Genomic DNA, 56,589 nt, shown 5'->3' with positions numbered 1-56,589 from the left:
GCGACAGCGCTCATCAACGAATGTTCCTGGTTCATCCATGCGATGCCCGATATTGCGACGTTAAGGGCCGACGCACGCAGAATCACCGAACTTGCGCAAGCGGTCGAAGCGGTTCAGCAGCCGCAGGATTATTATGCTCGCAGCGGTCCCTCAGTTTTCGAATACAAGACCCAGGATGCTGCGCTCGGTTTGACCATCGAGCGGATTGAGCTCCTGCACACGGGTGATGACGAGCCATTCTTGGCCGCTGACCAGCTGCGCTTCGTTCCCGGAGAATGGATTTTAGTCGTGGGAGAATCCGGAAGTGGCAAAACCTCGCTTATCAAGGCGATAAATGGTCTCTGGGCGCACGGCCGCGGCACGATCACGACGCCAGAGACCGGAAAGAGCCTCTATGCCGCACAGGACGTGAAGCTTCAGAGTATTTGCCTGAAGGATCTCATTTGTTTGCCGGACCGGGCTGACGCGCACACCGACGCCTCTGTAGTGGCGGCCTTGGAAGGCGCCGGCCTCGGAGAGTTCGGGGAGGAGCTTTTGAGCGATGGACGCGATGGGCAGAACTGGGACAAACTCCTGTCGGGGGGCGAAAAACAAAAACTCGTCCTTGCGAAAATTCTTCTGCTAAGGCCGGATCTGCTATTCCTTGACGAGGCGACGAGCGCACTTGATGGCCAGGCGGCGCAGTCGTTTCACCAATCGATCAAGGACCATTGTCCAGAGGCGATCGTAGTCGCCGTGATGCACGATACCTCGTCCATCCAGTCAGAAGAAGGAGCGGACTTCTTCGATAGCGTGCTCGCCATCAACGACGGCGTTGCGGAAAGGATAACAATAAATGCCTGGCGTGACGGACAGGGATAGGATCGACACCTTAATGCAGCCACCGGTGGAGCCCTTTGCCGGCACCAGTTTTATATCTTCGAAGAAGCCCCCGGTACGCCCTCGGTTCACACGAGGATTCTAGCCAATGACGGACGGAACAAATTCCGGCGTAGGCAGTTCGATTTTCGAAAGTCGCTGCGCAGACCTTCACCCGCAAAGTTGAAAGATTACCGATGGCACGAAGGATCACAGCCGACAAAGCCCATAAGATGAATCTGATGCTCAGCCACGCCATCACCGCTATACGCGTCAATGAGCAGCTGATCTGTCGCCTCCTTCAGTGGGCTGCGGCGCACAGCCAGGATCCTCATGCCTTCATCGAAAGTGCATTGGAAGCAGCCAGGAGCGACATACGCCGTTCGGCCGACGATGGCAGCACAAACTCGGCGATCGCAACGGGCGAAGCGCTTGAGTATCTTGATGATCTCGCCAACGAGATGAAGCCGCGCCTTTCCAAGTCTAACAGCCAGTAAAGGACAGGATCAGCCTACGGCGCGGCGATTGGGGTTTGATGAGCACCGTTAGGTGCACGAGGCGTCGGGCCGCCGAGTGTCGACTAGGCTACGCGGGTTAGAACTGCGGATTCGCTTGGCACACTACCAAACTGGCCGCATAGCGCTGACCAGTTCCTAAAACGACAGCTATCGGTCTATATCGAGCGGTTGCGGCCGTGGAGCCTTAAACCATCTGGGTCAGCGCAATGCTTGCCTTGACACCGCCTCGGCGTCCGCGACGCGCCACGAGGTCGCTATGGTGCAGTGCCCAACTCTTTGAATAATATAGGTGCGTAAAAATCCACGTATTCTCCAACCCGTGCCGTTACCTCCTCGTCGGTATCGTTCCATGGTGTTTCTAGGCCGATAGCGGCCCTGCGCAAGGGCTCAGCAACAAGAGCAGCAAGGATCATCCGGGCAGATCGGTTGACATCAAATGATGGGACATCGGCTTGGTACTCGCGCAGCCAGTTTGCCACGGCCTGCACTCCTCGCTCGACCCCGTTTCGATTATAAATTTCTGCGAGCCGTTCTCGACCCTCCTTGTCAGCACAGATGAGACGGAAAAGGGCTACAGCTTCCTTGGATAGGGCGATCCGGTAAATCCTGCTCAATAGCGCCCGCAGGCTCCCCGGATCAGGACGCGCCTCGCCCGGCCGGGGATCTCCACTGGTTTGGAGTTGCTCAGTCCAGGACGCTACGATTTTCCCGACTAGTTCCTCACGATTGGTCGCCATAGCGTAAACAGTCTTTTTGGCAACTCCTGCGCTACGCGATACCGCATCGATGCTGAACTTGGCAAATCCCTGGTCAAACAGAAGCTGGGTTGAGGCTTGGAGAATACTGCGTTCCACCTCAAGCCGATTACGGGCCGGACGCCCTCTCGCTCGCTTTGCCAAATCTTGATCTCCTTGACCAACGTCGTACGAACGGTATACCGATTATATTTAGGAAACGACACACGTTTCCTAAATATAGGAGATTGGAATGCAACATGATTTGGAAGCCGCAATCCCTGTCGCACTGCTGCACGCCGACCCAATTAGACTGGAAATGGGGATCGAGCGCTTCGCCTCCGGCACCCTCACGGTCGCCTGCAGAACGGTAATGCCAGGGTGCAATGGAGCGATGCTGGAATGGTGGTTCAAGTATTTTGAAACCGACGAACACCTTCGCTGGTGGCACCCGATTGATCACAAGCGCCATTTCGGCTGGGACGAGCTTTGGAAAAAAGGGGAGAACTATATTGGCGCGACGATCAGGGCGACGGAGTCGTTAGGAGAGGTTCCTCCTGTCAAAGCAACCATCAAATTCCTAAGCCCAGCCGCATACTTCAGTGCCACGGACATCGATCCCGCAAAGCGGGTGGGCGGCGTCTCCGCACTAATCTACGCCGGAATTGGCTTTGGCGATAATGTTGAGATTGACGAGCATGGAATTCCATTAAGCGGCCGGATGATGCACGTCGCACGGGACACGCCCGACGGCCTCGTTCTGCGAAGCAGATTCGTTCTTGGTCTCGATAGCGACAAGGGCGGCCACGCCGTCCCGGACGAAATCGGACTGGGCCTGATGCGCCATTGCCATTCGGAGTTTTCATTCCTCGCGAAGGCACTCCCGTCTGTGTTTTACGGTGATCCAGCAAACCCCAGACCAGCTGACAACTGGTAGGTTGCTCGACTAGGAATAACGCAAGATAGCCGAGCGTCCAAACACCAGGAACGCTCGGCCTTCTGAGATGCCTAGTCGGTGATTGTGTTTTTGAGCACTCCTAGCCTTGTCGACTTCGACAACCTCGCAGGGTTTCTCCCAAAGCGCCGGATTACACTTGGCCGACCGTTGGTGCCACTTGCTGTCACCTGTCGTTAGGAGCGTAAAGCTGTAGCTATATTCGATTTGCCGATGTGGGTGCCCGCTGTCGGATGCCGCTTATGGCCGCTTCGAGCGCCGAATCCCGCTCGGCGTCGACGTCAAGGAAGATCAGGTCGACGCTAGCTTTAAGAACGGCGTGCTGAGCGTAACCTTGCCAAAGACCGATAAGGCGCAGTCGCAGGTCAAGCGCATCGCAATCAAGAGCTGAGCGAATATACGCGCGCGGCAACGCCGCTTGGCGGTTGCCGCGCATACTTCGCCGCGTGCGCGGGCTCGGGATTTCCGGCCTTCGAACGGTAGGTGGACCATCTTTTTTGAATTCTGTGCACCCACTCTCGATGCGGAAGCCGTGCCCTCCACATCTACTCAAGCTCGGCGGCGATCGATGCGTGCTGAGCAGATGACATCTAGAGGTCCCTTAATGGTTTACGGGCGACGATCGCGTATCGGTGTTGCAATCCGCGAGAAAGCCCTTTCAGGTAACTTAAGTGCTTCGATTGGGCACGATGGATTGCCTTCAGATCAGTATCGACGGTTACGTTCGCAAACCCGGAATTCTGGATCAGGGCAGCAACATCCGCAGCGCGCGCGCCTTCTGAGAAATGCACCTGCGACAGGATGCGGTTGTGAATTTCGGCCATGCCCACCGGCGCGGGGACCTGGTCCGCTTTCGTCAATCCCAACTGCTGGAGCAATTCTGCTGCTGTCTTCACGACACGCTCCGCCATACTGAGGTTGACGAAGTCACCATCAACGACAAGCAAGGTTCCGCCGGGCTTCAAGACCCTCAACCATTCCGCAAATGCCTGCCTCGGATCGACGAGTGTCCAAACGAGATGACGTGTTACCACGACATCATAGCTTTCATCCGGCTCCATGGTATTTTCAGCATCGGCGATGCGAAACTCAATCGCTCGTCCACGCGTCTTCGCCTTTGCCCGGGCCCGTTCCAGCATCGGCTCTGCCCAATCAAGGCCTGTGACCTTGTAACCTAAATCGTCCATGAGATGCGATATGACCCCAGTGCCGCACGCCAGATCCAATGCGTGACGTCCTTCTCCTCGAGCGAGGTGCCTGATGATCAAATTGTGCCAGGCCTGGCGTTCCTCTTCTGAAAAGATCTCATGTCCGGGCGATTGATCGAAAGTCGCCGCACGCGCCGACCAATAGGTTTTAATCTCGTCCCGCAGCCCAAAATTGTGGCCCGCAGCCGCTCCTGTGTTCATCCTGCTCGATCCTGATTGCATGAGATTAAAATGGTTCTAATAGATATAACTTGACTGTTAAAGTCATAAAATAATACAGGCATCGCAGTTTCCACGGAGTGAAATTCGATGCGCATTAAAGCCAAAGCAGCCGCACTTGCAATGGGTCTACTTGCCACCGCTACCTGGCCGGCTTTCGCCGACAAGATTACCATCAAGGACGTGACCGGACGCGACGTCGAAGTTGAAGCTCCGGTCAAGAACATGATTCTCGGCGAAGGCCGGCAGATCTATTTCCTTGCTGCGCTCGACAGGCAAGCTCCGTTCGAACACGTTGTAGGCTGGCGCGACGACCTGCCGAAAGCCGACCCTGAATCCTACGAAGCCTATCTGGCAAAATACCCGGAAATCGCCAAGCTGCCGACGTTTGGCGGCATGAAGGACGGGACCTTCGACATCGAACAAGCCGTCGCGCTTAAGCCCGACGTGATCCTCATGAACGTCGACGCCAAGACTGCCACGGAAGAAGCTGGTTACATCAAAAAGCTCGGCAAGGTCGGCATCCCACTGGTCTATGTCGACTTCCGTGAAAAGCCGATGGAAAACACCGAGCCGAGCATGCGCATCATGGGCAAGCTGATGGGCAAGGAAACAATCGCCGAAGACTTCATCAAGTTCCGCGCCGACAGCATCGAGCGGGTCACGGGCGTGCTGGCGAAGGCCGACGCGAAGAAACCGCTGGTGTTCGTCGAGCGTGCCGGTGGATATTCCGATGATTGCTGCATGTCGTTTGGCAACGAGAATTTCGGCAAGATGGTCGAGATCGCCGGTGGCATCAACATCGCAAAGGACATCATCCCCGGCACCTTCGGTACGGTCAATCCGGAGCAGGTGATTGCCTCCAATCCGGACCAGATCATCATTACCGGCGGCAACTGGGACAAGTATGTTCCAGGGGGTGCCTGGGTCGGTGTCGGCTACGGCGCCGATCTGAAGGAAGCCCATCGCAAGCTTGAAGCGCTGACCAAGCGTCCAGCCTTTACCGGCGTCAAGGCTGTCGCGGCCGGCAATGTCCACGCCATCTGGCATCAGTTCTATAACAATCCGTATCAGTTCGTTGCAATCCAGGAGATCGCCAAGTGGCTGCATCCGGAACTGTTTGCCGACCTTGACCCCGAAGCGACATTCAAGGAACTGCACGCGCGCTTCCTGCCGCTCGATTACAAGCCGGGATACTTCGTCTCGCTCAAGGATGAATGATCCATGGCGATCGAGGCTGCGACCACCGAGTCAACGGGACGCGATCTATATCGCGCCCTCGCTTTTCGCCGAATTGCCATCTTGAGCTTGCTTGTCATTGCATTGTGCTTCAGCATATCGCTCGACATGGCGCTCGGGCCGGCAAATTACCCACTTTCGGACGTCCTGTCGGCAATGCTCGACCCGGCGGCCGTCGCGCAACAGCTGCGCGTCATCGTTTGGGATATCCGCATGCCGATTGCATTGATGGCAGTGACGGTAGGCGCCTCCCTATCGGTTGCGGGCGCCCAAATGCAGACGATCCTTTCCAATCCGCTTGCCAGCCCTTTCACGCTCGGGATTTCCGCTGCAGCCAGTTTCGGAGCTGCGTTGGCATTGGTCGGTGGCGTCGCGCTGTTTCCGGCAGCGATCCAGTACATGGTTCCACTCAATGCCTTCCTGATGGCGATGGTGGCAGCCCTCTTCATCCATTTCGCCTCGACAATGCGCGGCGTCAGCGTCGAAACGATCGTGCTTCTCGGCATTGCGCTTGTCTTCACGTTCAACGCCGCACTTTCCTTGCTGGAATATCTGGCCTCTGAACAGGCGCTTGCAGCGGTGGTGTTCTGGACAATGGGCAGCCTCACCAAGGCGACCTGGCCGAAGGTTTACTTTACTGGGGCCATTCTGGTTGCGATGGTCCCGTTCCTGATGAAGGACGCCTGGGCATTGACGGCGCTTCGTCTCGGCGATGATAAGGCAGCCAGCATGGGCGTGAATGTGCGTCGACTGCGCCTGCAGACGATGATGATCGTCAGCCTGCTTGCTGCCATCCCGGTGTCGTTCGTGGGCACTATTGGCTTTGTCGGCCTGGTCGGACCCCATATCGCCCGCATACTCGTCGGCGAGGACCAGCGCTTCTTCCTGCCGGGCTCGGTTATTTGCGGCGCGCTGCTGCTCTCGGCGACATCGGTCGTCAGTAAGATGATCATCCCTGGTGCGATTTTGCCGATCGGTGTGATCACCGCCCTCATCGGCGTACCGTTCTTCTTCGTCCTGATCTTCAGCAATCGGAGGCGCGCATGGTAGCGCTCGCACTTGATAAAGTCGGCGCCATGTATGGCCGCAGTTCTGTCCTTTCCGGCGTCAGTACCGACATTCTGGAAAAAGGCAGTATGACCGCCGTGATTGGCCCGAACGCTGCGGGCAAGTCGACACTTTTCAAACGCATAGCGTCGCTTATTTCCGGGCCAGGTCTCGTCCATCTGTCTGACACCGAGCGCGCGCAAACGAGCATCTGCTACATGCCGCAGGACACCGGCGCAAACGCTGTCTTGACGGTATATGAATCTATTCTCCTATCTGCAAAGCAAGGCAGCGGCTGGCGCGTTCACAATGACGAGCTCGATGAAATCGACAGCATTTTGAAGGCACTACGGATCGACGCGCTTGCGTTTCGCGGCCTCGGCGAACTTTCCGGCGGACAGCGCCAGTTGGTCTCCCTCGCCCAGGCGCTAATCCGCAAGCCCGAAGTGCTGCTGATGGACGAACCGACCTCGGCTCTTGACCTTCACCGCCAGGTTGACGTGCTGAGTTTTGTTTCCAACCTTGCTCGCCGCAAAGGCATGATCGTTCTCATCGCGCTTCACGACCTCAACCATGCCCTGCGTTATTGCGAAAACACCATCGTCATAGCCAATGGAACAATGGTTGCAAGCGGCAAGACCGCAAGCGTCATCACCACTCCGATGTTGCAGGAAATCTACCAGGTCAATGCCCGCATCGAGAATTGCTCGCAGGGCCGTGCATTGGTGATCGTCGACGGCCCGATCTAGTCCGAGCCGCTGGCAAATGGCAGTGACTTTGGCTTCACGGCGCGTGTGATGGTGCATAGGCCTAAGCGATCACCTTGGGGGCGGAACGGAAGCCGGGTGAGATCGCACTCACCGGCCTGCTTGGTTGCCTTCCGCATGCGACAGGATCGCCTCCGGACCGGGATTTCGTAGAAAGCTGCGGGTGCGCGATTACATCGGGATCTTGCGGGTAACGGGCTTTCGATCGCTCCAGCCATGTAGGCCAGTGAAACGCCGATCGCGCCGGTATTGCAGCCCAGCGTGTGGGCGGCATAGTCAACGTGGGCCGTGTTGCTAGTTCCCTGGCGAAATGAGCGTGCTCGTTGTCGTGATCAGAGGTCGATAGGCTTCGACGCTCCCATCCGCGATGATACGATACATCTTCACCGGCTGGAGCCAATCCAGCGGCGGGCAGTAGGTCATCTTGAAATTACCTTTCGGTGAGCCAGTTGATTGTTCAACTCTGAAGCAAGCGGGAGGCAGCCGTGGATCGCTCCGACAGCTTTCAAATTCAGTGCCCGAGGTGCGGCATGCGCGAGAGACTCACAATCTCGGGCATGGAGACGAGAGAGGTGTTCCAGTGCTTTGTCTGCGGGACCACCCGCAGCTTGCAGAAAGAGGACATTCTGCAGACTTGCCGCGATGCAGCGAGCAAGACGCGGCAAGCGCTTTGAACGCAAAAGGCGACGCGAAAAAAGTCAACCTTACCCGGCTTCGAATTCTCAACGTTTTCAGCCTAGTCCGCCGATCTGTTAATTTGAACGCTCAGACGGAGCTTCAACTGTATCCGTATGAGAAGCGGCCATTTGCGATTCTGTGACGATCAAAGACTGATCGTCGGCCATCTGCACAAGCTCCGGCGCGTCAGACTCCGGTTGCATTATGCAAGCAGATTTGCGATCCTGCGGGGACGGAGGTGTGATCCATTTGCCCGATTGAAATGGCCGCAGAGGCGTTCCGTGAAGTGGTGTTCCTGCGGGGCATCATGTTCGAGGACGGACCGTCGGTGGTTTCGTGACTGAAAGGAGACGAGACAATGCCCAAGTTCATCACAATCGGATATGGCGATCCGGCCGACTACGACCGCACGCCCAAGTCCGCCAGAGACGGCGCGCACGCCCAGGACGCCAAACTTCGGTCCGACGGCGCTGTGATGGGGATCGCTGGCGAACCGGTGCAGGTTCGCAATCCAGACGCTCACGGCGTGGAAACCCGCGATGGACCGTTCATGTCGTCCGCCTTGCCGATCGCCGGTTTCGCCATCATCGAAGCTGCCGACCTGAGCGAAGCTATCAAAAAGGTTTCGTGCGTGCCCTGTGCGGTTGCGCATGGCGTCGTTGAAGTTTGGCCATTGAAACAGGCAACTTGATCCGAGCCGCAACGTCTTCAGCAGCCACGAGCATCGCCGATGCACTGGCAGGGTCGTTTCGTGCAAACCGCTCGGCCAGATGATGGATTTCGCCCGACCGCACCTCGAGATCACTGTCATTGACCAGGGTGTGGGTTCCACAGTGCTTGCTCACGGCCGTGTACCCCTCGACAGCTTCGACGATCTTGCCGTTACGCTTCATCGCAAGTAGAACCTTGTCCCGCCCCTTCCGCAGGTGCCGCAACTAGTCTGGATGTTGGGCCTTTTGGGGCAAGTACGATCAACGATGATCAATGCGGCACGGCATCTGTCCTCTCGGGCAGATCGGAGGCGGTGATCCAAATGTGGCCGTCGAATGCCAATTCTCCGCCATCGAGCTTGCGGCTGGCAATCCTCTCAAGCATCGTAAGCTTGGAACGAATATCGCCAATCACGCTGTCATTGACCACGCAGACCGCCTGACAGGTGCTGCCATCTCTCATCACGATCAAGGTATGGTGGCTGTTCTCCATAATTCTTCCCGACAGTGTCACGAGCCTCATGCTGTTTTCCTTCCGTAAGAGATTGCGGAAAGCCCCAGGGTTGGAGGTTCCGGATATATGGTTAACGAAAGGTTAACAGGAGCCAGGCCTGGCCGGTCATGGACGGTCAAACCCACATTGAGAGGTCCGGTGCCCACCGCGTTTCACGCGCCAAGCGTGGCCTTCTATTTGAATTACGGGACGCGCGAACGGCCCCTGCGCTGTACTGCGCCGAGTTTGTTTTCGTCGACAATTTTTCTATGGATCTAGATGCAACTACCGCATTTACAATGCCGGCAGCGACGTTGGAGCTTGCGGGTGCTGCAACAACCATATCGAGCTGAGCGCTTAAAACGCCTTCTCCCCGGCAAGCTGCTAGCTTCGCTGCAAGGTTCGCTCCTCCAACAGGGCGAGCAGCGTAACTACATCTACCTGCAGGTCCCGGCAGACTTCCTCGTATTCGTCTATAAGCGCCTCTCGATGGGGCATCTCACGCCGGAGATTGTCGAGCGTCGTTGATGCCAGCGCGTAGGATTCAAAGAGATCGTCCAAGCGCCGGTCCTTGGTTGCGAGCAACCACCCACGATGGCGCGGTAGCGCCATCCCCAGGCGAGCCCGCCCTAGCTTTAACAAGCTCATTCCGCGCCTCCCTTGGCCCTGAGTAAGGCTATTTCGCCTCTACCTTAGGAAGGTACACGGCGACGGCCCGGCTATTGTCATTGAGAATTTCGCCTCCAACGATCAGGTAAACGGCTATCGCTGCTACCGAGAGAAGCATCACACCGATGGGCAACCCGGTTGATGCGGTTTTTTCCGGCTGCCCATAGCTATGTCTTTCATGCATCCTGATATCTCCCATGGTCTCCTCGAAGCGAGGTAACAGCACCAGAGCAGCCGAAGGGACGGAAGAGCCGCTCTGGCACCGTTACAAACCCATGGCCTTTTTTGTGAGGGTCTTCAGCGACATGGGCTAATTGAGAAATTTAGTGCAACGCGGCTTCCCAACAATCGACCTCAGACTTTTGCCAAGGGGCGATCAGACTGAAGTCCCATGTCGGAACTTTTCACATTGTCGCGGGTTCTGGTGCGCCTGCCAAATGGCGTGCCTAAGGCTAGGCTGGCAGTCCGCAACAAGCGCTTGTCTTATCGGGAACCCAACCCCGAACCCGCGAGATGGAGAGGAACGGCAGGCCCAACACACTCGTAAGAATCGTCAAACCGCGGAAGCGGAAACCTCGCGCAGCCACTCAATGAACAGTCTCCCACTTTCTTTTTTTGGCTTCCTTGTTGGAACGACGACGAAGTAGGCCGCCCTGGTGCGGATGGATGCATCAGTAAGACGGACCAAGCGAGTTTGCTGGATAAGGTCGGCCACTAGACGATTCCAACCGAGCGCAATGCCTTGCCCGTTCATTGCGGCATAAATGGCCTCGATGTAGAAACTGCATCGAAGGCCTCGGGCCTTTTTCGGCGCCTTCACGGAAAAGGCCGCTAGCCACTCCTCCCAGCCCGTCCATGTAGGATCTTCCGTATCGCTTGATATCAAAGGATGGCCGACAAGATCTTGCGGTGTGCGGACCTCGCCAGCCGTGAGCAAATAATCTGCGCTGCAAATCGGGAAAACTTCGTCGTCGAACAATAGCTCCGCCTGACCGTCCGACCAAGTACCGGTTCCGTAGCGGATCGCCAGGTCTACATCGCTTGTCTCGATGCTTGTTCGGGCATCCTGCGTAATGATGCGAAGTTTGATTTCGGGATGGGCGCGAGAAAACGCGGCGATCCTTGGCAGAAGCCAGAAGTGCGAAAAGGAAATGGTCGCCGAGATGGCCAACTCATCATCCGGGCCTTCAGATCGGAGGTCGGCTACCGTGTCGGCAATCAGATTGAACGCGTCGCCGGCCGCTGCTGAAAGCAGCTTGCCCTTCTCCGTCAATTCGATCTTGCGGTGGAGCCGCCGAAACAAGGGGAAACCGAAATCTTCTTCCAGCAAATGGATTTGCCGGCTTACGGCAGCCTGAGTAACACCGAGCTCCGTCGCCGCGCGCGTGAAGCTGGACAAGCGGGCCGCCGCTTCAAATGCCGTCAAGGCGGTGAGCGGCGGTAGTTTCTTCCTCAGGTTCGACATCTGTCTTCCATTACATTTGGTAATGTCACCTGCGCATATTTATGCCGTTGAGCGACCAGAATAGTTGAGCGATTTTGTCTTTCAGCCCCTCGGCCTTTCGATCGGAACATAAGGTGGATTTATGCTGCAGACATTTGCTTCTCCCATATCGGCCCTCCTGGACGCAAGGGCTGAAGGACATTCACTTCCAGCCGGCCTTTACACACGCGAGGACGTGTTCGAGGCAGATCTCGAGGTGTTCTTCCGCCGGCACTGGATCTGTATCGGCCTTGAATGCGATGTGCCGGAGCCTGGCGATGCATCCGTTATTGATATCGGCAAGACGAGCCTCATCGTCCTTCGCGACGACGACGGCGATATCCGCGTCATGCACAACGTCTGCCGTCACCGCGGCTCACGTCTGCTGGATCCGGGCAAGACGATCGTTTCGAAGCTCGTCTGTCCCTATCATACCTGGACCTATGAGTTGACGGGCGAGCTGAGCTACGCGCCTCATATGGGCAAGAACTTCGACAAGGAATGCCGCAGCCTCAAGGCGGCGGCATTCAAGTCGGTTGGCGGCCTCATCTATGTCTGCCTATCGGACAATCCGCCCGAAGATATCGAGCGCCTCATCGACGTCATGGCCGAACGCCTTGCACCCTACGATATCAGCAACGCCAAGGTCGCGTACGAATCCGATGTCATCGAACAGGGCAACTGGAAGCTCACGATCGAAAACAACCGTGAATGCTACCACTGCTCCGCTAACCATCCCGAACTCTGCGTCTCCTTTGTCGACCTCGATTTCGGCTTCGACCCGGACGCCTTGAGCCTGGAAGATCGCGCCCAGGCCGAGGAGCATTTCTCGCTCTATGCGGAACGCACCAAGCGGTGGGAGGCAGACGGGTATCCATCTGCAGCGGTCGAGCAATTGGTGAACTGCACCACTAATTTCCGAACGCAACGGCTCGTCATTTCGGGTGCTGGCGAATCCCAGACCCCCGACGCGACCGCAGCCTCGGCAAAGCTGCTCGGCACGATATTGCGCAAGGATCTCGGCGATATGCACCTCTGGGGCCACAACAGCTGGAACCACTTCATGGGCGACCACGCCGTCGTTTCGATCGTCATACCGCTCTCAGCGGATAAAACGCTCGTGCGGACGAAATGGCTCGTGCACAAGGATGCGGTCGAAGGCATCGATTACGACCTCGAAAAGCTGACCAACGTCTGGATCGCCACGACCGAGCAGGACGCCGACCTCGTCGCCCGCTCGCACGCCGGGATCGAAGATCCAGCCTATGTGCCAGGCCCCTACTCACCCTTCTCCGAAACCAACCTCGACAAGTTCACGTCGTGGTACATCGACCGGATGCGTGCCCATGGATACTAAGAGCTCCTTTTCTCCGGTCGGGCGTCTTGAGCCTGACAACTTGTGGAGCCGCGACAGGGATGAAGATCTGGTCTGCGTAGATGTCCATCAGGAAACGCACGACGTGAAGACCTTCACCTTTGCGTCTCCCGAGGGCAAACGTTTTGCCTTCGAAGCCGGTCAATATTTCCTGTTCGACCTCGATGTTGATGGCGAGCCGGAAAGCCGGTGCTACAGCATATCGTCGTCCCCGAAGCGCAGCAATGCGTTCTCGGTCACGGTCAAACGCGTCGCCGGCGGCAAGATATCGAACTGGCTTCATGACAAGCTCGTCGTCAACGCCAAGGTCAAGGCAAACGGTCCTCTCGGCCACTTCGTTCGGCCGAACGGCCGGAAGTATCTGTTTCTGTCCGGAGGATCAGGGATTACCCCGGTCATGGCGATGGTCCGCGAGTTGGCAGACACGTGCGAACCCGCCGATGTTGTCTTCATGCACGCGGCGCGGACCCCGAAGGACCTCATCTTTCGCGACGAACTCGCCAATCTGGCCAACCGAGTGAAGGGCCTGCGACTGCAGTTTCTGCCGGAAGTCGTTTCCGGTGAGGCCAATTGGCACGGTCTGACGGGACGCATATCGGCTGCATATATGCAACTCGCGGTTCCCGACGTCGCTGAACGCATCATCATGTGCTGCGGCCCTGCGCCGTTCATGGCGGCGGCGCGCGCGATCACGGCCGAACTGGGCGTTCAGGCGTCCAACTATATCGAGGAGAGCTTCGATGCAGCGGTGATCGACGACGTGGATATTCCTAACGTCGAACAGCCCGCCACCCGAACATTCCAGGTCGAATTTTCCAAACAGGCTCGCAAGATCGAGGTTGCAGGTGAGCAGACCGTGCTCGCCTGCGCAAAAAAGGCAGGAGTAAAGCTTCCCTCATCCTGTTCGAATGGCGTTTGCGGCACATGCAAGTCGAAACTGGTATCCGGCTCGGTCGAGATGAACCACAATGGCGGCATCCGGCAACGAGAGATAGATGCCGGACTCTTTCTGCCGTGCTGTTCGAAGCCGCTGAGCGATCTCGTCATCGATCGCTAGCATCATCCGAGCATCGGGACACCGGTTCATTGTCGGGCCTTAGCTTGTCAGGCCGCGAGCGCGCCACTCTTCTTTGCCGTCCAGGTGGCGATGGGTCCCATGAGGCCAGTGTTGTGGCAGTCATAGGCCTCAATACCAAGCTCTCGTCGCCGTTTTCTCGTATCTCGACCTTGTCTGTCGGGGCGGCGGCGACGTCCGAGAAGACAGCACCATCGGGCTTCAGCACTTGGTGCAGCCGCAGGCATGGTTATCAGCAATGTTCCTCCTGCGCTCGGTTGCACCCGAGCCGTTCACTTCTATGTCTCGGGCGATCAGGCAACAACGCCCAGAAGGCGAACAAGGGCGTTTCGTCGGAGCGCATGGCGTGCCGGACACCAGGTGGATTGTAAAACGAGCCTCCGACCCCGGGTGAGAACCACTCGGAGGTGCCATGCTGAAACTCTCCCTCCGACAGAACCAGGTAAATTTCTTCCGGGGCATGGTCGTGATCGGGATAACGCACGTTCGGCGCCATCAGCGTCGCTCCAAGCCATAGGTCACTTCGGTCCTCCAAGCCACCCGGTCCGACGATCATCGTATTGGCGTGGCTCATCAGGAAATTCTCGCTTGCCGTATGATCGTAGACGGAGCGCCACTTCCATTCGAGCATCGGCTCAAGGTCCGCGAAGCGCTCAATCAGCGCATCCAGTGACGGTCGCCAGGTTTTCGTTGCCAGAACGCTCTCGATATGTCGGTTGCACACCGGAAGGCGCTTTCCGATGTTCAAGCGTTGGGGTTGTGGCGCTTCGAGTTGGGCAAATATCTCCATGACGGACCGGCGCGCCCTTAAATCCTGAGCGAATTGGTCGAACGCGACGAAAGCCGCATCCAGAAAAGCTTGCAGAGCGTCGACCCGCGCCATCGTTAGAGATCCTTGGCAAGACGCAGCGCGTCGTAGATGGCCGCATGCGTGTTACGCGCCGCGACCGCATCGCCGATCCGGAAGAGTTGGTAGGCACCTTCCGGGTTGCGTTCAACCGATTGCGGCGTTCCAGAAATCAGGTCGTCGTAGGACACTTCGCCGAGGTTCCTCGAACCAGGCTTCAGTTCGAAATAGAGGTCATCGAGCGGAATGGTGCCGTGATTGACGACGATCTGATCGAAGGTCTGCTGCTTGGCCACGCCGCCATAGTCGCTGCCGACATGCGCGATGATCTGATTGCCGCTCTTCTCTGCCGCCTCCAGCCTGTAGGTGACGGTAAAGGTGACATCGAGTTTCTGCAGCGAGCGCATGTAGGGAACGAGGTTCATCGCCATGACTTCCGGCGCGAAGGAACGGTCCGGCGTCATGATCTCGACTTTCGCACCGGCCCTGGCGAGGAACTCCGCAGCCTGAAGACCAGCATGATCGCCCGCATCGTCGAAGATGAGCACGTTGGTTCCCGGCTTTACATCACCCGAGATGATGTCCCAGGAGGAAACGACAAGCTCGTTTCCCTTCGAAAGAACCTCCGTATGCGGCAGTCCGCCTGTCGCGATGATGACAACATCGGGCGCTTCGGCATGCACGGTGTCAGCCTCGGCCCAGTTGTTGAACCGGAAGGTGACGCCGAGCTTTTCGCACTGGTTCATGCGCCAGTCGATGATGCTGATCATTTCCCGTCGGCGCTCGCTTTGGGCCGTAAGCCGGATCTGGCCGCCCGGATTGTTCGCGGCCTCGAAAACGACGACCTCATGCCCCCGCTCCGCAGAGACGCGAGCGGCTTCAAGGCCAGCTGGGCCCGCCCCCACAATTACGACCTTCTTGCGGACCACCGCCTTCGGGATCCGGTGCGGCATCGTTTCTTCCCGGCCGGTCGCAGCATTATGGATGCAGAAGGCCATGCCACCTTGATATATGCGGTCAAGACAGTAGTTGGCGCCGACACAGGGGCGGATATCATCCTCTCGCTTTTCCATGATCTTTCGCACGATATGCGGGTCGGTCATGTGCGCGCGGGTCATTCCGACCATGTCCACCTTGCCCGACGCGATTGCGTGGCGCGCGGTTGCCACATCCGGAATCTTGGCTGCATGGAACGTCGGAAAATTGGTCGCGGCGCGGATCTCGCCCGCGAGATCAAGATGCGGCGAATTTGCCATACCCTGAATCGGGATGACGTCGGTCAGACCCGCATCCGTATCGATATGGCCGCGAATAACATTCAGATAGTCTATAAGGCCGCTGTCGCGAAGGCGTTTTGAGATCTCAATGCCTTCGCTCATTCCGGTCCCGCCGGGAAGACATTCGTCGGCTGTATAGCGAACGCCCAGGATGAAGTCGTCACCGACCCTTTCACGCATTGCCTTGAAGACGTCGAAACAGAAACGCAAGCGATTGTCGAGCGAACCACCATAGGGACCATCGAGCTCGTTGGTGAGCGGCGAGGTGAACTGGTCGATGAGATGGCCGTAGGCTTCAAGTTCGACGCCATCCATACCACCGGCCTTCATACGCTCGGCCGCGTCAGCGAAGTCCTTGATGATGCGCTCGATATCCCAGTCTTCGATCTTCTTCGGAAACGCGCGGTGTGAGGCTTCGCGATGGTGCGAGGGTGCAATGACCGGGAGCCAGTCGCCCTTGTCCCAGCGGGTGCGCCTGCCGAGATGAGTGAGCTGGATCATGATCGCGGCGCCCTCATCGTGCACAGCGTCCGTCATCTGCCTAATCCACGGCACGATCTCGTCCTTGTAAGCCAGCAGATTGTTGAAGACCGGGGGGCTGTCTTTCGAGACTGCAGCTGAGCCGGCAGTCATCGTCAGCGCCACACCGCCCTTCGCCCGTTCAACCGTATAGGCGCGGTAGCGGCCCTTCGGCATACCGTCTTCTGGGTAGGCAGGCTCGTGGGACGTGACGATGATGCGGTTGCGCAGGGTCAAATGCTTCAACTGAAACGGCTGAAGCAGGGGATCGTTCGACATGCGAGGGGCTCCGGTTTAAGGGACTTTAATTCGCAACGGTAAGCGAAAATGTACACAGGTGTCAACAAACAAAAACACCGTAGTTTGGAACTTCGACACTCGTGTACATTTTGCTTGAAGCAGTCCTTTGGATTTGTTAGGAGGTAATCATGGAACAGGCGATGAGTGACACCGGCTGGCGCGGTTCTCAGGAGGGGTGGCTCGAAGCGGCCTACGACTCCCTGCTCGAGTCTGGCGTGGAGTCGGTGAAGATCCTGCCGTTGGCCAAACGGCTCAATCTTTCCCGGACTAGCTTCTATTGGTTCTTCAAGGACCGCGAGGAACTGTTGAACGCTCTCATTGCGCGCTGGAGGGAGAAGAATACGGGTAACCTCGTCAAGCAATCCGAAGCCTATGCGGAGTCCCTGGCCGAGGCGATGCTGAACGTTTTCGACTGCTGGGTGAGCAAGGACCTGTTTGACTCCCAGTTCGAATTCGCCGTTCGTAGCTGGGCGCTGCAATCGCCGGAGATACTGGCCGAAGTCCAGCAGGCCGATCAGGTCAGAATGGAGGCGCTGGGCCGCATGTTTATGCGTTTCGGCTACGAGGCGGGACCAGCGGATGTTCGCGCGCGAACAACCTACCTGGTCCAGATTGGATACATCTCGATGCAGTCCAAGGAGGACCTGGCGCTCCGTATGAGGCGCATTCCGGATTACATCGCGATTTATACCGGACAAACGCCGCAGCAGAGGGAGCTCGACCGCTTCTACGCCCGGCATGGCTACAAAGCAGAGTGAGAGAACAATGGAAACGGGCGGACCTTTGAGGGTTGGCGTACTTGGTGGTGCCGGATGGCTGGGCGGCGCAATAGCCAAAGCCATTGTCGGCGCAGGCGTCGTTGAACCTGAAAACCTGTCCCTCTCCTATCGCCGCGAGCGTCCCTACCGTTTCAACCGCTCCTCCTGGACATCAGACAACCAGGCACTCGCCGACCGCTCTGACGTTATCGTTCTCTCCGTCCGCCCGGCGGACTGGCCCACCCTGAACGTCGATGCCGAAGGCAAGCTTCTCATCTCCGTCATGGCGGGTATTCGCCTGAGCGCTCTTTGTGCGCACCACCGGACGGACCGTGTGGTTCGTGCCCTGCCGAATGCGGCGGCCGAAGTTCGAAAGTCCTACACGCCTTGGATCGCCACGGCCGGCTTGCGAAAAGATGATCGGGCGATCGTGCGGGCTATATTCGATGCCTGCGGCTCTCAAGATGAAGTGTGCGAAGAGGCGGAAATCGACTATCTGACCGGCCTCACCGGATCGGGGCCCGCCTTTCCGGCGCTGCTCGCCGAAGCGATGATGACAGACGCCATCTCGCATGGACTGTCGCCCGAGATCGCCAAGCGGGCCGTCAACACCCTCATGGTGGGTGCGGGCCGGCTGCTGGAACAGCGGGACGACTGTCCCAGTGAAACAGTCCAGACCTTCCTTGACTATCGCGGCACCACAGCTGCCGCGATCGAGGAGATGCGCGCGGCCGGGTTCGATGATGCCGTTTCGCGCGGGTTGACGGCTGCATTGAGGAAATCGGTTGGCATGGGGGAAGCCTCCTAGCGCCGTAAGGGCGGGTTCCGCGGCACTCCGCTTTCAAAAGATAAGCCGCCAAAAGAGGGAACGATAATGAAACGCTTGCTTGCATCGACATGCCTGTTTCTTGGAACCGTCACTGGTTCGTCGCTCGCCAATGCTGCGGACTGCGGCGGCGTCACAATCGCCAGCATGAATTGGCAAAGTGCCGAGGTAATTTCCAACCTCGACAAGATCATCCTCAATGAAGGTTACGGCTGCAGCGCCGAGATCACCATCGGAGACACCGTCCCAACCATCACGTCGATGGCGGAAAAAGGCGAGCCTGATATCGCGCCGGAAGCCTGGATCGATCTGCTGCCCGACGTGGTCAAGAAAGGTACGGAGGAAGGTCGCATCGTCAAGGTTGGCTCTCCCCTTCCCGACGGCGGCATCCAAGGCTGGTGGATCCCGAAGTACTTTGCCGATGCCCACCCCGACATCAAGACAATTCCCGACCTCCTGAAACATCCCGATCTTATCAAGGATCCTGAAGACCCGAGCAAGGGGGCAATCTTCAACGGGCCGCAGGGTTGGGGAGGCACCGTCGTAACCGCACAGCTGTACAAGGCCTTCGAAGCTGAAAAAGCCGGCTGGACTCTCGTTGACACCGGATCCGCCGCAGGTCTCGACGGTTCAATCGCCAAGGCCTACGAACGCAAGGAAGGCTGGGTCGGCTACTACTGGGCGCCGACCGCCCTTCTCGGCAAATACGAGATGGTGCAGCTGCAAGCCGGCGTGCCATACAATACGGCCGAGTGGAAGCGCTGCATTACGGTTGCCGAATGCACCGACCCCAAACCCAGCGCATGGCCGGTCGACACGATCGTTACGCTCGTCGCCAAGCCCTTTTCCGAAAAGGCAGGCCCCGAGGTCATGGATTATCTCAACAAACGCTCCTGGAGCAATGAGACGATCGCCAAGCTCATGGCCTGGATGACCGACAACCAGGCGAGCGGCGAAGAAGGTGCCAAGCACTTCCTCGAAGAAAACCCGGATATCTGGAAGAAGTGGGTTTCCCCGGAGGCCGCCACCAAGATCGAGGCTGCGCTTTAATCACCACTGCCGAACGCCGGTGCGGTGCGCTTTCGGCACACCGCACCGTGCGTGCCGATATAACAACAAGAACGGATCGGCTCTTTCGAGAAGGGGAACCGAATGGACTGGTTTTATCAATTTCCTCACATGAACGACAACGCACTTCGAGATCTGAAGAAGGTCATCGACGAGACTTTTCGCGGCTTTACGCGCAGCTACGGCGACCTGATCGAGGGCTTCTTCACGCCCCTGCAGCATTTTCTGATCGCCGCCGATCGGTTCATGACCAAGACGCCTTGGCCGATCATCACGCTCCTGATCCTGGTCATCGCCTGGGCAGCCACGAGGAGCCTGCGGATCGTCGGCGGCTGTCTCGCGACGCTGTTGTTGATCGGCTACTTCGGCATGTGGGACGACACGATGCGGACGATCTCGATGATCTTCGTGTGCACCGTTCTGTCGATCGCGATCGGACTGCCGACCGGCATTCTGATGTCGCGCTCGGACAAGGTCCAGCGGATCGTCAATCCCGTGCTCGACGTGATGCAGACCATGCCGAGCTTTGTTTACCTGATACCCGTCGTCATGCTGCTCGGCATCGGCAAGGTTCCCGGTCTGATCGCCGTTGTCATCTATGCCATCCCGCCGATGATCCGGCTCACCAATCTCGGCATTCGTCTCGTCGACAAGGATGTGCTGGAGGCGGCCGACGCCTTTGGCGCTGACAACAGACAGAAGCTTTTCAAGGTGCAGCTGCCCCTAGCGCTTCCAACCATCATGGCCGGCATCAACCAGACCATCATGATGGCGCTCGCCATGGTCGTCATCGCTTCGATGATCGGCGTTCAAGGTCTTGGCCAGCCGGTGCTCAAAGCGATCGCGAACCAATACTTCACGCTCGGCATCTTCAATGGCCTTGCCATCGTCGGCATTGCTATCATGTTCGACCGTGTCAGTCAGGCCTATGGTGAACGGCTCCAGAAGCATCGGGAGGTTGTCCATGGCTGACCATGCTTTCGGCGGCATCGCGATCCGCCATCTCTACAAGATCTTCGGGCCGAATGCGCAGGCTCATGTCGAGGCCGTCAGGAGCGGTCTGACCAAGACCGAACTGAATGAGCGGCACGGACACGTGCTCGGACTTCGCGACATCAACATCGAAATGCCGTCGGGCTCCATTCAGGTGATCATGGGGCTTTCCGGATCGGGCAAATCGACGCTCATCCGCCACATCAACCGGCTGATCGACCCGACAGCCGGCGAAGTCCTCGTCGACGGCATCGATGTGGTGAAGATGCCGGATAAGGATTTGCGCGAATTCCGTCGTCACCAGACGGCCATGGTATTCCAGAAGTTTGCCCTTCTTCCGCACCGCAGCGTGCTCGACAACACTATCTTCGGCCTTGAAATCCAGAGTGTGTCTCACGCGCAGAGCATCGATACCGCCATGCGATGGCTGGAGCGCGTCGGGCTCAGAGGTTTCGAGCAGAAGTACCCGAACCAGCTGTCGGGCGGCATGCAGCAGCGCGTCGGCCTTGCCCGGGCGCTTGCCAACGACGCACCGGTGCTCTTGATGGATGAGGCTTATTCGGCACTCGACCCGCTCATCCGCACGGATATGCAGACGGTGCTTCTGGACCTGCAAAAGGAGATCAAGAAGACGATCGTCTTCATCACCCACGACCTCGACGAGGCTTTGAGGCTCGGCGACCAGATCGCCATTCTGCGCGACGGCGAGGTCATACAGCAGGGGACCAGCCAGGATATCGTGTTGAGACCCGCCGACGACTATGTCGCGAACTTCGTGAAGGAGGTGAACCGGGGCCGCGTCGTGCATGTTGAGGCCATCATGACGCCACTTGGGGCGGGCGCTGTCGATAGCGGGCAACGGATTCCCGCCGATTTCACGATCGAAGAGGCGGTACGTGCGCTCACAGCTGCACCCGAAGGCGACATCACCGTCGTCGATTCTTCCGGCAAGCCTCTCGGCACCGTCACGTTTCGCCAGCTGGCCGGTGCGATGGTCAATGCGCATGAAGCCTACGATCGCACAATGACGGTCGCAGCTACCGCCGCGTGACATGACTGGTCGGTCGCCCAAACGCTGCATGCTCCGGGTGGCCGGCCTTTGCCCCGAAAGCGCGAGGTGGCCGAGGCACTACCAACTCAATCCCTATCCCCTCGCCGCCGGGGGCGCACTGACGGCAAACACGGCGGTGGAGGGCCGCCCGACGGAACGTCATGCAGCCTACTACACAGAACGGGCAATCGGGATCGCCGCGATGATTGTCGTCGAACCAATGCCGGTTCATCTGCGGCCGTTTTGACCCGCGGCAACTTCTGGCATTCCGACGATCGCGTTTCGATCCTGCCGAACCCCATTCTCGTTCAGATCCAACGCGGCTAAGTTTAGCTGCTTCCTACTGCGGTTCCCGGGTAGTTGATGCGTGCTATCGCGCCTGCGTTTCTTTGGTCGCGTGACTTGTAAGGCTTTGCTCGGTCAGCATCCTCAGATATGGCTCGATACTGTTTTCGATCTTCAAGCAAATCTGGTCGTATTCTTCAATCAAGACCCCATCGGGAGTGTCGGTGCTGCGCAGCACATCGAGTTGGATTGACGCCTCGGCATAGGCAATGAAAATCTCGATCATCGATCGGCTTCTTAACTCGGAAAGTAAGCGCCCGTAGGCAGGCAGCCGTAGCATCATGCGTGCTCTGCCGATCTTTTCCAGGTTCATTTTCTTGCTCCGTTTTGGCCACAAGCAGTAACCGCAGCGGTCCAACTCTGACTGCTAAGAAAAGTTCCTGGTGGGGTCTATGCCTTTACGGCCCGGGCGGCGACATTCGTGAGCAGCCGAACAACATCCATCTCGATCCTCGCGCAGTCGCAATCCAGTCGGGCATGGCGCGTTTTGTGGCCTTCAACCGCACGCACCTGGTCCCTCTGAATGGCCGCGAACCCGTAGGCCTTTAGGAGGTCCTTTAGGGCTGGGATTTTCAGCGTTTCTAGCTGCCGTCGATACGCCGGCAAGCGCATCATCAGACGCCGACGGCCGATCGTCTCGAAGTCCACAGCTGGTCTCCAATTTTGTCGTCTTTCTAAGATTCAAATCGAAACCAAAGGAAAGGTTCCCTCAGGCAGCGCTCGGCGGGCGTGGCGCCAAGCGCGTCGTCGGCCAGGCGCTGTTTTATGCATTCGACGAACAGCCCATGCGCTTTGATTGGCGTGGAACTTGTCCTTCAAGGATGACGCGGAAAGCCTGCACCGGTTCCGCGATATTCTTCACCTTCTGCGCTCATCGGCTCGAGGCCGGAAACCAGCTTATTCTCAACCTCTGGTGACCTTTGGCGAGACCATATCTCGCCCGGTCTCGAAGCCGGGCCGCGACATTTGACGCCCTCGCCATACCGGTCCTCGCCCTCGACGATCACCTTCCCGAGATTAACCCAACTTCGTCGAACGCAGCCCCGCCTCAGGCGACGGATCATCCACCTTCCACCCAGCAGGTTCGCGCCGGTGATTAGGCTCGCAGCTGTTTCAGGACCCATTCGGTTCCATCCACCCGCGGCACGCGATCGGTCGCACGCTTCTGGAGCCACTGGAGATCCATGGGCTGGATCGGCGCCAGGAACGGGTGAACAAAGCACTCGAAGATGTTGGATTGCCACAGAATTTTCGATATCGGTTCCCGCATCAGCTGTCCGGCGGCCAGCGCCAGCGCGTGGCCATTGCCCGGGGGCTCTGTCACCCCACATTCTACTGCTCGATGAACCGACGTCGGCGCTCGACGTGTCCATCCAGGCCGAGATCCTGAACCTGCTGAAAGATCTGCGTGAGCGAGAAGGGCTGACATATATCCTCGTCAGCCACGATCTCGCCGTGGTCGCTCACCTGTGCGACCGCGTTGCCATGATGCAGGATGGTGGCTTCGTCGAAGTTGCGGAAAAGCGGCAGCTGATCAAGCGGGCCGTTATCCACCCCTACACCCGCACCCTGATCAACGGCAGTCGTGGCTACATTCCTCGTCGCGATGATCTCACGTTAACCTGCCATGATTTTGTTTGCTTATAACTGGCGACGATTATCCGGGCCCCTGTTAGCTACAAGCGCCATCGATTTCCAGCATCATCGCTGACGCGTCTAGAAAGTTTGGCTCGGCCCATGCCGGTCGCTTAGGTCGAAAGCCGGCTACTTCAAGCCATAGCGAGGCAACGCGACAGCCACCTTTGCTAAATAAACCATTGGCTGTGTACCGCGATCATAGCGCGTTTTGGGAGGTAGTCTTATATTCCGTTTTTGAAATATACATTGTGCTTATGTCCAATGGGAGAGGAGGACACCGTGCACGGACCTAGCGTCAAGGACACCCGCGAGCGCGCGGCTTCACCGATCGAATTACAGGATCTTGCAAAAAAGCTTGCGGCTCTCGCTCGACAAATCAAGACAATCGCAGCAACACCTCTCAGCGAGGGGGGCGATTTGGACGACAGCGGCCAAACCTCTACGAGTGCAGCAAGGCTGCATCAGCCGCGATCTATGTGACAAGAAAGTCACCGAAGGCAAAATCGAAAAACCGTTGGTGACCGTTTCGGCATCGACACCTTTGGCATCAGCGCGGACACGGTCAGCCCGTCGCACATGAAGGATGTCCAGATCGAACTGATGCCGCGCTCGAAGGAAAAGTCACGGACGGGCAATATGGCTGGCGCGAGGTGCAACAGCGCCACCGGTAGCGAAGGCTAGGCGGCGTTGGACCATCAAGGTGCGTCACGTAGGTTCTGTTTGAGGCGCCCCCGCCAAGCTGATCCGAGCCCGGTCAGATGCGCGCTTCGAGGAACGGAATCATGCCACTGCTATGATGCGTAAGTAAAAACAGAAATTGCACGACAAAAGCCCGTATTGCACCAAAAGCGGGAGTTCAGGCCCATCACCCAATCGATGCAGCTTCCATAGCCTGGTACAGCCGATCAAATCCAACGCCTGTGCCACTTTCTCTTCTCTCTGCGTGCTTGACATCTGCAAACATGGCTTGCTCGGTGAAGGTCATCTCGGTTCCTGTAGGCGTGCTTTCGAACTCCACGGTTACAAGAGATGAAGAAAAGCTTCGGCCATCTGTCCGCATCGTATAGGCATAAACTATGCGTTGCCGCTCGGCGATTTCGAGGAAATGAGCGGTCATCTCCTGAACGATCCCCTGAGGCATGCGCCAGACCAAGCGTTCGCAACCATCGACTCGGAAGTCGAACCGATCTTCCAGCACATGCCAGTCGGGATGACAGGCATTCCATTGTCGCTTCAAGGCACGATCAGACCAAAAGCGAAATGCGTGAGCGGGGCTACCCGGCAGTGCGCGCTTGATGACGAACGTGCGGTGGTCGACATTGACTCCCATCAGTGATCCTTCTTTTCCGGTGTTTGCGCCATCAGAATAGCCAGTCGATCGAAGGCATCGTTCATCTCGCTCTGGCGCTCATCGATCCAGTTGCCCACTGCACGAAAGGCATCTGGGCGCATCCGGTAGGTCCGCACGCGGCCGACCTTTTCGGAGATGACGATGCCGCCTTCCTCGAGGACACGAAGGTGCTTCAGGACCGCCGGAAGTTGCACGGCCGCTGGTGCAGCGAGTTCCTTCACCGCGGCCGGTCCCTTCGAAAGCTGCTCGATGAAGGCTCTTCGGTAAGGATCCGAGAGAGCATGAAACATCCGATCGAAATTCGTCTGCGGTGTGTTCTTCATTCAGTCTTCTCCCGGAAGCGCTCTGGCAGGGCCTCCTTATAAGGGAAAAACCGGAAGAAGGGACGTGCCTCGTCCATTACACGCGCCACCGACGGGCGTGACAGGAGCCGATCCAGATAGGAGGACAACGCGGGCCTCACGCCTCCAATCGGATGAACGACGGATGCGAAAAACAAGGCTGGGAAGGCGGCGCAATCCGCCAGCGTGAAGTCGTCACCCACCGCCCAGGCCTTTCCCGATAGCTGCGTCTCGATCATTGCATAGGCCGTCTCGAGCGCCTCATGCGCCTCGGCAACTCCGTACGGATCTCCGGCTCCGGCCGGCCTGATCCGGTCCGTGACGATCTTCTGCATGGGCACACTGACATGGAGATCATAGAAGCGATCCCAGAGCCGCGTGTCCAGCCGCAGCCGTGCGTCGTCAGGGAGGAAGCGGAATTGCTCGGGGTATCGCGTCTGCAGATACTCAATGATGATGCTCGTCTCGGGCACGACGCGACCTGTTGCGCTATCATGCAACACGGGAATCTTCCCGACAGGCCAACGTTCAAAATGCGCTGCGGCCGATCCCGGATCGGAGAAATCCACCGTCCTTGCCTCAAAGACCAGCTCGCTTTCATAAAGGCTTATGAGAACCTTGTGGCAGAAGGAGGCAAGTGGGTGGATGTAGAGCGTCAGCATGGGTCACTCCTAAGTTTCCAACATTGGAAACTTATAGACCTGCCCTTCCATCGACGCAACAACAGTTTCCTTTCTTGGAAACCTTTTTGCGATTTCGAATGGCGATAGACTGCAGGGAGTAGCACCGGTCCGATCACCCGAAAACGGAAGGCGCGTCCGACAATGTTGCCCATGCCGTTCGGCTCACTTGCCGAATCTGCTGGTCGCGGCTGCCCTCTTGGCATCCAGCCAAGCCGTTGCCGGAGGACTGGAGGAAGCGCACCGGGCGATGCAGCGCCCGCGCACGCCCGGCGCGAACTTGCGCATCTCCAACCTCAAGGACTGGCTTGCGATCCATCGGCAGAAAGATCTTGAACGCTTCGGGTCTGCGCCACGCGCAGGCAAGAGAGATCTTGCCGAGTGGAAAGCGGCTCGCACATTGTCGCCGGCATCCCTTCGCTTTCATCTCGTCAAGCTAATGCGTCTTTGACCGCCGCAAGAAGAACTCGGGTGTCGAACGGCTTGCGGAATATCCCCAAGTTCGATGTTTCGCTCCGTTTGCCTTCAATGTCGTGGCGGCCGGTCATCAAGAAAACCGGCATTTCCGGCCGAACAGAGTTCACGGCATCGCAGAGTTCAAAGCCATCCATTCCTGGCATTCCAATATCGGTGATTATGACATCCAACCCGGAGAGACCGTTGGAAAGCAAAGACGCGGCAGACGGAAACCCGCGCGCAGAATAACCGGCCGATTCCAGCAAGTCTTCCAGCGCTTCGAGCACAACCGGATCGTCATCGACGACTGCAACGACGGGTCTCTGTTTACTTGTCTGCTGTTCCTGTTCCCCATCGATTGCCATGGATGAACGGTCCTCCTGGCCATGCACTGTCACTTGAACAGACTGCGGCATGCAATCTTCTCCACCTGCACCAATGGCTAGCGAAAGCACAACGCATTGTCACGGCACTTCTCGTTAAAACAATCTTAAGGTGAACGAGGCATTTGGCGATTGGTTCCTTCTTCCAGGAGCCCTATCACTCCGGAGAACTATGTCACCTCGATCATGTGTGCAGATCGGCCTGCTTCCGGCGGTATTGTCGGGGAGACATGCCCATCACCCGGCGAAACATGGCACTAAATCCACTGTCAGTCGCAAATCCAAGTTCCTGGCCGATATGTGATATCGGCAAATTGCTTCCGCGGAGCTTGGCGGATGCCAATCTCACCCGCCAACGGGCGATATAGTCCATTGGCGACAATCCCACATGAGCGCGAAATCTTGCCGCAAACCCAGACCGCGATTGCCCGGCGATGCGCGCCAGTTCGCTGACCGTCCAGGCACGAGCCGGATCTGCGTGAATGGCTCGCATCGCTGGGCCCAAGTTTCGATCAATCAGAGCGTGAAGCCATCCGACGCCCTCGTCGAGCTTCGCCAAATGCGCACGCAATACGTGAATGAAAGCAAGGCGCATGAGGTCGTTACTCGCCAGTCGAGCTCCAGGCCTGCCGCTGTCCCATTCGTGATCCAGCTGCTCCAATAGCCACCCTACTGGTGCCATTTCATCCGCCCGTATTACGACAACGGAAGGTAACACGCCCGTTACGAACAGAACGTCGCCAGCGTCGAGTTGAAGCGTCCCACCGAGGACAGTGAAGTCCGTCACAGCGCCGATTTGTGCGGGTCCCGCTGGCGAAAACACCTCCTGTGCAGGAAGGGCCGGCGTATCCGGATCGTTGGCAAGCTCATAGTGGACGCCGGCTACGATGATACAATCACCAGCGTTGATCCGCAATGGCTCGGCGCCACTGAGGCGTAGCCAGCATTCGCCGCGCCGAACAAAATCGAACTTGAGTACCCGCGGCAAGGGAAAATGGACGGCCCAACTCCCGCCAGCCTCCAATCGCATCGAGCAGAGGGCTCGGGCGCCAAGACATTCCAGAATGGATGAGAGTGCATCTTCGTTGGGCTTTTGGACGATCACGACAGTACTTTGGCGCCTTGATGATGGATCCTCCAGAGGTAGTGCCGATATATCCCTGGCACAAGCATCACGGAGCCATACATGCACAATCCGAATCTCATTAACTCGCGTTTTGGTGTTGCCAGCACAGCACAGCAGGTGGTCGAAGGGCTTGACCTAAATGGCACGACCGCCGTTGTCACTGGCGGCTATTCAGGTCTAGGTCTGGAGGCAACACGCGCGCTTGCCAGCGTCGGCGCTACCGTCATCGTTCCGGCGCGGGACTGCTCAAAGGCCGAACGAAATCTTGCACATCTGCGCAACGTAACGATCGCTGACCTGGACCTCTCGGTTCCCAGCGAGATTGCGGCATTCGGGGCAGAAGTCGTTTCCAGTGGGCGACCCATATCGATGCTGATCAATAGTGCCGGCGTCATGGCAACCCCACTGTGGCGCAACTCGGACGGCCACGAGGGGCAGTTTGCGATCAATCACCTCGGCCATTTCCAACTGACCGCGGCTCTATGGCCGGCGCTCACGCGCGCGAATGGCGCGCGTGTTGTCAGTGTTTCCTCACGCGCACATCAGGCGGGAGGTATCGATTTCGACGATATCCATTTCGTCCGCCGCGCCTATGACAGCGTGCTCGCCTATGGTCAGGCCAAAACAGCAAACGCATTGTTCGCAGTTGAGCTCGACAGGCGCGGACGCGAAGTCGGCGTGCGCGCCTTTTCATTGCATCCGGGCCAAATCCTGACCGATATTGTCAGGCACCTGACGCCGGAATACTTGGCACGGTTCGACGCATACGATGCAGACGGAAACCTGCGCATCGATCCGGCGAACGGCCGCAAGACCCCGCAACAAGGCGCCGCTTCAATGGTCTGGGCAGGTGCCAGCCTCGAGCTTGACGGGTTTGGAGGTGAATATCTCGAAGACTTCGGCGTCGCCCAACCCTACAACGGCGAATTAGGCAGCAAGGGGGTTGCAAGTTGGGCAATCGATCCTGTTGCGGCACGGCGTCTCTGGGACGCATCGGTTTCGATGACTGGAGCCTTTGCTTGATGAAATATAGGGGGACGCCGACCCGGCTGCAGGTGGGCCGGCAAGATCACGGCTGCACCTATCCACGAGTATAGTCCTCACCGCAGCCGGCTGCTGATAGCGTCTATCCATCGACACAAGCATTGATGACATACCGCTTTTGACGCCACTCCCCGATCATGCCCGTATCGCCTTGGACAATTCCGCCTATCGGCGTCGCTCGGCGAAAAACGGCAATCAACAGACCCGTAAAAACCCGGTGACCATGGGTGGCGTCCAGAACGCTACGCCTCACGATATCGTCAATACAGTTGCGGCCGCAGCTCTTGGTGCTGCGGTCTTCTACATCGATGCGTTTACTCAAATCGAGAGCGCGATAGCGGTGCTCTATGTAATCGTGATGCTACTCTCGGCGGGCTTGCTGAGCCGACATGGAGTGATTTTCGTAGGCGTGACATGTAATATTCTGACCCTCGTCTCCCATACGATGGGTCACGGCTTCATTTTCGACATCTCCAGTCTGCTTCGCCTGACGGTATCGCTTTCAGCCATTTCCGTTACCTGTGCACTCATCCTCAGGAACGCTGCAGCTCGCACCGAGCTCATCGCATCGAACAAGGCGCTTCGCGACAGCGAGCGCCGTTATCGCTCGATCTTCGAACAAAGCCGGGTCGCCCTATGGGAGCGCGACTATTCCTCAGTAAGAACCTATCTTTTGTCACTCAAGCGTGAAGGCGTCGCCGACTTTCGATCCCATGCCCTTGGTAATCCTGACGTCGTGGAAAAATGCGCCCGTTTGATCAGGACGATTGCTGCAAACGATGCTGCCATCGAACTGCTTGGCCATGTAGCGACAAAGGGAATCACCGTCGCGATGACAGGACACGTCCTGGCCGACCGTGAAACGACCATCAACCTCCTTGATGCGATTTTCAGTGAACGAAAAAGCCTCGAGCAGACCGGAACTATCGTCAGGCACGACGCCGAGGCCCGGCAGGTGATCATCAGTCTGCGCTTTCCGGAAGACACGGCTGCCTTTGACCGCGTCGTTGTCGGAATGGTCGACATCACACAACGAGAGATGACACAGAAGGCGCTGTTGGAGGCGCAGGCCGAGTTGGCCAAAGCAGCAAGAGCCGCAACCGTGGGCGCCCTATCTGCCTCGCTTGCCCACGAACTCAACCAACCGCTCGCCGCTCTGACTGTCAACACTCAAACCCTGTTGAAGTGGTTGTCCAGGGCCCCGCCAAACCTCGTCGCGGTGCGGCGATCAGCGGAACGAATGGTGCGGGACTGCAAGCGCGCAAGCGACATTATCGAGAATACCCGGCGCCTGCTAAGGCAAGAACGACGCATGCCAGAGGTCTTGGATCTGATGTCGCTGGTCGACGAAACCTGTGCATTGATGACGCCGGATCTGCTTCGCGGCAAGGTCGACATCCGCGTCGAGTCCGAAAGGGATTTGCCTGCTGTGAACGCAGTCAGGATCGAACTTCAGCAGGTGTTAGTTAACCTGATCGCCAATGCAATCCAGGCGATGGAGAGCATGGACGGCGCCAGGAAAATGATCCGGATCGGTTTGGCGCAGGCAGGCACCACTTCGGTTAGGATGTCCGTCATGGATAACGGCCCGGGGATATCGCCTGCTATCATGGGTAAGTTGTTTGCAGCATTCCAGAGCACAAAACCATACGGCTTGGGGATCGGCCTCGCCATCTGCGTCAGCATGGTGGAGGCAAATGGCGGCACTCTCAAGGCTGAGAATGCCGCCGGGGGTGGCACTGTTTTCGAGATAACGCTTCCCGTATGATATCTTTCGCACAGGGACTGGCGATAATTGGGTACTAGCGAACCCGGCGAAGCGAGCGAATGATATTCATCTGTAGCTCGTGGCGGGACGCATATCGACCCAGCAAGGTAATCAGCCGCCGCTCCTCCGCCTCATCTACACCCGCGTGCCGGCAGTACTCCGATACTTCCAGTAAAGGTTGCGCTTCCCGGCGAGAAAACCATCTGACCTCATTCGACGGCATCGAGCCAATTCCATCTACATCTCACTCACCACCAGCTCCCTTGGGCAAAGACATGGGAAACATGAGGTGTCGCAATGCTAGACCGAGGTGATAGGAGCCGAAACTATACGGAAGTTAGTCAAGGTGCTGCCGAAGTTGGGACGCGGAGCCGGAAGGCGTGTCCGTGACAACGTTCCGGGCCAACGCTATACAGAGCCGCCGTTAACGGCCACTATGGCTTTGGGTTTTCGCGGCACCGAACGGTCGAAAACTCAACACGGATCTAAATCTCTACCCGTTGGGCATAGCCCATAGAACGGGTGTTTTTTCCGTCTGGGAGGGAGGAGTATCTGATTGCCCGTCGGATATGGTCCTGGAAAGCCTCGATGCGAGATCTTCCGCCAATTCTGGGTGAGATCCGACAACTTTATCGAGCGCCTCCTTTGCGATGACGGAGACGGAGATTTCGGTCAGCGCCTCGAAACTGCCGCTCTCCGGTGTGTCCGAAAGCAGATGGCGCGCGCCGAAGATTTCGCCAGGATAAAGCCGCTCGATATCCTTTCCGTTTTGCCGCCTGCAAACGACACCGGACTGTATGATCATCAAGCTCGAAAACGTTTCATTCTCTGCCACGATTGTCGCGCCTGCAGGAAACTGGCGGGTCGTCGCTTGACTACCAAGCGCGTTGCGCTCGTCGAGAGGCAATGCAGCAAAAGCAGGCACGGCCCGCAGCAACTCCCTCGTAGAGAGCATCGTCGGCGTCAGGTGGCTCCCGATGGGAGATTGTGTGCCAAACACATAGGAGCCGGCCGGCATCGCGAGCGAGACGCCATTTTCCGCGCAATGGCGGAAGACAACATCGATGACCTCATTGCATGCAGCCACGCGTTCGCCCGGAGCGGAGACATAGAAGAGCAGCTCCACGTCTATGCCCATAGCATCCATCTTTTTGAGCGCCACCGTTGGCGGCACCTCTTTGGAAATCAGCTTGCAGCTATCGAGAGCCAGACTCAGGACCTCCATCGATACGCCCGGTGGGAGTGTAGGAGCGATCCTCATTGGCAGTTTGATCTGGTGCGTTTCGGTCGGGCGGCTGAAATTCGTCAGGCCGAGCTTCGCAAGCACACTATTTGGAAGCACGATGAGATTGTTTGCCGATGTAAGGATGCAGGTCGCCCGCCAATTGCTTGCGACAACTCTTCCCTCGGTTCCATCTGCCAGCAGAATCCAGTCGCCCAGAACATAGGGACGCCCAATCGTCAGGGCGATGCCGGAGAAGACGTCCGACAGCGTATTCTGCAAGGCAAGGCCCAGAATGATCGCCACGACGCCGGAGGTTGCAAGAAGTGTACCGATCGGCACGCCGAAGACGAAGGCCATCATTGAAAGAGTAGTGCCGAGATAGACGACGGCCACCAGGAGATCTTGGATAAGACGCGCTTCCCTGGGGCGCTTGTCCAGCACTATGTAGATGCGCGTAAAACCGATCACTGCCCAGGCAAGGTGCGTCCACCACAAGACCTTACCGCAGTCGACGAGAAACCGCGCGAACACTGCTTCGTGGATCCTCTCAAACCGAAAAGGTGCAACCTGTGCAGTGAAAAGAGCTGCCGTCATCGCGGCGAAGAAGATGATCTGAACGATAAGTCGTGCATTGGGACGACCTCGTCCCTGCAGATGCCATACTATGATTCCCGCCACCCCAAGCAGGTTCAGCATTACGAGCGGCACTAAAGGAAGGGGCGTCGGCATGGTTTGCTCCGATTAACGGTTCGCCGGCATCGCGCGAAAATATGGGAGACTCGCGTCAGCGCGGCGGCACAGAACGACGGGAGCCACTGTGCAAGGCTGTAGCCTTCGCACGGACACGCAGGAACCCAAACGAAGGTACAGCTTGCTGTAGGAACGAAGGTGTGAGTTCGATTGCCGACGGCGGAGGCAGCTCGGCCGCCGCCGCTCGAACGAAGCAAACGTTGGTTTTATAGCCAGCTTAGTCCCTTGGAGTAAAATCGCGGTCCACGAAGTGTCGAAGCGTGACAACTAAGGGAGCGATGCCGTGCCTGAACACGCAAACACCGTTGAGACAATCACCGACATTCCGGTGGTAAACATTATCGACGACGACGAGCAACTTCGCTTGTCGCTGCTCGAACTTTTCGAAGCCGTAGGGATGCAGGCCGTGGCCTTCGTCGACACAATCGATTTCGACCACCGGGGCGACCCACAGACTGTCGGTTGCCTGTTGCTTGATGTCAATTTGCCGGGCGTAAGCGGTATAGAATTTCAGCGGAGGCTGTCGGAAGCCGGCTTCGATGTACCAATCGTCTTCATGACTGGAGACGGAGACGTGACGACGAGCGTCTCCGCCATGAAAGCGGGAGCCATCGACTTTCTCTTGAAGCCATTCCAGCCAGACGACCTCATTAGCGCGGTCACCACGGCGATCGAAGAAGGCAAAAAACAGCGTGAAATCGCTTTCAGACGGAGACATGTTCGCGAATGTGCGGCAAGCCTCACACCGCGCGAAAGACAAGTGATGAAGCTTGTGACAGATGGGCTGATGAACAAGCAGGTCGCCTATGAATTGGGGATCAGCGAAATCATGGTCAAGCTTCATCGCGGGAGCGCCATGAGAAAGATGCAGGCCCGCTCTCTCAGTGACCTCGTGAGAAAATCCGAACTGCTTCAGTGAACATCGCACGTGCATGCCTCGAGCGACACTTCACAACGAACTCCGGTTGGTGGCAGATTGGCAGTGTCAGTATCACCGCTGTCGAGCCTGGGTAATGACGGACACGTCCGCGTCGAGGAGATACCTGGCTCCACGCAGCGTCTTGATCAATAGCGGGTTCGAAGGCTTCTCTTCAATCTTGCGTCTCAGCCGCAAGATGAGAACGTCGACGCTTCGATCGACATCCCTTCCTACCCGTCCTTGTTTCAGCCATCAGCGGCTCGCGCGTCAGCACTCGACTTGAACGAGCGATCGAGATTGGCCCGAAACGCGTTTACGATCGTCCGGGTGGACGATTTCGACGATCAACCCTGCCAACTGGTTGGCACTTTTGCGTCGCTCCACCCTCCTTATCCTCGATGCCGGCCCATTGAAGCAGCTGGCGATTGAGATAGGAGGTCCCATCGCGGTCGCTGACCGAGGTCAGGACCGCAGTGAATTGGAGGGCGGCCGTGAGGTCACCGGCCACCCATTGCTCGTTAGGCCAGTTGCGCCTTATCGAGGCCGAAAACCTTGTCGGCGGAGCCGGGCACAGCTTTGACCGCGATGCTGGCGCGATTCCATGCATTGATCGCCATGATCTGGAAGGTGAGATCGGAAATTTCCTTCTCAGACAATTGCCCCCGGACCTTTTCGTAGAGCTCGTCCGGGACGCCGCTATCAGAGACCTTGGTCAAGGCTTCGGTCCAGGCAAGCGCTGCCCGCTCGCGGGAGGAGAAAAGGGTCGAGTCGCGCCACACGGCAACGTGGTGAAGGCGAAGCGGGCGCTCGCCATGCATAGTCGCTTCCTTGGAGTGCATATCGAGGCAGAACGCGCAGCCGTTGATCTGCGATGCGCGAATGTCGACCAAGTCGAGAATAGACTGCTCGATCGTGCCTTTCTTGACTTCGTTGCTAAGCGCCATAAGAGCCTTGAAGAGGTCCGGCGAAAGTTGAGCGTAATTGAGGCGTTGGGTCATTGTCCATCATCCATGGTGAGGAATGAAATTTTCCACGCGCAAACAAGCTTTGCTGCGACGCAAGCATCGTGCCCAAGCGATCCTCGGGCGAATAGCTATACGTCTGTTTGGCTTGCCGCCGGTTCGATGCCGCAAAATTCCTCAAAGGTGCCTTACAGGCGGGGATAACCCGCCCGCTAAATAGGTATCGATACGCTTTCGAGGAAGAGAGGGCGCCGACGGCACCCTCTCGCATCATCAAGCCGCGATAAATTCCAGCAGATCCTCGTTGATAAGACCGGCGTGGGTGGTCGCCATCCCATGGGGAAGACCCTTGTAAACCTTCAGCGTCGCGTTCTTCAGGAGCTTTGCCGAAAGGAGGGCGGAGTCTGCGATCGGGACGATCTGATCGTCATCTCCGTGGAGTACGAGGGTCGGTACATCGATTGATTTCAGATCGTCAGTAAAGTCGGTTTCAGAGAACGCCTTAATGCCAAGATAGTGGGCGTTTGCGGCACCAGCCATGCCCTGGCGCCACCAGTTTTGGACCATCGCCTCAGAGCGTTTCGCTCCCTCCCGGTTGAAACCATAGAAGGGGCCGCCGGCAAAATCGAGGTAGAATTGAGACCTGTCAGCCGCCAGACCGGAGCGCAAGCCGTCGAAGACCTCGACTGGAAGGCCGCCAGGGTTGGCCGAAGTCTTGACCATGATCGGGGGGACAGCGCCGATAAGGACAAGCTTGGAAATGCGCCCCTTTCCATGGCGGGCCGCATAGTGAGCCGCCTCACCGCCCCCGGTGGAGTGACCGATGTGAACCGCGTTGCGAAGATCGAGGTGCTCTACCACAGCAGCAACATCCGCTGCATAGTGATCCATATCGTGTCCATCGCTTACCTGGGCGGAGCGACCGTGGCCGCGTCGGTCATGCGCGACGACTCGGAAGCCCTTGCCGAGGAAGAACAACATCTGGGCGTCCCAGTCATCGCCGCTGAGGGGCCATCCATGATGGAATACGAGCGGCTGCGCGCTTTTCGGACCCCAGTCCTTGTAGAAAATCGCAGTACCATCTTTCGACGTGACGTATTCGCCATCGGACCGATGTCCGGCACCCTTGGCGGGCTCCTTGGCTCGCGCCGAGCTGGCGGCAACTGCCGTTGTGGCGGCGGCAATACCCAGTGTGCCTGTCATCATGTCTCGCCGCGTCGGCGTGGTGGAACCCAGGTTCATGTTCATCTCCTATTCAAAGAAATATTGGAAAATAAACCGTGTAAATCTGAGGATCTAAACTTCATCGATCTACAAATCCGGCGACTAACCGTACCAATCGATACGATTGGTTGTAGCTATACGTTCGTTTCGTACACCTAAGTTTAGGCGAACGGCGACAGGCACGGATAGAAGGTATCGGACGGAGTGGGTCGTTTCGCCCGGCGTCCATGTCGCCGATCGCTTCGACAAAGCTTGATAGGTGCTTCTGGCGCATGCAAGGCAACCCAAACTTCTGTTTGATGTCTCGATCAGGAAGAGAGCGGTAAGACTGGCGGCGCCCTGCCAACGATCAGAGCGTCACAACAAGTCGGAGATCACGACATGCTTAGGCTGCTGAGGGAAGCAACCGGACTGATAGCATTCGTTCGCACGGTTCAGACAGGCTCCTTCAGTGCGGCTGCGCGGAGCCTCGGAGCGACGCCATCGTCAATTTCTAAAAGCATTTCGCGATTGGAACGCCTGCTGGGCGTGCATCTGTTCCGCCGCTCGACCCGACTTCTGGCGATGACGCAGGAAGGTGAAGCCTTCTACGACAAGATAATGCCGTTGCTCGAGCAGATCGACAGTTCGGCAGAGACGGTTCAGTCTTATCGGGCGCCCGCAGGTCATCTGCGTGCCAGTTTGCCCAGCGAACTCGGCAGGATGATTCTGGAACCGATATTCACCGAGTTCGTCCCGATGTACCCGGAGATTTCGTTGTCTGTTGGCATGACGGACCGGCACGTCGATCTCCTGAGGGAAAACTATGACGTGGCATTCAGGGTCGGCCAGGTCGAGCAGGCAGGCCTGATGTGCAAGACACTCTCGCACCTCGACATGACGCTTGTCGCATCGCCTTCCTTTCTCCGTAAGCATGGAGATATTGAGAGCCTTGGCCAACTGAAGAACATACCATTCGCCCGATATGTCGCAGATGGCAAACCTTATCCCATCGGCTTTGTTGACGGCGGCAGCATCTTGCCGTCAGGCCGGATCGACCTGGATTCAGCCACGGCCATCCGCGATGCGGCGCTGAGCGGCGTCGGTGCAGCACATCTGATAAAGCGGACGGTCCAGGACGATCTCGATCGGGGTCTTCTTGTCGAGCTCCTTCCGCACGTGAAATTGCCAACGGTTCCGTTCCAGGCTGTGCATGCATCAGGCAGATTGCCGAGCTTCCGCCTGCAGTTGTTTACCGACTTCATCGCAACGTTGATGCGATCCTCGGCAAGGGAATAGACTGACCGTGATAGGTGCTAATAGCGAGCAAAACGGTACGAGCGCTCGCGCATGCGAGGGAGAGCCGGAGCCTTCATCGGCTCCGGCAAAGGCGTTAGCGCGCGGGCGGCGGAGTGGCCGTCTTGACCCACTCCGAAAAGCCAACTGCGCCGAGCCGGACACCGGCGGCAGGCATCAGGGTCGTGTCGTCTAGAAGAGCGCCGAAGTATCGCGTCTTGTTGTCAACGACGATCTCCCGGTTGTCTCCGATCTGCCGGAGGTATTTCGTGACGGCATCTGCGATCTTGATGGGCTCCGGGCCTGCAATTTCAACGATGGCATTGCGAGGTTGGCCAAGCACCAGATCGGCCAGAGCGTCAGCCACGTCATCCGACAAGATCGGCTGCATCATGGCCGGCGAGAGATGAACTTTTTCACCCTCGGTCCCAGATTGGGCGATGCCGAACATGAACTCGAAAAATTGCGTCGAGTGAACCAGCGTGTAAGGAATTTTCGCTTCCTTGATAATCTTTTCCTGGGCCAGTTTCGCCCGAAAATAGCCGCTCGCCTGAAGACGTTCGGTTCCAACGACCGAAAGCGCGACGTGATGCCTCACGCCGGCGACTTCTTCAGCGGCCATCAGGTTGCGGCCGGATGTCTGGAAGAATTCCATGACCGCGTTGTCTTCAAAGGACGGCGAGTTTGCAACGTCCACCACGACTTGCGCTCCGGCCAATGTCTTCTCCAGCCCCTCGCCGGTGATTGTATTCACTCCGGATGCCGGCGATGCGGCAATGACTTCATGCCCCTTCCCCTGAAGGCGCTTGACCAATTTCGAGCCGATGAGGCCGGTTCCACCGATAACGACGATCTTCATAGTTCGCTCCTTGAGTATGAGAATTCCAGCTGGAAAGCGCACCAGTCGGGTGCGCCGCGTTAATTACTTCAGGTCTGCTTTGTCGAGGCCGAGCATGGCATCGGACGAGCCCGGTACTGACTTGAACGCGGCATTTACGCGGGTCCACGCGTTCGCCGACATGACAGCAAAAGTGAGATCGGAGATTTCCTTCTCGCTGAGATGCGAACGAACGCGTTCATAGATTTCGTCGGGAACGCCGAGATCCGGCAGTTTCGTCACGATTTCCGCCCATGCGAGGGCTGCGCGCTCCCGGGGTGCAAAAAGCGTGGATTCACGCCACGATGCCACGTGGTAGAGGCGCAGTTCACGCTCGCCCTGGATCTTCGCCTGCTTGATGTGCATGTCGAGGCAATAGGTGCAGTTGTTGAGCTGCGCGATGCGAACGTTGACCAGGTTGCGAATGGATTCCTCGACGGAGTTTTCCTTGGTCGCCGTCACGAATTCCATGAACTTCTTCATGAGATTCGGCGATTCCTTCGCGAAATTAATGCGCTGTGTCATTGTGTAGTTCCTATATTTGATCCGTCGGTCCACTGGTGTGACTGTCGGCAGATGCAAATCTAGGGAATTACGATTGGGCTCATAGCTAACCATAGGTTTGGGGGGCGTGTGCGGCTTGCTTAATCGCGTTATCCTGGCTACGGGGATTTCCACCCTTGCGGCCTTCGGCAAAAGTATCAATTTGCTTCTGATGTGGTGGTACTAAGGAAGTGACAAGGTGGCTCCGCATCAAAGGCACGGCGATGCTCCGCTGGCCAACTTTTCCCGATTGCTGGTGTCGGCTTCTCAGTTCCGTCGAACTTGCTCGACCTTCCGAACGAGATCCGCGAGCGAGCGAGCCTGCATCTTGCGCATGAGGCTCATGCGATGGAGCTTCACGGTCATTTCGCTGATACCGAGCTGATACGCGACCTGTTTGTTCATCAGCCCGCTGACGACCGCAAACATCACCTCCAATTCGCGGGGCGTGAGGGTGTCGACCAATGCTTGGATTCGATTCCGTTCCGCGTCCACCTTGCGTCGTTCGGAATCGAGCTTGATGGCTCGATCCACCGCATCAAGGAGATCCTGATCGGCGAAAGGTTTGATGATGAAATCCATCGCCCCCGCCTTCATCGCCTTTACACTCGTCAGGATGTCCGCATGACCTGTCAGAAAGATCACGGGAAGACGACTACCGGCCTTCGACAGACGCTCTTGAAGATCCAGGCCAGTTCCTCCCGGCATTCGGAAATCGAGTACGAGGCAACCTGGCGCACAGATGTCAGCCGTTTCCAAAAACTCGGGACCGTTGGAAAATGCGGTCGCCCGCTTGTTGGTCACCATGAACAGATCAAGCAATGCTTCTCGCATCGCCTCGTCGTCGTCAACGACGTACACAATCGGCTCGGCAGCGTCTTCTATCTTGGGTTGAGTGTGTTGCATCAGATTGCCCTCAACTTTTATCGCGCAACGGCCCGTCATACATTCGAGATATGGCGTTGTCCGACCGACGGTTCAAACCCGCACGCACAGCGAAGGTTATGACGGCTTGTCTTGCCGTTGAAGCAATATTTAACACGGATGAGGGAGCTCGTGACCGTACACCTTGGTCTATGCGGTCCTATACCCTGCGGCATGTTCTTCACTGTCACGTGGGTCGTGGAAACCGGAACTTGAGCTAATGGATAAGGTGCAGGGATTGGAGGCTAGATTGCAGCAATCGGCGGTCAACCCATAACTTCGTTTAGTCGAACGCCCGGGCCAAAGGCCTATCATCCGCTCGGCATGTATCGGATGGAGTTCGGGATGAAAGTAGCGGTAATCGGCGCGAGCGGCGCCATGGGTTCCAGGATCGTCGGCAGACTGCAAGGGGACGGACACGATGTCGTGGCTGCATCGAAGAAAACAGGGGTCGATGCCTTGTCCGGTGAGGGTCTGGAAAAGGCACTGGAAGGTGTCGATGTCGTTATCGACGTTACAAATTCCGGCTCGTTCGGAGATGGCGATGCGCTGACCTTCTTCAGGCAATCGGGGAAGAACCTGCTCGGAGCAGCCAAGACGTCCGGGGTCCGGCATTATCTGACGCTCTCCGTCGTGGGAACGGACCGCATGGTTGAGAATGACTACTTCCGCGCCAAACTCGTCCAGGAAAACCTGATCCGGTCCTCCGGATTGCCTTACACGATCGTCCGTTCCACCCAATTCTTCGAGTTCTTCAGCGGTATCGTGAACGCTGCGGCGGTCAACGGAGATTTACGCCTGCCGGCGATCGCCGTACGTCCGGTCTCAGCAGACGAAGCGGCAAACTGGATCACAAAGCTGGCGGTGGCCGTGCCGCAAAACACCATCGTCGAACTTGGCGGACCGCAATCCATCGAACTCGCCGATCTGGCCCGCGAATTGCTCACTGCCACCGCGGACAATCGCCCGGTCAGTCTCGACAAGGACGCACTATACTTCGGTGTGGCATTACCTCCAGACGGGCTTTTGCCCATGAAGCAAACCATCTCTGGCAAGCTGTCTTTCCACGAGTGGCTTACCAAGAGCATTGCCGGTTAGAGAGTACCCGCAGCTTCCGTTCGGTTAGATCATGGAAAGAGCGGTGCAAACTGCATCGCCCTTTCCATGAACGATTTCGTCCTTTCAGGAGACGATCTCTTTTGCATTTGGCAGAGTAGCCAATCCTTGACCGCGAGCGCATGCCCAGCCAGTGGCGGCAATGCCGAAAAGTGCCGGCAAGCTCACAGCAGGAAAATCGCGCAGGATAACGGAAGCCGAACATATCCCGACCGCAACTTCCCAGAGATGAAAGATGGCGTGTGCGATCAGCCAGAGAGTTGCAGCTCCCCAAAGCTCGATTCGGCGGCCCGGCCTGAACCAGCCGATCGCGAAGGCCAGAGCGATGAAACCCTGAATGATGCCGATGTCTCGAATGAAATGCTGATTGTAGAGGCCCGTATCGGTTACTCCGGGGACGAAATAATACCATCCTTCCGGATCATAGAGCATGTATACCGAGAGCCAGGCGGCGAGCAGTATGTTAAACCATACCATGGCAAGGACGGTGTATCTGAGGGGTTCCATTCTTCTCTCCTGCTTTCGATAGGCAACAGGGTAACACCGAGAGTTGGGCTGTGCCTCCCAAACCAAGGTTTAGGAGATCGCGACCCATGCTGGCCGGAGCGTCGCCCGGCCACCTTTGGAGAGGCGGCGCGCGCGCCAAAGTCACGCTACGCGATATGGACGATCGTTTGGGAACCCGCCTCCCGACACCGGCCCATCGCAGCAAAGAATTACTTCGCCGACGCGGCTTGCTCGATGAGCTTTGCAACTTCGCCGGGATGAGAGATCATGACGACATGTGAGCCACCTTTAACGACAACTGTTTTCCTGGAGTTTGCGCGGTCGGCCATCCACTGCAGCGTATGGGGCGGAATATTCCTGTCGGCATCTCCGTGGATGAACCAGGATGGTATTTCCTTCCATGCCGCCTTCGGAGCGGGCTCCGCCAATGCCGCATCGGTGATAGGGCGCTGGGTCGCAGCCATGAGCTTCGCCTCCGCCAACGGCACGTCGGCTGCAAATTGCGCCGGGAACTTCCTTTGATCGATGTAAAGGTCCTTGCCCTCCCCGTTGGCGAGTGCGACCGCCTCACCCAGAGCCGAGGCGAGTGTGCTGCCCGGGAATTTACCCGAGAGATCCACCGCCGACTCCCCGATTTCCGGAGCGAATGCGGCCACGAAGACCAGTGCTTGAACGTTTTCCATGCCGGCGGCGGCATCACTGATCACAGAGCCGCCGTAGGAATGTCCGACAAGGACAATTGGCGCCTTGATGTCCTTCACGGCACGCCGGACATAATCCCCGTCGCGCTTTACGCCACGGAGCGGATTGGCCACCGCTAGGACCGGATATCCATGCTTTTCCAAATGTGAAATGACCTCGTTCCAGCTCGACGAATCGGCGAACGCCCCGTGAACCAGGACGATCGTCGGCTTATTCGATTGCGTGAAGCCCGGTATTGCCGACGTGGTGTAGAGCGCCAAAGCCAAAGCCAGTTTTGCGATCTTGTGCATTCCCTTGTCCTTCTAATTTTGCCGGAGGATGTGTTTTCGCCGCTCGACTGCTGTCCGTTGCCCACATTCCTAATGCGGCGGTGGCCATCAGGCGCATTCCCTGAGGCTACGCGTGATTTGGATTGGTTTTTCCGGATGCTTCAACCCAAACCTAGGTATGGGCGCCCCCCGCTGACGGCAGGTGTGGACAGAGCAACAGCGCGCGCGGGAGGGGCGAACGCTGTCCAGGGACCGCACATTCATCCGGAAATGACCCGTCCAGTCACCAGCGTTGCTCGACCGGGCCGCTTAGGAAGACGCGCCTTCGACAACCCCTGATTGGCAAAAGGCGCCGACCCGCATTCGATGGAATTCGGCACCACGGCTTCAAACCTGAAGCCTTTGAAGTGAAGCCGAGCGGCACCGATCAATGACGGCTTACCACTTTGTGCGGAGGCGGTCGGTTGCCGAGAAGGGTTCAGCAACCGACCTCGGTGTCATCAGGTGAGCGACATTCCACCATCCACGTGCAGTTCGATGCCGTTCACAAACGTTCCAGTGGCCGCCAGGAATAGGGCTGCACGCGCCAGTTCCTCAGGACGCCCCAGCCTGCCCGCTGGGATAAGCTCCGACATCTGTTGCTCGAACGCGGGACGTTCAGCCTCACCTATGCCCAGTTTGCCAAGAATCTCCGTCTCGACCGGGCCAGGGCTCAGGATGTTCACCCGGATCTTGCGATCCTTGAATTCAAGCGCCCAATTGCGTGCGAAGGCCGCAAGCGCGGCCTTCGATCCCGCGTATACTGTATGCTGTGGCAGGATTTTCGTCGCTGCGAGCGAGCTCGTGACGATGATGTTTCCGCCTTCGCGGATGAGAGGAGCCAACGTCTGGACTCCAAAGAAGACGCCACGCGTATTGGTGGCGAAATGGCGGTCATATTCTTCTTCCGTCACCATGGAAGAAGGCAGGAGGTTTATCACGCCGGCATTTGCCATATAAATGTCGATTGCGCCGAACTGGTCGCGAACTCTTGCGGCGAGGCGCTGGTGATCGGCGATGTCGGCAGCATCGCCGCAAAAGCCGGTGGCACCGTTGCCGATCTCATCGACAGCCGCGTCCACAACGTTTTGCCGCCTGCCGGTAATCACGACTTTGGCCCCTTCACTGGCGAACAGCCGAGCGGTTTCCTTGCCGATACCACTGTTACCGCCGGTGATGATGGCTACCTTGTCTTGAAGCATTTTCATTTTTTGATCTCCGTGTTTGCGTGCCAGAGATAGATCTTGTCTGGGCCCGCGATTAGCGGCCCCCTGGGAACAAGATGTGTTCCCGGCAACGGGTAATGCGCATTGTCTGGCAGGTGCGCGCATCCCCGGCGCCTGTCGGCTCGTGGCAACAGCGCCGGTCAAAGCACTGAGCCTCGCCATCTCGGTGTCGACGTTGTCGCCCACAAGCGAGCCGGCGGTCGTCGTTGATTGCTCTCATCCGCCGCGGCACCGCATTCAGGTCGCGCGGCTGCTGACCCGGAAGAGACGGTGCCATGGGCGTTCTGGAGCGCATATTCGTTTGTTCGGGCATTCAGGTTCGCGGAATGGACGCTCTGCTCGCAAAGCGGACCTGGAGTAGCGCTTGCCGCGAACCAATACGAAAGCCCAATGGCTGTCATGAGCGTTGCACGGACGCACTGAAGGGCTATTGCCGCCGAAAAGGAAAGCTTCCTCTCAGCATCGCGTATGACGCTTCCGTTGCAAGGCCGGACTGGGTTGGGTTGGGGCCCACCGTCATATATAGCGCGATTGCGAGCCGATTAGTCTGCTCGCAATCGCAAGGCGCACGCCGGCACATAGGCTGGCGTCGCACCTGGCAGCGTTCGACTGGGTTCAAACGCGGTGGTCATTTCTGTCAGTGCCAGCTCAGCAACTGTCAGTAATCCCAGAAAATCGGCACCCAACGGAAGGCGTCTCCGTCAACCGCCACGCGGCCAACGGACGGGAACGGCAGGTGTGTGGCCACCAGCTGTTCGCCGGTCTCCGCCAACTCCGTCAACAGCCGGACCCGGACGCGGGCCGCCTCCTCGGGGTCGTGCTCGAAACCGTTGTGCCAGTCGGGATGGTCGAACCCGACCGCGAACACAGCATCGCCGGCGAACGTGAGCCGGTCGCCGCCAGACGCCAGGCGGACAACGCTGTGCCCGGGGGTGTGGCCGCCGGTGCGAACGGCAACCACCCCCGGCGCCACCTCATGTTGCTCGTCGAACAGCCGCAGCTGGTTACGGTACTCTTTCGCGAACTTTTTCGCGGCCGCTCGAAGCGCGTCCGGGAACCCCGGCGGCATGGAAACGTGGGTAAAGTCGGGCGATTCCCAGAATTTGACCTCGGCGGCGGCCACGTGGATGCGCAGGTCCGGACGAAGCCGGTCCTTCACCCCGTCGACGAGCAACCCGCCAACGTGGTCCATGTGCATGTGGGTGAGTACCACGTCGGTAACGGATGCAAGATCGATGCCGGCCGCCTCGAGCCGTTTGACCAGTTGGCCGGCCCGCGGGAGGTTCAAGTCGGGGTCCAAGCCCAGCCCAGCGTCGATGAGTATGGTTTGACTGCCGCTGCGTACTACGACCACATTCAGTGACCAGTCGAAAGCGTCCTGCGGAAGGAACATGTCGTCCAGCCAGGCCGCCCGCACCGCCGGGTCAGCGTTGTGTCCCAACATCTTGGTTGGAAGCGGCAGCACCCCATCGCTGACCACCAGCACTTCAATCTCGCCGATTCGCAGCGCATAGCGCGACGGAACCAGCTCCTCGGGAACCGGCCTGCCGGTTTTAACGGTGTTGTCCAAGCTCATTTTTGTCTCCTTTTGACCAATCGTACGGAGTGCGGCTTCTGCCTGCGACATGGTGCACTCCAGTTTTGAGTGACCGAGACGGGTCGATCACGAGCCACGACATCGACGCTATGTTGAAGCGTGTTGGCGGTCGAGCCAAACCAATGGATAGGGTAGCCGTGCCCCCAATTGGCGTCGGCGAGGCATGGCTAAATCCGCCGCGCTCTCAAACATACATGTCAAAACAGCGGGTTAGCACTTGAGTGGCGGCGGTTTGCAGCCGCAGGCGACAAGCCGCAGAAACGATAGTTGCAACGCCATTTCCTGCTTCCATCCCGCGGCAACACATGGCGCGCCAGCGGCCCCAGCTCGCTCTTAAGAAACGGAAGCGTTCTGGAGGTCTGCGGGCTTGAAGCCCAGAAGCGTGCCGAGCGCCGAGCGTCTCTCGACGAGATCCGCCAGCGTATACTTGTCGAAAACCGCCACAAAGGCCGCAGTGGCTTCCGAAAGAACGATCGGCAAGGTGCAGGCCGGTGCGATACGACATCCTTCGCAATCGATCAGGTCCGTCAAGCCCTCGGTGTGGCGAAGCAGAGCTCCCAGATTGATTTCGTTTGCAGGGCGGGCAAGCCTTATGCCCCCGTTGCGGCCGCGCACGGACACCAGGAAGTGTGCGTTTGCAAGGTCCTGAACCACCTTCATCATGTGGTTTTGTGAGACCGAGAATGTATCCGATATTTCGCGGATCGAGCTAAGCCCCGATGACCGTGAGCCCAGATAGATCATCAATCGCATGGCGTAGTCGGTGTATTTCGTGAGCTTCATCGGGGGTCTGCGTCAAAAAGTCCAATCCAAAAACATGCATTTCGTTAGCATCTTTTCTCGCGAGCGAATAGATGCATCTCAGATACATCTTTAAGGCAAAAGCGATGAGTACCGACGCGACAACCGAAGCAGACATCCGGATGGTCGTGGAACGCTTTTACGGAGAAGTTCGGGTTGATCAGCTCCTCAACGAAGCATTCACCGCCATAACCGAATGGGACGATCATCTCGAACGCATGACGGAGTTCTGGAGTTCGATGATGCTGTCGACAGGGCGTTACAAGGGAAGCCCAGTTGCAATGCATCTGATCCACCTGAAACACATTCGGCCGGAAATGTTCGAGCGCTGGTTGGCACTTTGGGAGAAGGTCACGTCAGACGCACTCAAGCCCGAAGTAGCGACAGAGATCCAGCGAAGGGCCGCTAGAATAGCCGCGCGTTTGTCGGCTGCCTTGTTTGGAGCACAGCGCCCAGATTGTAAGACCTTGGCCCCCCAGATCTCCTGCCGACCGTATAGAAGCACGCCGGTCTTCAACGAGGCCACAATCCCCGGACCACTGCTGAAATGCCATCAGCTTCGACCCGGGACCTGGGTCAAGCTCAGCGTGATCGAGGGCAGTCTGATCTATCACCGTGATACGCAGCCGGCGATCAACGCAGGCGCTGAGGCCACAATCATTATCCCGCCGGACGTTGCTCATCATCTTCAGATCGTGGGCCCGGTAAAATGCCAGCTGCACTTCTACGATCACCAGCCCAGTCCCCTGTGACACATCGTACCGAAAGGAAAGACCATGCCGAAACCCCTCTCATCCCAGACAGTCCAAATTGTAAAGGCGAGCGTCCCGGCGCTCGCCGCGCACGGCACGAACATTACAAAGAGCATGTATGCCCGCATGTTCCGCGACGATCATATTCGGGAGCTGTTCAATCACGCCAACCAGGGTGAAGGTGGCTCGCAAGTCAACGCGCTCGCCGCGGCCATTCTGGCCTATGCGCAGAACATCGATAACCTTGGCGTGCTCGGCCCTGTGGTTGAGCGCATTGCTCACAAGCATATTGGCTATCATATCCTGCCGGACCACTACCCCTATGTCGCAAAGGCACTGCTTGCCGCCATCGAGGACGTGCTCGGAAGCGCGGCAACACCTGAACTCCTGGATGCCTGGGGCGAGGCCTACTGGTTCCTGGCGGATGTTCTTCAGGAACGCGAGGCTGAAATACGCGATGAGCTTGTGAAGAAATCCGGCGGCTGGAACGGCTGGAGAGATTTCGTCATCACCTCAAAGGTTCGCGAAAGTGAGGTTGTCACATCATTCGTCTTGGAGCCCAAGGACGGCGGTCGCATCTTGAGGCACAAACCCGGCCAATACCTCACATTGCGCTTCAAGCTTCAGAGTGGCCTGGAGATCAAGCGGAACTATTCAATCTCCAGCGGCCCGAGCGACAGTTCCTACCGGATTTCTGTAAAGCGTGAAGCGCATGGACAAGGTGGATCGCGCCATCTTCACGATACGGCGACGGTCGGTACGGTCTTGAGCGTCACGCCTCCGGCGGGTGACTTCTATCTTCCGGAAATCCCTCGGGCACCGGTCGTCTTGTTGTCGGGTGGCGTCGGGCTTACACCCATGGTCAGCATCCTGGAGACAATCGTCGAAGAGCATCCGAACCTCGAAGCTCACTTCGTCCACGGCGCGTTGAACAGCACTACTCACGCCATGGATCAGCATGTCCGCAAGCTCGCCAACGCTCACGGCAACATCAGGATCAGCAGTTTCTATAGTGATCCCCGCAGCGAAGATGCGGCCGGCTTGTCTCACGACTTTGATGGCTTCATCACGGCGGAATGGCTTCGGGAGAACACACCTGTTCACGAGGCCGAATACTACCTCTGTGGACCCAAACCGTTCCTTCGTGCCCTCGTCCCGGCTCTTGTCAGGGAAGGCGTTTCAAGCGAGCGGGTGCACTACGAGTTCTTCGGGCCATCGGACGAACTTCTTGCCGCCTGAGCGGCCGAAGGTAATCTCTCAGAAAAGTGCCTCATGGTACTCCTTCTGATAGCTTTTCCACGATGGAGTGGCTCTCGTTAGAGCCGGCGCCAGAGCCTGCTGCGGCCATTGCCGCGGCTGGCAGCGTGAAAATGAACCTCGCGCCGCGGGGTTCATTTTGCTCCGCCCATAGCTTTCCGCCATGGGCTTCCACGATGGAGCGACAGATAGCCAGACCCATGCCCATCCCTCTTTCCTTTGTCGTGAAAAACGGGTCGAATATCCGCTCCGGAAACTCAATACCTCCACCTCGATCAATAACCTCGGTGAAGACCTCATCGTCCTTCCGATAGACCCGAATTTCAAGCAGCCTGTCATCCGGCGCCGACACCATTGCATCCAAGCCGTTTTGAACAAGGTTCATCAGGACCTGCTGGATCTGCACGCGATCGAATGCCACCAGTTGCTGGCTGCTCTCGATCTCGACCTGAACGCGGATACGCTGCCTGGAGGCTTCAGCCGCCACAAGATCGGCCACCTCGTCAATGATGCCCTCCAGCGAAGTAGCGTCGCGAACATCCATGGAATGCTGGAACAGGGCGCGGATCCGTCGCACGACCTCCGCGGCTGAATTCGCGCTGCGAATGATGCGCTCGGCCGATTTCCTTGCTCGCTCCACGTTTGGTGGGTCCGCGTCAAGCCAGCGCACGCAAGCATCCGTCGAGTTGACGATGGCCGAGAGCGGCTGGCTGACTTCGTGTGCGATGGACGCTGACAACTCGGCCAGACTGGCCGCCTGGGCCGCGCGTGCCAGTCCCTCTTGTGCCATGCGCAGATTCTCTTGGGCCTTAACCTCCCCGTCTATATCCAGGTAGATGACATTCCATTGGATGATGGCGCCCGAGGCATCGCGCATTGGAGCTGCTCGGGTCTCTACCCAACGGTATTCACCGTCGAACCGGCGAAGACGATGTCGGCGCGCGTAAGGTTCGCCCGATGCGAGGCAACGCGCATATTGCTGCTTGACGCCCTCGACGTCATCGGGATGAACCCCGGCATCCAGTGTCCCCTCAAGCCGGGATTTTCCGGAACCATCAAGCGCCTGCAATTCGTAGCCGAGGAACTCTCTCAGGCCTTGCCCGCGGAATATTGGCTCCCCATCGGGGGCGGCGCAGTCGATCATGAGCGGCAGGGTTTCTACCAATTGCCAGAGAAAGCGCTCCCTCTCCCTCAAGGCTGCCTCGGCCTGCACCTGGTCGTCGATATCCAGAAGCACACCGTACCATTGCAGAATGGAGCCGTCCTCATCGCGGAAAGGCTCCGAACGGCCCTCCACCCATCGGTACGTCCCGTCAGCGCGTCGCATTCGGTACCGCATAACGAACGCCTGACCGGTGCGCCGACACTTGGCCAAATGATCACGGACAGCCACCAGATCGTCGGGATGGACCTGTTGCCGACGCGCGACCTCCCCTCTTGGCTCATCCGGGGAATCGAAGTCCTCGAGATCAAAGCCAATGAAATCCCTTAGCCTCTTGTTGACGTAGGTTGGATCTCCCTCGGTGTTCGAACACCAGATCTGCGCAGGAACGGCATCGACCAGGCGCCGAAGCTGCCGCTCACTGTCGCGCATTGCCTCCTGTGCGCGCACCTCGTCGTCGATATCGAGCGAGATGACGAGCCATTGCACGATCGTTCCGTCGTCATCGCGCAACGCCTCCGCACGCCCATCAACCCAACGATAAGCTCCATCCGCCCGCCGCATGCGATACTTCATGGAATATGGCTCGCCGGTCACCAGCGAGTTTCTGACGGCATCAAACAGGCGCGTTGCGTCATCGGGATGCACGAGAGAGTGAATCGCCGCGCTCAGACGACTTATGCCCGGCCGGTCCAGTTGATTTACGTCACTCAAACCAAAGAAATCGAGTAGTCGGCGGTTAAAGAAAATCGGCTGACCCTCTGGGGTCAGTCGCCTGATCTGCACGGGCACAAGGTCGACCAACTGCGAAAGTTCACGTTCGCGTTCCCGCAAAGTCTCAACACTCCGACGCAATGTGACGAGTGCCAGTTGGTGCTGCCTAGAGATCGCTGCCACGACCAACGCAGAAAACGCAGAGATGCCCAGAAACAGCTGCAGCATGATTTGTTTGTGTTGTTGAGATTCGGCGTCGCCCGCAAACTGGCTTGTGCCGGAAATCGTGAAGGCCGCAGTGATGAGCGCGAGGAAAGACAGGGCGAGAACTGTACCCTTGAATTCGAAACGGACCGCGACCCAGAGAAGCGGCGGCATGATGATGTATGCGTAGGGCAGAAAGCCGCTCAAGGAAAGAGCGGCGATTCCAAGAAACACCAGCGCCAGAGCAAAGACCTCGGTCCAGCGCGCCGCGAGAAATTCACTCTTTCCACGCCAATTCTGGAACACCACAAGAGCCAGGGGTGCGATGATGGCAACCCCGGTGGCATCGCCGATCCACCATAGCGGCCAAGCTGTGGCAAAGGCTTGGATGTCAAACCAAGCAAGCGTCGCGCTACCTACCGTTGCACTCAAGATTGGTGCGACACCGGCACCCAGTACAAGCAGCGCCAGTACCTCGCGCAAAGTCTCTAGCCGAACCGGTTCGCCGCAAAATCGCTTTAAAAGCCATGCGCCGAACGCAGCTTCGCAAGCGTTTCCAACGTAGATAAGGGTCGCGACGGGAATGGAATTGTGAAACCAGGCGAGATTTCCAAGAAGTTCGCCTGTGAGCCCCACCAGTATCCACCAGGGCCAACTGCGTTGCGAGGCAAGGACAAGGGTCGCAAGGAACAAGCCGCTCGGCGGCCAGATTGATATTCCTGTCCCAGGAATGATTGCAAGAAGGTGGGCAAACCCGCTACCCGCAACGTAGGCCGCGACAAACAGCCCCGCGTGGAGCGCTTGGGGGCGATGTGATCGGACGCTCATCAAGACCTGTTCCTGTCGAAGTCGAACCGGATTATGCATTCAACGGCATCAACGCTGCGTGTGCGAGCGCGTTTTGGCATACCCCGGCGATCCCCTGCTTGGCCGCGGCATCGGTCTTCTTTCCCGAGCCGGCCCGCTCAACACCTATCGGGCATATCTATATACACGGAAGCCAATGATAAAAAGCCGGCTGCAGGCACGACAGGTCTTCTTCGCCTGGGCCCGGGCGCGACGACACCGCAAAGCCTCCGGCGGGCTATGAGAAAGCGGCGATCGCTGCGGATATCGAGAAGCTCGTGAAAGTGCTCAAACTCGGCCCGCCCATCAATCTGGCCGGCCACGGCATGGTCGCATACGCCTACGCGGCTCAGTATCGCGAGGAAGTGACGACTCTGACGATCCTCGACGTACCTCTGCCCGGCATAGAGCCATGGAGCGCGCTGTTAGAGAGGACTCGCTGCCCTCTAGCTTTCGAACGCGTTGATCTCGCGATGACGAGCGAATTCGCAATCGACGCAGTTTGACAGGTCGCCCTTTGTAATCGGAGCGACGCCGCCGGCACGCAGAATGGGGGAGAAGGCCGTCCGCAAGGGCGGCTGGGACGGCCTTCTGGCGGACAACGTCCGCTTTGCGGCGCGGAGGGGAACGCCGCCGCAGGCCTCGTCCGGCAACACGCTTGAGATGTTGCCGAAGTCGAGTGCACCTTGATTATGCTGGCGGTCGTCCAGGAATGAAACCTATACCGACGTTTCACGCTTGACGATGCTGACTACTTCTCCTTGATCGTGGCTCCGGGGAAGTGTCCCTGTAGACGCAGGTACAGTTACCTTATTTCCAAAGATTGGATACGCAGAGTGACCGGACAGCCGACTGCCAAGCGGCCCGATCATTTCCAGATCACTGATCGGTCACGCCTTGTTGTGGCATGACGCAAAGCCAATTTGAGACATGCATGCACTGCCAAGACACCATCGCCTCGAACGGGAGGCCCGTTGAATGCGCGGGAAAAGCGCTTTCACCGGAGCAGCATTGCTATGAGGACGGTGACCGCCACTCTCGTATTCAACCTGACGGAACGCCGTTCGCAGGCTTGGCTCCGGCTGCCGGCGTCGGACGAGAACGTTTCAAAATGCTTCAGTCGCTCTCTTGGTTAGCCCTGCATCGCGCATCGATCCAGGAAGGCTATCCCAGGCGCGGATAAGTTCACTCAGGGATGCGACTTCCATCTTGCGCATGACGTTGCCCCGATGAAGCTTCACCGTCACTTCGCTGATGCCGAGGTCAAAAGCGATCTGCTTGTTAAGCCGTCCATGCGCCACCTCCTGCAAGACTTCGCGCTCTCGTGGCGTCAGTGTCTCGTGCCGCTCCATGTTGCGTTTGACGAGCATCGTCTCCATCCGCCGCGCCGCATCCAGGTCGATCGCGGTCGTGATTGCATCCAGCAGTGTCTGGTCTCGTACCGGCTTTATCAGGAAATCGACGGCGCCAGCCTTCATCGCCTGCACGGTCATCGGAATATCCCCGTGTCCCGTGAGGAAAATCACCGGTTTCGGGTTTCCAGTTTGTGTCAGGTGACGCTGCAAATCGAGACCGCTCGCTCCCGGCATGCGAACATCCAGGATCAGGCAGCCGGGGCTATGCAGCGTGTCGGAAGCGAGCAATTCTCGGGTCGAGGCGAAGCAGGCTGATTGGAATCCCGCTGATGCAATCAACTCGGACAGTGCCTCACGGACAGAGGCGTCATCATCGACAATGATGACGAGCGGCTGTTCGCCGTCACTCCGGTGCCACGAACCTGTCTTTCGCTGTAGTGACTGGTCAGATTTCATCATTACCCTCCATTTCTGGATCACGCAGGGCGTTGGCGAGCGTAGCAAGCAGAACCTGCGCGTCGAACGGTTTTCGGAAGCAACCACCAATGTCCTGGCCGCTATGCTGTTCGGCAAGCTCGTGACGTCCGGTTATTAGGAAGACGGGCAGATCGGGACGCACTTTCCTCACGAAATCTCGTAGTTCAAACCCGTCCATACCGGGCATGCCAATATCCGTGATAACTGCATCCACGCCAGACAGACCGCTGGCAAGAAACGAGCCTGCCGATGAGAAGCTGCGAGCCAGATAGCCAGCGGACTCCAAAAGATCCTCCAGCGACTCCAGTAGTCTCAGATCATCATCGACAATTGCCACCACCCGCCGATGCTTGGTCATTCTAGGCTTCCCCGCCCTGCGAGAGTGCGTGATCGGTATTTCCAGGCGTTCTGCGATACGCACGAGGTCGGCAAGCGAGGCCGCCTCCATCTTCTGCATCACATTGCGTCGGTGAATCTGCAGCGTCACTTCACTGATGCCGAGCGCGGCGGCCGCCTGCTTGTTGAGAAGACCGCTCACCACCAGAGGCAGAACCTCGCGTTCGCGCGGCGTCAGGTCAAGATAGCGACGCTTCAATTTCCCTGACTCGGCACGCTCTGCCCTCTTTTCCTTATCCAGTGCAATTGCCGCGTTTATGGCGTTCATCAGATCCGCGTCGGTAAACGGCTTGGTCAGGAAGTCTACCGCGCCGTCCTTTATCGCGCGCACGGAGGATCGGATATCACCGTGGCCGGTTATGAACACAATCGGTGGGTGCTCCCCTTCAGCAATCTCACTTTGGAGGTCGAGACCGTTGATGTCGGGCAGTTCGATATCGAGGATCAGACAAGCGGGTGCATCCGGCTTTTCAAAGTTGACATAGTCCCCGGCGGATCCGAACGCCATCGCGCGAATGCCGTGCGAGGCCAGGAGCTCGCAGAGCGCCTCACGAATTCGGCTGTCGTCATCGACAATGAACACAATATGCTCGTCTCTCATCATACCGAAGCATCCACTTTGATCGGCAGCGTAAACGCAAACGTGGCACCCTCAGACTCGTTGTTCTGCGCCCACAACCGCCCTCCGTGCGACTCGATGATCGAACGACAAATTGCCAGGCCCATGCCCATTCCGTTCACTTTCGTGGTAAAGAAGGCTTCAAAGATCCGTTCCGGATACTCGACGCCCGTGCCGTGGTCGCTGACTTCGGTTTGAATCATCCCTGCGACGCGACGTGTGCGCACCTTCACCACCCGATCGGTCGCAACTTCGTCCATCGCGTCCATTCCGTTGCGGATAAGGTTCACCAGAACCTGCTGAATATGCACCCGATCCAGAGCGATCTGTGGAAGGTCGAGCGCGATATCAACGTCGACGCGAACACGACGTCGTAATGCCTCCTCTGCAATGAGATTGATTGCTTCACCAATTACGCTTGCCAGGTTGGTATTGCTCCTCGCTTCGACGGGATGTTTGAACAGTGCGCGGATCCGACTGACGACGTCCGCGGCGGAGTTTGCGTCACGGATGATGCGCTCGGCGGTGATCTTGGCCCGCTCCAGATTCGCAGGCTTGGCCGATAACCAGCGATGGCAAGCGTTGGAATTGGCAACGATTGCGGCCAGCGGCTGATTGACCTCATGCGCGATCGACGCCGACAGTTCGGCAAGGCTTGCCGCCTGGGCAGCGCGAGAGAGCCGTTCTTGCGCTAGCCGCAACTCTTCCTGCACCTGAACCTCGCCATGAATGTCCAGGCAAATGACGTTCCACTGAATGATCCTGTCCTCCGAGTCCCGCATCGCGGCGGCTCTTGTTTCAACCCATCGGTATTCACCATCATAGCGCCGCAGGCGATGCTTGCGCGCGTAGGGCTCGCCGGTTGCAAGAGAATGCGCATATTTCTCCTTCACGCCGGCAACGTCATCGGGGTGCACTCCGGCATCAAGCGTACCGTTCAATCGGGACTTTCCAACGCCGTCCAATTCCTCCAGGTTGTATCCGAGAAACTCTCGGAGCTGCTGGCTGCGATAGACTGGTTCACCATTCGGCATGGCGCAGTCGATCATCGCCGGAAGGGTTTCCACCAGCTGCCACAGCGACCGCTCCCGTTCACGTAGCGCCTCCTCGATCCGCAACTGATCGTCGATGTCATGCGACAGGCCGTACCATTGCAGGATATCTCCATTCTCATCGCGCAGCGGTTCAGCGTTGCTCTCGACCCAACGGTAGACGCCGTCCGCCCGGCGCAGGCGAAACCTCTTGGTGAAGTTCCCGCCGGTTGCGACAGATAATTTAAGCGCTTCCTCGAGGCCGGTCGCATCGTCGGGGTGGACCGCTGCCTTCAGAGTTGTTGCCAGCCGGTCAATGTCTGGCTGCCGTGTATCCGCGGCATTCAAACCAAGAAAAGCCATCATGCGTTTGTTGAAAAAGGTCGGTTCGCCTTGTCGGTTCAATCGCCAAAGCAGGCTTGGGACCATATCGACCAGTTGCGAAAGTTCTCGCTCCCGATCGCGAAGGGCCTCCTGCGCTCGCATCTCGTCATCGATGTCGATCGAGATCGCGTACCAATGCGCGATCGCTCCATTTGGATCGACCAGGGGCTCTGCGCGGCCGTCGACCCAACGATAGGCGCCATCGGCTCGGCGCAAGCGATACTTCATGGAATAAGGCTCACCTGTTACCACTGAATGGCGGACGGCTTTCAGAAGGCGCACGGCATCGTCAGGGTGAACGAGCTTTTCCATCGCGCGGGCCAATCGGCTCTCGCCTTGCCTTTCCAGCTGCGCAAGATCGGTCCAGCCAAAGAAATCGAGCAGGCGCTTGTTGAAGAAGGTCGGTTCGCCCTCGGGTGTAAGACGCCTGATCTGCACCGGTACCATGTCAACAAGCTGCGAAAGCTCGCGCTCCCGGCCGCGCAACGCCTCAACGGTTTTCTTGTAGACATCGATGTCGAGCGCTATGCCGAACCACCCGACGACACGGCCCTGTTTGTCGCGCGCGGGCCGTGCGGCGGTTCTGGCCCAGACATAGCTTCCACTGACACGACGAAAGCGAAACTCGACATTGAAGTCGTCGCCAGTTTCCAGACAACGACGCCATCTCGCCGCGACGTGATCATAGTCATCGGGATGTAACAGTTGCTTCCAGGCGGTATCGCCCTGATCCAGCGAGGTGTTCAGCTGCTCCGGCGTCACACCCAGCGAGCTTTGGGCGAAAGGATGCAGGTAGATCCAACGTCCGGCGGCATCGAATGCCCACCCGTTGCCGAATATGCTCTCGACGGCCCTGGCCGACCGCATCGGCTCGATATCATCCACCGCCGACAGGTCGGAAACCGCCGCTATATGCGGCTCTCTTTCCGTTACCAGATCGTCGATGTCGATGCTGACACTGTATCCTGGCTCTGCGCGGGTCTCCGTCCATCGATACTTGCCGTTTGTCTGGAGTTGGCGGTGCCTGGTGACCTGGGGAACGCCCGTCCAGAAGGCGCGGGCGGCCGCATGAGCGGCCGTCGTCCGGTCGGCTGGATGAATACGGCTCAACGAATGCGGCTGTTCTTGCGTGACCTTCCTCTCCAAAGCCGCGGTTGCGACATCGCCAAACCGCTCGCTGGCAACGGAGGTATCTCCATCAATGAACGTGCCGTACCAACCGAGCACACGGCCTTGACCATCGCGCAAGGGCTGGGCCGAACTCCTGCTCCATCCGTAAGCACCACTTTCACGCAACAAGCGATGCTCGACGTTGAAATGCTCACCCGTTTCAAGGCACCTGCTCCATTGAGAAGTAACGAGCCCGTAATCGTCCGGGTGAATCATGCGCCTCCAACCAAGCAAGCCACCATCTGCCGGCGAACTGAACTCTTCGAGCGTAATCGCCAGGTGCGACAGAACCGCAGCGCTCACGTAAATGATCTTGCCGGACGCATCGGCGGCCCAAGCGTTGCCGACCACGCTCTCGATGAACCGCACAGCTTGCAATACATCGGGCGCGATTTTGCCAGGTTGGTTGAACGCCTTCGTCATTGCCTTCTCCTGCCGGACGAGGAAAGCCTTTGTCAGCGCTCTGC

The 56,589-nt window shown here is 58.0% G+C and carries 52 protein-coding genes and 6 pseudogenes (1 of these 58 running past the window's edge); 27 read left to right on the top strand and 31 right to left on the bottom strand.

The annotated features are described in order from the left end of the window. Positions 1-861 carry the 3' end of an ATP-binding cassette domain-containing protein gene (locus tag ASD52_RS05635; RefSeq protein ID WP_063991810.1) on the top strand. It extends 969 nt beyond the left edge of the window, so only the last 861 of its 1,830 coding nucleotides appear in the window; the start codon falls outside the window, past its left edge; its stop codon occupies positions 859-861. A gap of 239 nt (positions 862-1,100) precedes the next feature. Further along, positions 1,101-1,355, top strand: a complete 255-nt coding sequence (locus ASD52_RS05630) for a hypothetical protein (RefSeq protein ID WP_156408516.1) — start codon at positions 1,101-1,103, stop codon at positions 1,353-1,355. 275 nt (positions 1,356-1,630) lie between these two features. Here ASD52_RS05630 and ASD52_RS05625 read toward each other — a convergent pair whose 3' ends face one another. After that, positions 1,631-2,275: a TetR/AcrR family transcriptional regulator gene (locus ASD52_RS05625; protein ID WP_057221661.1), complete on the bottom strand. Its 645-nt coding sequence runs from the start codon at positions 2,273-2,275 to the stop codon at positions 1,631-1,633. An 88-nt stretch (positions 2,276-2,363) separates the two neighbouring features. Between ASD52_RS05625 and ASD52_RS05620 the strand changes: the two genes are divergently transcribed. Beyond that, positions 2,364-3,047 carry a hypothetical protein gene (locus ASD52_RS05620; RefSeq protein ID WP_057221660.1) on the top strand — a complete coding sequence of 228 codons (684 nt, stop codon included), beginning with the start codon at positions 2,364-2,366 and terminating at the stop codon, positions 3,045-3,047. A gap of 247 nt (positions 3,048-3,294) precedes the next feature. Then, positions 3,295-3,456 (top strand): annotated as a pseudogene (locus ASD52_RS36905) (Hsp20/alpha crystallin family protein); the annotation flags it as partial. Positions 3,457-3,655: 199 nt separating this feature from the next. On the opposite strand, the gene ASD52_RS05610 reads toward ASD52_RS36905, so the two are convergent. Continuing rightward, positions 3,656-4,474: a class I SAM-dependent methyltransferase gene (locus ASD52_RS05610; RefSeq protein WP_057221658.1), complete on the bottom strand. Its 819-nt coding sequence runs from the start codon at positions 4,472-4,474 to the stop codon at positions 3,656-3,658. A gap of 108 nt (positions 4,475-4,582) precedes the next feature. Here ASD52_RS05610 and ASD52_RS05605 point away from each other — a divergent pair, with 108 nt between their 5' ends. From ASD52_RS05605 to ASD52_RS05590, 4 genes are all read left to right on the top strand, one after another. Continuing rightward, entirely contained in the window at positions 4,583-5,713 is a 1,131-nt protein-coding gene (locus ASD52_RS05605) for an ABC transporter substrate-binding protein (RefSeq protein WP_057223543.1), read from the top strand. A 3-nt stretch (positions 5,714-5,716) separates the two neighbouring features. Beyond that, positions 5,717-6,781 (top strand): iron ABC transporter permease, encoded by a 1,065-nt coding sequence (locus tag ASD52_RS05600; protein WP_057221656.1) that lies wholly within the window; start codon positions 5,717-5,719, stop codon positions 6,779-6,781. Beyond that, positions 6,775-7,527 carry an ABC transporter ATP-binding protein gene (locus ASD52_RS05595; RefSeq protein ID WP_057221655.1) on the top strand — a complete coding sequence of 251 codons (753 nt, stop codon included), beginning with the start codon at positions 6,775-6,777 and terminating at the stop codon, positions 7,525-7,527. The genes ASD52_RS05600 and ASD52_RS05595 overlap by 7 nt, the downstream gene beginning before the upstream one ends. A gap of 1,054 nt (positions 7,528-8,581) precedes the next feature. After that, positions 8,582-8,914, top strand: a complete 333-nt coding sequence (locus ASD52_RS05590) for a YciI family protein (protein WP_057223541.1) — start codon at positions 8,582-8,584, stop codon at positions 8,912-8,914. Between the two features lie 290 nt (positions 8,915-9,204). Here the strand turns inward: ASD52_RS05590 and ASD52_RS05585 are convergent, their stop codons facing one another. Next, positions 9,205-9,456: a hypothetical protein gene (locus ASD52_RS05585; protein ID WP_063991809.1), complete on the bottom strand. Its 252-nt coding sequence runs from the start codon at positions 9,454-9,456 to the stop codon at positions 9,205-9,207. Between the two features lie 297 nt (positions 9,457-9,753). Between ASD52_RS05585 and ASD52_RS38175 the strand changes: the two genes are divergently transcribed. Next, a complete protein-coding gene (locus tag ASD52_RS38175; RefSeq protein ID WP_156612919.1) occupies positions 9,754-9,954 on the top strand; it encodes a hypothetical protein in 201 nt (66 codons plus the stop codon). Positions 9,955-10,648: 694 nt separating this feature from the next. Here ASD52_RS38175 and ASD52_RS05570 read toward each other — a convergent pair. Further along, on the bottom strand, positions 10,649-11,560 hold the full coding sequence (locus tag ASD52_RS05570; protein WP_057209249.1) for a LysR substrate-binding domain-containing protein: 912 nt from the start codon (positions 11,558-11,560) through the stop codon (positions 10,649-10,651). A gap of 121 nt (positions 11,561-11,681) precedes the next feature. Between ASD52_RS05570 and ASD52_RS05565 the strand changes: the two genes are divergently transcribed. Together ASD52_RS05565 and ASD52_RS05560 are read left to right on the top strand one after the other, a co-directional pair. Next, positions 11,682-12,935 (top strand): SRPBCC family protein, encoded by a 1,254-nt coding sequence (locus ASD52_RS05565; protein WP_057223537.1) that lies wholly within the window; start codon positions 11,682-11,684, stop codon positions 12,933-12,935. Further along, positions 12,925-14,010 carry a hybrid-cluster NAD(P)-dependent oxidoreductase gene (locus ASD52_RS05560; protein WP_057223535.1) on the top strand — a complete coding sequence of 362 codons (1,086 nt, stop codon included), beginning with the start codon at positions 12,925-12,927 and terminating at the stop codon, positions 14,008-14,010. Before ASD52_RS05565 ends, ASD52_RS05560 begins: the two co-directional genes overlap by 11 nt. A 47-nt stretch (positions 14,011-14,057) precedes the next feature. Here ASD52_RS05560 and ASD52_RS39765 read toward each other — a convergent pair. From ASD52_RS39765 to ASD52_RS05550, 3 genes and pseudogenes are all read right to left on the bottom strand, one after another. Next, a pseudogene (locus ASD52_RS39765) lies at positions 14,058-14,271 on the bottom strand (hypothetical protein); the annotation flags it as partial. Further along, positions 14,261-14,911 carry a dimethylsulfonioproprionate lyase family protein gene (locus ASD52_RS05555; RefSeq protein ID WP_057223533.1) on the bottom strand — a complete coding sequence of 217 codons (651 nt, stop codon included), beginning with the start codon at positions 14,909-14,911 and terminating at the stop codon, positions 14,261-14,263. The pseudogene ASD52_RS39765 and the gene ASD52_RS05555, both read right to left, overlap by 11 nt. Positions 14,912-14,913: 2 nt before the next feature. Beyond that, positions 14,914-16,950, bottom strand: coding sequence for an NADH:flavin oxidoreductase (locus tag ASD52_RS05550; protein ID WP_057223531.1), 2,037 nt, complete (start codon positions 16,948-16,950; stop codon positions 14,914-14,916). Between the two features lie 149 nt (positions 16,951-17,099). Between ASD52_RS05550 and ASD52_RS05545 the strand changes: the two genes are divergently transcribed. From ASD52_RS05545 to ASD52_RS39760, 6 genes and pseudogenes are all read left to right on the top strand, one after another. Next, on the top strand, positions 17,100-17,729 hold the full coding sequence (locus ASD52_RS05545) for a TetR/AcrR family transcriptional regulator (protein ID WP_057223529.1): 630 nt from the start codon (positions 17,100-17,102) through the stop codon (positions 17,727-17,729). 7 nt (positions 17,730-17,736) lie between these two features. Beyond that, positions 17,737-18,537 (top strand): pyrroline-5-carboxylate reductase dimerization domain-containing protein, encoded by an 801-nt coding sequence (locus ASD52_RS05540; protein WP_057218623.1) that lies wholly within the window; start codon positions 17,737-17,739, stop codon positions 18,535-18,537. 66 nt (positions 18,538-18,603) lie between these two features. Continuing rightward, complete coding sequence (locus tag ASD52_RS05535) at positions 18,604-19,605, top strand: ABC transporter substrate-binding protein (RefSeq protein WP_057218624.1); 1,002 nt, start codon at positions 18,604-18,606, stop codon at positions 19,603-19,605. Positions 19,606-19,707: 102 nt separating this feature from the next. Further along, positions 19,708-20,595, top strand: coding sequence for a proline/glycine betaine ABC transporter permease (locus ASD52_RS05530; protein ID WP_057209225.1), 888 nt, complete (start codon positions 19,708-19,710; stop codon positions 20,593-20,595). Continuing rightward, positions 20,588-21,667 carry a glycine betaine/L-proline ABC transporter ATP-binding protein gene (locus ASD52_RS05525; RefSeq protein ID WP_057218625.1) on the top strand — a complete coding sequence of 360 codons (1,080 nt, stop codon included), beginning with the start codon at positions 20,588-20,590 and terminating at the stop codon, positions 21,665-21,667. The genes ASD52_RS05530 and ASD52_RS05525 overlap by 8 nt, the downstream gene beginning before the upstream one ends. Positions 21,668-21,779: 112 nt before the next feature. Further along, a pseudogene (locus tag ASD52_RS39760) lies at positions 21,780-21,964 on the top strand (NADH oxidase); the annotation flags it as partial. Positions 21,965-22,037: 73 nt separating this feature from the next. On the opposite strand, the gene ASD52_RS05515 reads toward ASD52_RS39760, so the two are convergent. Continuing rightward, on the bottom strand, positions 22,038-22,325 hold the full coding sequence (locus tag ASD52_RS05515; RefSeq protein ID WP_057209221.1) for a hypothetical protein: 288 nt from the start codon (positions 22,323-22,325) through the stop codon (positions 22,038-22,040). Between the two features lie 795 nt (positions 22,326-23,120). Here ASD52_RS05515 and ASD52_RS36890 point away from each other — a divergent pair. Then, a pseudogene (locus ASD52_RS36890) lies at positions 23,121-23,659 on the top strand (ATP-binding cassette domain-containing protein); the annotation flags it as partial. Between the two features lie 856 nt (positions 23,660-24,515). On the opposite strand, the gene ASD52_RS05490 reads toward ASD52_RS36890, so the two are convergent. The 5 genes from ASD52_RS05490 to ASD52_RS05465 all read right to left on the bottom strand — a co-directional run bounded on the left by ASD52_RS05490 (position 24,516) and on the right by ASD52_RS05465 (position 27,966). Beyond that, the gene (locus tag ASD52_RS05490; protein WP_057218630.1) at positions 24,516-24,980 is read right to left on the bottom strand and encodes an SRPBCC domain-containing protein; all 465 of its coding nucleotides are present in this window, start codon (positions 24,978-24,980) and stop codon (positions 24,516-24,518) included. Next, positions 24,980-25,324, bottom strand: a complete 345-nt coding sequence (locus ASD52_RS05485) for a metalloregulator ArsR/SmtB family transcription factor (protein WP_057209084.1) — start codon at positions 25,322-25,324, stop codon at positions 24,980-24,982. Before ASD52_RS05485 ends, ASD52_RS05490 begins: the two co-directional genes overlap by 1 nt. After that, a complete protein-coding gene (locus tag ASD52_RS05480) occupies positions 25,321-26,004 on the bottom strand; it encodes a glutathione S-transferase family protein (protein WP_057218631.1) in 684 nt (227 codons plus the stop codon). The genes ASD52_RS05485 and ASD52_RS05480 overlap by 4 nt, the downstream gene beginning before the upstream one ends. Positions 26,005-26,453: 449 nt before the next feature. Continuing rightward, positions 26,454-26,843, bottom strand: coding sequence for a response regulator (locus tag ASD52_RS05470; protein ID WP_057223691.1), 390 nt, complete (start codon positions 26,841-26,843; stop codon positions 26,454-26,456). A gap of 202 nt (positions 26,844-27,045) precedes the next feature. Next, positions 27,046-27,966 carry an AraC family transcriptional regulator gene (locus tag ASD52_RS05465; protein WP_057223522.1) on the bottom strand — a complete coding sequence of 307 codons (921 nt, stop codon included), beginning with the start codon at positions 27,964-27,966 and terminating at the stop codon, positions 27,046-27,048. An 81-nt stretch (positions 27,967-28,047) separates the two neighbouring features. Between ASD52_RS05465 and ASD52_RS05460 the strand changes: the two genes are divergently transcribed. Then, positions 28,048-29,010: an SDR family NAD(P)-dependent oxidoreductase gene (locus ASD52_RS05460; protein WP_057223520.1), complete on the top strand. Its 963-nt coding sequence runs from the start codon at positions 28,048-28,050 to the stop codon at positions 29,008-29,010. Positions 29,011-29,149: 139 nt separating this feature from the next. Next, entirely contained in the window at positions 29,150-30,799 is a 1,650-nt protein-coding gene (locus ASD52_RS05455) for an ATP-binding protein (protein WP_244497429.1), read from the top strand. Between the two features lie 34 nt (positions 30,800-30,833). Here the strand turns inward: ASD52_RS05455 and ASD52_RS39755 are convergent, their stop codons facing one another. Then, on the bottom strand, positions 30,834-31,022 hold the full coding sequence (locus tag ASD52_RS39755; RefSeq protein ID WP_082555691.1) for a hypothetical protein: 189 nt from the start codon (positions 31,020-31,022) through the stop codon (positions 30,834-30,836). A gap of 270 nt (positions 31,023-31,292) precedes the next feature. Next, positions 31,293-32,753, bottom strand: coding sequence for a cyclic nucleotide-binding domain-containing protein (locus ASD52_RS05450; RefSeq protein ID WP_082571736.1), 1,461 nt, complete (start codon positions 32,751-32,753; stop codon positions 31,293-31,295). A 304-nt stretch (positions 32,754-33,057) separates the two neighbouring features. Here ASD52_RS05450 and ASD52_RS05445 point away from each other — a divergent pair, with 304 nt between their 5' ends. Continuing rightward, positions 33,058-33,693: a response regulator gene (locus ASD52_RS05445; RefSeq protein WP_057221638.1), complete on the top strand. Its 636-nt coding sequence runs from the start codon at positions 33,058-33,060 to the stop codon at positions 33,691-33,693. 72 nt (positions 33,694-33,765) lie between these two features. Here the strand turns inward: ASD52_RS05445 and ASD52_RS36880 are convergent. The 3 genes and pseudogenes from ASD52_RS36880 to ASD52_RS05435 form a co-directional block, all read right to left on the bottom strand. After that, positions 33,766-33,930, bottom strand: a pseudogene (locus tag ASD52_RS36880) (winged helix-turn-helix domain-containing protein); the annotation flags it as partial. 281 nt (positions 33,931-34,211) lie between these two features. Then, positions 34,212-34,691: a carboxymuconolactone decarboxylase family protein gene (locus ASD52_RS05440; RefSeq protein WP_057218632.1), complete on the bottom strand. Its 480-nt coding sequence runs from the start codon at positions 34,689-34,691 to the stop codon at positions 34,212-34,214. A gap of 237 nt (positions 34,692-34,928) precedes the next feature. Continuing rightward, entirely contained in the window at positions 34,929-35,897 is a 969-nt protein-coding gene (locus tag ASD52_RS05435) for an alpha/beta hydrolase (RefSeq protein ID WP_057221754.1), read from the bottom strand. A 363-nt stretch (positions 35,898-36,260) separates the two neighbouring features. On the opposite strand from ASD52_RS05435, the gene ASD52_RS05430 reads away from it, so the two are divergent. Then, positions 36,261-37,157 carry a LysR family transcriptional regulator gene (locus tag ASD52_RS05430; protein WP_057223519.1) on the top strand — a complete coding sequence of 299 codons (897 nt, stop codon included), beginning with the start codon at positions 36,261-36,263 and terminating at the stop codon, positions 37,155-37,157. A gap of 94 nt (positions 37,158-37,251) precedes the next feature. Here ASD52_RS05430 and ASD52_RS05425 read toward each other — a convergent pair whose 3' ends face one another. The 3 genes from ASD52_RS05425 to ASD52_RS05415 all read right to left on the bottom strand — a co-directional run bounded on the left by ASD52_RS05425 (position 37,252) and on the right by ASD52_RS05415 (position 39,480). Then, the gene (locus ASD52_RS05425) at positions 37,252-38,013 is read right to left on the bottom strand and encodes an SDR family oxidoreductase (protein WP_057223517.1); all 762 of its coding nucleotides are present in this window, start codon (positions 38,011-38,013) and stop codon (positions 37,252-37,254) included. A 63-nt stretch (positions 38,014-38,076) separates the two neighbouring features. Next, the gene (locus tag ASD52_RS05420) at positions 38,077-38,556 is read right to left on the bottom strand and encodes a carboxymuconolactone decarboxylase family protein (RefSeq protein WP_057221635.1); all 480 of its coding nucleotides are present in this window, start codon (positions 38,554-38,556) and stop codon (positions 38,077-38,079) included. A gap of 285 nt (positions 38,557-38,841) precedes the next feature. Continuing rightward, positions 38,842-39,480, bottom strand: a complete 639-nt coding sequence (locus ASD52_RS05415) for a response regulator (protein WP_057221634.1) — start codon at positions 39,478-39,480, stop codon at positions 38,842-38,844. A gap of 351 nt (positions 39,481-39,831) precedes the next feature. Here ASD52_RS05415 and ASD52_RS05410 point away from each other — a divergent pair, with 351 nt between their 5' ends. Next, the gene (locus ASD52_RS05410; protein ID WP_244497428.1) at positions 39,832-40,596 is read left to right on the top strand and encodes an NAD(P)H-binding protein; all 765 of its coding nucleotides are present in this window, start codon (positions 39,832-39,834) and stop codon (positions 40,594-40,596) included. 84 nt (positions 40,597-40,680) lie between these two features. Here ASD52_RS05410 and ASD52_RS05405 read toward each other — a convergent pair whose 3' ends face one another. The 5 genes from ASD52_RS05405 to ASD52_RS05385 all read right to left on the bottom strand — a co-directional run bounded on the left by ASD52_RS05405 (position 40,681) and on the right by ASD52_RS05385 (position 45,737). Beyond that, positions 40,681-41,121 (bottom strand): hypothetical protein, encoded by a 441-nt coding sequence (locus tag ASD52_RS05405; RefSeq protein ID WP_057221633.1) that lies wholly within the window; start codon positions 41,119-41,121, stop codon positions 40,681-40,683. 209 nt (positions 41,122-41,330) lie between these two features. Further along, complete coding sequence (locus ASD52_RS05400; protein ID WP_057221632.1) at positions 41,331-42,113, bottom strand: alpha/beta hydrolase; 783 nt, start codon at positions 42,111-42,113, stop codon at positions 41,331-41,333. Positions 42,114-42,592: 479 nt separating this feature from the next. Beyond that, positions 42,593-43,339, bottom strand: a complete 747-nt coding sequence (locus ASD52_RS05395) for an SDR family oxidoreductase (protein ID WP_057221631.1) — start codon at positions 43,337-43,339, stop codon at positions 42,593-42,595. A 676-nt stretch (positions 43,340-44,015) separates the two neighbouring features. Next, positions 44,016-44,933, bottom strand: a complete 918-nt coding sequence (locus tag ASD52_RS05390; protein WP_244497427.1) for an MBL fold metallo-hydrolase — start codon at positions 44,931-44,933, stop codon at positions 44,016-44,018. Positions 44,934-45,287: 354 nt separating this feature from the next. Next, positions 45,288-45,737, bottom strand: coding sequence for an Rrf2 family transcriptional regulator (locus ASD52_RS05385; protein WP_057209136.1), 450 nt, complete (start codon positions 45,735-45,737; stop codon positions 45,288-45,290). 71 nt (positions 45,738-45,808) lie between these two features. Here ASD52_RS05385 and ASD52_RS36575 point away from each other — a divergent pair, with 71 nt between their 5' ends. Then, complete coding sequence (locus ASD52_RS36575) at positions 45,809-46,507, top strand: DUF1971 domain-containing protein (protein ID WP_156612917.1); 699 nt, start codon at positions 45,809-45,811, stop codon at positions 46,505-46,507. Positions 46,508-46,531: 24 nt separating this feature from the next. Next, entirely contained in the window at positions 46,532-47,746 is a 1,215-nt protein-coding gene (hmpA, locus tag ASD52_RS05375) for an NO-inducible flavohemoprotein (RefSeq protein WP_057221627.1), read from the top strand. 31 nt (positions 47,747-47,777) lie between these two features. Here the strand turns inward: hmpA and ASD52_RS05370 are convergent, their stop codons facing one another. Next, the gene (locus tag ASD52_RS05370; protein ID WP_082571735.1) at positions 47,778-50,675 is read right to left on the bottom strand and encodes an MASE1 domain-containing protein; all 2,898 of its coding nucleotides are present in this window, start codon (positions 50,673-50,675) and stop codon (positions 47,778-47,780) included. 293 nt (positions 50,676-50,968) lie between these two features. Between ASD52_RS05370 and ASD52_RS05365 the strand changes: the two genes are divergently transcribed. Beyond that, positions 50,969-51,196: a hypothetical protein gene (locus tag ASD52_RS05365; protein WP_057223512.1), complete on the top strand. Its 228-nt coding sequence runs from the start codon at positions 50,969-50,971 to the stop codon at positions 51,194-51,196. 43 nt (positions 51,197-51,239) lie between these two features. Further along, positions 51,240-51,380 (top strand): hypothetical protein, encoded by a 141-nt coding sequence (locus ASD52_RS38170; RefSeq protein WP_156612915.1) that lies wholly within the window; start codon positions 51,240-51,242, stop codon positions 51,378-51,380. A 416-nt stretch (positions 51,381-51,796) separates the two neighbouring features. Here ASD52_RS38170 and ASD52_RS05360 read toward each other — a convergent pair whose 3' ends face one another. The 4 genes and pseudogenes from ASD52_RS05360 to ASD52_RS05350 all read right to left on the bottom strand — a co-directional run bounded on the left by ASD52_RS05360 (position 51,797) and on the right by ASD52_RS05350 (position 56,545). Continuing rightward, positions 51,797-52,501, bottom strand: coding sequence for a response regulator transcription factor (locus ASD52_RS05360; RefSeq protein ID WP_057223511.1), 705 nt, complete (start codon positions 52,499-52,501; stop codon positions 51,797-51,799). Then, entirely contained in the window at positions 52,491-52,913 is a 423-nt protein-coding gene (locus ASD52_RS39750) for a response regulator (RefSeq protein WP_347369218.1), read from the bottom strand. Before ASD52_RS39750 ends, ASD52_RS05360 begins: the two co-directional genes overlap by 11 nt. Continuing rightward, positions 52,896-53,522 (bottom strand): annotated as a pseudogene (locus tag ASD52_RS39745) (response regulator); the annotation flags it as partial. The gene ASD52_RS39750 and the pseudogene ASD52_RS39745, both read right to left, overlap by 18 nt. Next, positions 53,519-56,545 carry a PAS domain-containing protein gene (locus ASD52_RS05350; RefSeq protein ID WP_057209151.1) on the bottom strand — a complete coding sequence of 1,009 codons (3,027 nt, stop codon included), beginning with the start codon at positions 56,543-56,545 and terminating at the stop codon, positions 53,519-53,521. The gene ASD52_RS05350 and the pseudogene ASD52_RS39745, both read right to left, overlap by 4 nt. Positions 56,546-56,589: the final 44 nt, after the last annotated feature.

The sequence above is a fragment of the Ensifer sp. Root142 genome, assembly GCF_001426785.1.
GTDB classification, from domain to species: Bacteria; Pseudomonadota; Alphaproteobacteria; order Rhizobiales; family Rhizobiaceae; genus Ensifer; species Ensifer canadensis.
Note: the sequence above shows the minus strand (reverse complement) of the source record. Positions and strands in the feature narration are given on the sequence as shown.

Excerpts from the sequence above, each read along its gene's own strand:
- ASD52_RS05630 (WP_156408516.1), top strand. The coding sequence starts at position 1,101 with ATGCTCAGCCACGCCATCACCGCTATACGCGTCAATGAGCAGCTGATC.
- ASD52_RS05620 (WP_057221660.1), top strand. The coding sequence starts at position 2,364 with ATGCAACATGATTTGGAAGCCGCAATCCCTGTCGCACTGCTGCACGCC.
- ASD52_RS05610 (WP_057221658.1), bottom strand. The coding sequence starts at position 4,474 with ATGAACACAGGAGCGGCTGCGGGCCACAATTTTGGGCTGCGGGACGAG.
- ASD52_RS05605 (WP_057223543.1), top strand. The coding sequence starts at position 4,583 with ATGCGCATTAAAGCCAAAGCAGCCGCACTTGCAATGGGTCTACTTGCC.
- ASD52_RS05600 (WP_057221656.1), top strand. The coding sequence starts at position 5,717 with ATGGCGATCGAGGCTGCGACCACCGAGTCAACGGGACGCGATCTATAT.
- ASD52_RS05595 (WP_057221655.1), top strand. The coding sequence starts at position 6,775 with ATGGTAGCGCTCGCACTTGATAAAGTCGGCGCCATGTATGGCCGCAGT.
- ASD52_RS05590 (WP_057223541.1), top strand. The coding sequence starts at position 8,582 with ATGCCCAAGTTCATCACAATCGGATATGGCGATCCGGCCGACTACGAC.
- ASD52_RS05585 (WP_063991809.1), bottom strand. The coding sequence starts at position 9,456 with ATGAGGCTCGTGACACTGTCGGGAAGAATTATGGAGAACAGCCACCAT.
- ASD52_RS05570 (WP_057209249.1), bottom strand. The coding sequence starts at position 11,560 with ATGTCGAACCTGAGGAAGAAACTACCGCCGCTCACCGCCTTGACGGCA.
- ASD52_RS05565 (WP_057223537.1), top strand. The coding sequence starts at position 11,682 with ATGCTGCAGACATTTGCTTCTCCCATATCGGCCCTCCTGGACGCAAGG.
- ASD52_RS05560 (WP_057223535.1), top strand. The coding sequence starts at position 12,925 with ATGGATACTAAGAGCTCCTTTTCTCCGGTCGGGCGTCTTGAGCCTGAC.
- ASD52_RS05555 (WP_057223533.1), bottom strand. The coding sequence starts at position 14,911 with ATGGCGCGGGTCGACGCTCTGCAAGCTTTTCTGGATGCGGCTTTCGTC.
- ASD52_RS05550 (WP_057223531.1), bottom strand. The coding sequence starts at position 16,950 with ATGTCGAACGATCCCCTGCTTCAGCCGTTTCAGTTGAAGCATTTGACC.
- ASD52_RS05545 (WP_057223529.1), top strand. The coding sequence starts at position 17,100 with ATGGAACAGGCGATGAGTGACACCGGCTGGCGCGGTTCTCAGGAGGGG.
- ASD52_RS05540 (WP_057218623.1), top strand. The coding sequence starts at position 17,737 with ATGGAAACGGGCGGACCTTTGAGGGTTGGCGTACTTGGTGGTGCCGGA.
- ASD52_RS05535 (WP_057218624.1), top strand. The coding sequence starts at position 18,604 with ATGAAACGCTTGCTTGCATCGACATGCCTGTTTCTTGGAACCGTCACT.
- ASD52_RS05530 (WP_057209225.1), top strand. The coding sequence starts at position 19,708 with ATGGACTGGTTTTATCAATTTCCTCACATGAACGACAACGCACTTCGA.
- ASD52_RS05525 (WP_057218625.1), top strand. The coding sequence starts at position 20,588 with ATGGCTGACCATGCTTTCGGCGGCATCGCGATCCGCCATCTCTACAAG.
- ASD52_RS05515 (WP_057209221.1), bottom strand. The coding sequence starts at position 22,325 with ATGAACCTGGAAAAGATCGGCAGAGCACGCATGATGCTACGGCTGCCT.
- ASD52_RS05490 (WP_057218630.1), bottom strand. The coding sequence starts at position 24,980 with ATGGGAGTCAATGTCGACCACCGCACGTTCGTCATCAAGCGCGCACTG.
- ASD52_RS05485 (WP_057209084.1), bottom strand. The coding sequence starts at position 25,324 with ATGAAGAACACACCGCAGACGAATTTCGATCGGATGTTTCATGCTCTC.
- ASD52_RS05480 (WP_057218631.1), bottom strand. The coding sequence starts at position 26,004 with ATGCTGACGCTCTACATCCACCCACTTGCCTCCTTCTGCCACAAGGTT.
- ASD52_RS05470 (WP_057223691.1), bottom strand. The coding sequence starts at position 26,843 with ATGGCAATCGATGGGGAACAGGAACAGCAGACAAGTAAACAGAGACCC.
- ASD52_RS05460 (WP_057223520.1), top strand. The coding sequence starts at position 28,048 with ATGCACAATCCGAATCTCATTAACTCGCGTTTTGGTGTTGCCAGCACA.
- ASD52_RS39755 (WP_082555691.1), bottom strand. The coding sequence starts at position 31,022 with ATGCCGTCGAATGAGGTCAGATGGTTTTCTCGCCGGGAAGCGCAACCT.
- ASD52_RS05450 (WP_082571736.1), bottom strand. The coding sequence starts at position 32,753 with ATGCCGACGCCCCTTCCTTTAGTGCCGCTCGTAATGCTGAACCTGCTT.
- ASD52_RS05440 (WP_057218632.1), bottom strand. The coding sequence starts at position 34,691 with ATGACCCAACGCCTCAATTACGCTCAACTTTCGCCGGACCTCTTCAAG.
- ASD52_RS05435 (WP_057221754.1), bottom strand. The coding sequence starts at position 35,897 with ATGAACCTGGGTTCCACCACGCCGACGCGGCGAGACATGATGACAGGC.
- ASD52_RS05430 (WP_057223519.1), top strand. The coding sequence starts at position 36,261 with ATGCTTAGGCTGCTGAGGGAAGCAACCGGACTGATAGCATTCGTTCGC.
- ASD52_RS05425 (WP_057223517.1), bottom strand. The coding sequence starts at position 38,013 with ATGAAGATCGTCGTTATCGGTGGAACCGGCCTCATCGGCTCGAAATTG.
- ASD52_RS05420 (WP_057221635.1), bottom strand. The coding sequence starts at position 38,556 with ATGACACAGCGCATTAATTTCGCGAAGGAATCGCCGAATCTCATGAAG.
- ASD52_RS05415 (WP_057221634.1), bottom strand. The coding sequence starts at position 39,480 with ATGCAACACACTCAACCCAAGATAGAAGACGCTGCCGAGCCGATTGTG.
- ASD52_RS05410 (WP_244497428.1), top strand. The coding sequence starts at position 39,832 with ATGGAGTTCGGGATGAAAGTAGCGGTAATCGGCGCGAGCGGCGCCATG.
- ASD52_RS05405 (WP_057221633.1), bottom strand. The coding sequence starts at position 41,121 with ATGGAACCCCTCAGATACACCGTCCTTGCCATGGTATGGTTTAACATA.
- ASD52_RS05400 (WP_057221632.1), bottom strand. The coding sequence starts at position 42,113 with ATGCACAAGATCGCAAAACTGGCTTTGGCTTTGGCGCTCTACACCACG.
- ASD52_RS05395 (WP_057221631.1), bottom strand. The coding sequence starts at position 43,339 with ATGAAAATGCTTCAAGACAAGGTAGCCATCATCACCGGCGGTAACAGT.
- ASD52_RS05390 (WP_244497427.1), bottom strand. The coding sequence starts at position 44,933 with ATGAGCTTGGACAACACCGTTAAAACCGGCAGGCCGGTTCCCGAGGAG.
- ASD52_RS05385 (WP_057209136.1), bottom strand. The coding sequence starts at position 45,737 with ATGAAGCTCACGAAATACACCGACTACGCCATGCGATTGATGATCTAT.
- ASD52_RS36575 (WP_156612917.1), top strand. The coding sequence starts at position 45,809 with ATGCATCTCAGATACATCTTTAAGGCAAAAGCGATGAGTACCGACGCG.
- hmpA (WP_057221627.1), top strand. The coding sequence starts at position 46,532 with ATGCCGAAACCCCTCTCATCCCAGACAGTCCAAATTGTAAAGGCGAGC.
- ASD52_RS38170 (WP_156612915.1), top strand. The coding sequence starts at position 51,240 with ATGGGGGAGAAGGCCGTCCGCAAGGGCGGCTGGGACGGCCTTCTGGCG.
- ASD52_RS05360 (WP_057223511.1), bottom strand. The coding sequence starts at position 52,501 with ATGAAATCTGACCAGTCACTACAGCGAAAGACAGGTTCGTGGCACCGG.
- ASD52_RS05350 (WP_057209151.1), bottom strand. The coding sequence starts at position 56,545 with ATGACGAAGGCGTTCAACCAACCTGGCAAAATCGCGCCCGATGTATTG.